The sequence below is a fragment of the Cellulomonas sp. H30R-01 genome, assembly GCF_010119915.1.
In the GTDB taxonomy this organism is placed as follows: domain Bacteria; phylum Actinomycetota; class Actinomycetes; order Actinomycetales; family Cellulomonadaceae; genus Cellulomonas; species Cellulomonas algicola.
On the sequence record NZ_CP048210.1, the window covers coordinates 2,816,933 to 2,872,800 of the forward strand.

A 55,868-nucleotide genomic window follows, 5' to 3' on the forward strand; every position below is an offset into this window, starting at 1 on the left:
CACGACCCCCAGTACAGGTAGACGGAGCCGTCGGTGTCGGTGAAGACGTGCGGGTCGATGACCTCCTGCCCGTTCGTCGACGACCCGAACACGTCGGTCCAGGTCAGCAGGGGTGCGCCGACCGCGTCGGTCCACGGCCCGACGGGCGAGTCGGAGACCGCGACACCGATGGCCATGCGGTTCGGCACGGCCGTGTTCTCCCACTGCACGGGTGCGTACCAGTAGAAGCGGCCGTCGGCGCCGGTCGTGACCTGCCCGGCGAAGGCCGCGTCACCCGTCGCCCACGAGAACACCTCGTCGGGGTCCAGGTTGTCGGCGTAGAGATCCCAGTCGCCCGACGACGGGTCGTCGGTCGCGAACACCTGGTAGTCGTGCATCGCGAAGCCGCCCTGCTGCTCGGCGGCCTCGTCGTGCCCCGCGTAGACGTAGAGCGTGCCGTCGACCGACAGCGGGGCCGCGTCGGCGGAGTAGTAGGTCCCGTCTCCGAGGATCGGGTTGCCCTCGGTGTGGAAGGACCGCGTGGGCGGCGGCGGGTCCGCCGCGACGGCGGCCGACGGCCAGGCCGCCACCGCCGTCGCGACGAGGGCCACGGCCAGCGCGGCGGCGACGGACCTGCGCGTCGTCTGGTGCGTGGTCATGGTCAACGTCCCACCTTGATGCCGTCGGAGGTGCGCGTGGTCGGGGTGTAGCCGTCCTTGGTGCCGGTCACCTCGACGGTGAGGACGGCGCCGCGGTCAGCGGTGCGCACGAGGTACACGGGTGCGGTCGCGCCCTTCACGGGCTCGCCGTCGACGAACCACTGGTACGACAGGTGCACCGGGAACGGCCCCCACGCCCCGTGCAGCGCGGTCACGACGGACAGCGGCCGGGCCGTCCCCGCGATCCGCACGTCGCGGGCCGTGAGCGTGCCGGACTGCACCGTGGTCGGCGGCGACGACGCCCAGGTCGACGGTTCGTGGCCGGCGGCGCTGCCGCGGACCTCGACCGTCAGGACCCGCCCGGCGGCCGACGCGGGCACCTTCCAGCTGCTCGACGTCGCGCCCTTGACGGCGGTGCCGTCGAGCAGCCAGCGGTGCTCGAGCCTCACGCCGTCCGCCCAGGCCGAGGTCTGCGCCCGCACGGTGCCGCCGACGACGGCGGTCCCGGCGATGGCGACTGTCCCGGCCTGGACGGTGGGCTTCACGACCGCCGCGGTGGGTTCCGAGGTGACGGACGTGCTCTCCCAGCCCTCCCGGTACCCGGTGACCTCGACCGTGACGGTCTTGCCCAGGTCCTTCTGGGTCGGCGTGTACTCCGCACCCGTGGCCCCGCGGACGGCCTTGCCGCCGACCGACCACTGGTACGCGAGCTCGACGCCCTCGGGCCCCCAGCCGGCGGTCTGCGCGAGCAGGACCTGCCCGACCGTGGGCACCCCGAGGACCTCGACGGACCCGGCGGTGACGACGGCCTCGCCCGGTCCGGCGACCACGGTCAGCGGCGCCTCGACCACGGAGTCACCCGCGGCGGCCCGGACGGTGTACGACCCGCCCGCGAGATCCCGCGGGAGCGGGGTCGTGCGCAGCGTCCCGGCACCCTGCGCGTCGGTGACCAGCGTCCCGAGCGCGACCGCGCCCGGCTCGACCGTGACCGCGTACGCGGTGCCCGGCGTGCCGCCCGTGAGGGTCACGTCGAACGCGTCCCCGGCGGTGACGGGGTCCGTCGGGACGGTGAGGACCGTCGCCGCGACGGGCGCGCTCAGGACCTCCCACTCGACGATGCCCACGTACCCGGTCGGCGGCTTCGTCAGCGTGGCGCGCAGCGCGGTCGTGGTGACCGGGGCGTGCGTGACGGTGTCGAGCTGGCCGACGGTCGTCGTGTACGGCGACGCGTCCGGTACCGGCGCCCACGTCACGCCGTCGTCCAGCAGGTACTCGAGCGTCCACGACGCGGGGGCGCGCATGCCGCCGCCGTCGTCGAAGAACAGCAGCCGGCTGGTGTCGGTCGTGACCGGAGCCGGCCAGTCGAGCCGCGCCCACTGCGTGTCGCCCGCGATGTTCCAGGTGCCCCACGCGGAGGCCTGCGACGTGACGGGGTGGGTCGCGACGCCGTCGGTGATGCCGGCCGCGCGGTTCCACGTGGTCGTGGCGGAGACGCTCACGGCTGCGTTGGGCGCGATGTTGACGGGTGCGTTCGGGTCGGGCGCCGGGACCTCGATCGTCCCGACCGCGGACACGTTGCCCGCGCGGTCGGTGGCCCGGTGCTCGACGGTCGCCGCCGTGGCGATCGTCGCGCCCGTGCCGTACGCCGTCCACGCACCGCCGTCGACGCGGTACTCGACCGACGCCACGCCCGAGCCGGTCTCGGTCGTCGCCAGGGTGAGGCGGCGCCGGGACTCGTCGAAGGACGCGGTGACGACGGGTGCGGTGCCGTCGATGTCGACCGCCGCGGACTGGACCGGCGACCCGAGCCCGCCGGAGTCCGTGGCCCGGCCGCGGACGGTGTGCCGACCGTCGCCGCTGACCGTGACCGGTCCGGTCACGGCGGTCCACGCACCCCCGTCGACCTGCGCCTCGACCGTCGGCGACGGGTCGGAGTCGTCGGTCGCGGAGACCGTCACGTCGACCGGGCCGGTGAACCAGCCGGACGCCGGACGCTCCGGGTCGGTGGTGAGCGTGACCACGGGTGCCTGCGGGGCGCCCGACGTCACGGTGACGACGGCCGTCGGCCGCTTGTCCGTGCCGGGGACGGTGCCCTCGATGGTGAACTCCCCGGCCGCGGCATACGACGACGGGTCGACCGCGTCCCACGTGACCGGCAGCGACGCCTCGGAGCCGTCGTTGTACGTCGCGACGACGCGGGCCGGCAGCACCGGGGCGGTCCCGGCGACCGTGGTCACCGCGGCGGGCTCGAAGGTGTTGATCTGCACGGCGTCGGTCGGCCGGACGAAGACCGTCGCACGGGCCAGCTTCGCGGTGCCGGCGACGAAGCCGGGGACCGTGAACTCGCCCTGCGCGGCGTACGCGTCGGCGGGGACGTTCTGCCAGTCGACCGCCCGCTCGACGCGGGAGCCGTCGGCGAAGACGACCTCCACGGCGGGCGGCAGCACCGGCGCGACGCCGACGAGCGTCCGGACGGACACGTCCTCGACCGCGACGGGCTCCTCCGCGAGCGCCTGCCACTCGATGATGCCGGGGTAGGAGGACCCGTTGCGGACGAGCGTCGCGCGCAGCGACGTGGTCGTGACCGCCCCGTGCGTGACGGCGTTGAACGACCCGTCCTCGGTCGGGTAGCCGCTCGGGTCCGGCACCGGCTGCCACGTCCCGTCGCCCGCGAGGTACTCGAGCGACCACGACGACGGCGGCAGGACGCCGCCCGGGTCGCGGTTGGAGTGGAACAGGATCCGCGACTCGTCGACCCGCACGGGCTCGGGCCAGGTCAGCCGGGCCCAGTACGTGTTGCCCGCACCGGCGGCGGTGCCCCACGTGCCCCACGCGTCGGACTCGGCGGCGACCGGGTAGGACGCGAGGCCGTCGTTGACCGCGGCGACGCGGTTCCAGCCGGTGACGGCCGACGCGGACGCGGTGGCGTCGGGCGCGACGTTCGTCTTGGCGGTGCCGCTGACCTCGGCGTCGACCGTGACGTCGCGGCTCGTCGAGAGCTCGCCGTCGGACGCCGTGAGCCGCAGGACGTACCGGCCGGTCGTGTCGAGCTGCACGACGGTCGTGGCCTGCGCGGGCGACGCGACGACGGCCTGCGCACCCTCGGGCGCGCTCACGACCGTCCATGCCGACGTGAGCGTGCCGGACGGCTGCGCGTCGTCGGACACCGTCCCGACCAGCCGGACCTGGGCGGGCTGGTCGAACGTCGGGTCCTGGTAGACCGTGACCTTCGGCGCGGCGTTCGTCGACGGCGGGGCCTCGACGCCCGTCGCGAAGGCCTGGACCTCCTTGACGCCCGTGCGGAAGCCCGCGGCGTGCTGGACGGTCACGCGCAGCGCGTCAGCCTGCACCTCGGGGAACTGCACGCGGTTGAGGTTCGCCGTCGAGTAGACGGGCGACCTGGCCTGCCCGGGGACCGGGTGCCAGCCGTCGGCGTCGCGGTACTCGACCGTGAACACCTCGGGTGCCGCGTACCCCTGCACGGTGGCGCTGGACGACGAGCGGTAGAAGTAGACGCGGACGTCGTCGACGGCCTGCGTGCCGTCGAGCGCGACCTCGATCGAGTCCGACGCGTTCGGCGATCCCACCGTCCCCCAGAACGGCTCGTTGACGGTCGTCCCGTCGACGGCCCCCTCGGGTGCGCGGCCCGTGGCCGAGAACGACGCGGTGACCGGGCGGCCCGCGGCGAGGTTCGACGAGCCCGTCGACTCCGTCGCGATGTCGGTGCCCGCCTTGGCGAACACGTCGACCACGCGGTCGCCGTCGGCGAAGCGCACGTCGGAGGCCGTCGCGAGGTCGGCGGCGTTCGCGGTCACGACGGCCGCCTCGCCCTCGAGCACCTCGACGGACCCGGTGGCCGGGTCGTAGACGACGTGCGACAGGTCGTCGACCGTGAACGCGAGCGCGCCGTCGAGGAACACGGAGTACCCCGCGGGCACGTCGTCGCCGTAGTGGTCGCCCGTCTCGTCCCACGTGACCGTGAGGTCGCGGTCGTGGTACCGGACGTTGTTCGCGGTGAACCACGGCCAGTCGATGTCGATCGGGTCGAGCTCGATCTTGCCGTCGGCGCGGCTGCGCAGGCCCATCGCGTCCTCGATGACGGTGAAGTTCGTCGCGCCGAGGATCGTGTGGTGGATCCAGGACCGGTAGCCGATCGAGCCGCCGTCGGCCGCGGAGCCGTTCGCCCAGAACTCGTTCTGGTTCGGCAGCCGGTTGTCGCCGCCCTGGTAGTGCGCGAAGGCGTTCCAGTAGAGGAGCTGCTTGTACATCTCCGGCGTCACGTAGTCCGTCGGGTAGTCGCGCAGCACCGAGGAGAACATGCGGAACAGCACCGTCGAGTTGATGACGGAGAAGTTGTTCGACCCCTCCTCGGGCGAGTCCGCCTTGTCGACCTGGTTCGCCGTGAAGAACGGGAAGACCGGGTACTGGTCGGCGTCGGCGAACAGGCGCAGCGCCTCGGTGTACGGCTGGTCGTCGTCCGGGTCACCGGGCTTCGGCATGAGGCCGACGGTGAACGGGTAGTAGTTGTTGATCTCCTTGTACGGGTTGAGCGTCCCGTCCTGCGTCATGCGGTGCTTGAGCAGGTTCCCGTACAGGCCGACCTTGTCGGGCGTCGTCTGCGCCGGCTCCCACAGGTGCTCGAGGACCGCGGCCTTGACGCGCCCGGCGAGCGCCTCCATGTGGTCGGCCTTCTCGGTCTGCCCCGCGACGCGGAAGAACTCCGCCGCGGCCTTCGCGTTCGAGTAGAGGTACGCGCTCTCGGCGCGGTCCATGTTCGCGCCGTGCCCGGGCCAGTGGAACGACACCGCGTCGGCGTCGTTGCCCGTCATCGCGCCCCACGAGTACTCGATGAGGTCGTTCCCGTTGCCGTCGTACGCGTCCAGCAGGCCCTCGACGTCGTCCATCGAGTGCTGCCCGAGCGTCGAGCCGATCGCGCCCGGTCCGCCGTGCAGCTCGTACGCCCGCCACGCGGCCTCGGTGATGTACTGCGTGTACGAGTTGGACCAGTTGGCGGGGTCGCCGGGGTTGTCGACGAACTTCCCGCGCTTCGACGTCTCGCCGACCGCGAGCGCCGGCCCGTACGCGTACGTCGGGTTGCGGAAGTACTTGAGGTCGTCGACGAACATCCCGACCGTCAGCACGATCGCGTTGTTGTAGCCGAGCACGCCCTCCATCGACGTCGGGAACTGGTAGTCGTTCCCCGGGATGTCCGCGTCGAGGTAGTTGAACCGCATGAGCCACCAGCGGTAGAGCAACGTCTTGTCGATGTCGTCCGACGGTGTGTCGAGATAGGGGATGTTGAGAGCCCACCACCGGTTGTAGGCGGTGACGTGCGTCGTGAACGCCTCGGCCGGGCTCGCGGCGCGGTAGGCGGCGTACTCGGCGGCCGACTCGGGGCGCTCGTCGGTGAGCATCCCGAGCTGCAGCTTCGTGGTGGCCGAGCCGCCGGCCGGGACGGCGAGGTCGCGGACCAGCGCGGCGGCGCCCGGGTCGGCGGTGAACCCGTCGCCCGACAGGCGCGGCGTGATCGTCGTGAGGTTGTTGAACGCCCGCACGGTCCCGACGAGCTCGTCGCCCTCGACCGTGCCCGCCTGCGGCGAGGTGGCGGAGAGGCGGATGGTCCGTGCGGCGCCCGAGGTGTCGGTGACGTTGACGCTCGCGACCATGACGTCCTGGTCGGTGATGAACTTCGTCTGCGTGAGCCGCAGCCCGCCGCCCGTGAACACCGACTGGAAGTACGACGGGGTCTGCCGCCGCTGCGACGCCTGCTCGGTCAGCGTGACCGCCGCGCCGTCGGCCTGGACGGTGAACGTGAACGCCCCGCCGCCGCCGAGTGACTCCCAGTAGGCGACGTCGCCGTCCCACCCGAGCCGCGCCGGCTGGTGCGTCTTCATGAACACGGCCCGCCCGCGCGTGAACGCGACGAGGTTCTCGGTGCCGTCGAACGCCGGGCCCGTGCGCGCGAGGGTGCGGTCGACCCAGAAGTCGTTCCCCGGCGCGCTGCCTGCGCCCGCGGCCACGTCGGCGTCGAACACGCGCTGCAGGTAGGGCGACGGCGCGTAGTCGACGCCGGTCGGGGGGACGGGGGCGTCGGAGCCGCGGAACGTCGGGTAGCCGAGGCTGCTCTGCGGGGTCTCGTCGCCGGGGACGGCCGCGGCGGCGACGGGGATCAGCCCGACGGCGACGACGGCGAGTGCGGTCAAGGAGGGAACCACGGCACGCCTGCGTGCCACGCGGGAAGATCTCACGTCCGAAACGCCTCTCTACGTTGAGAATGCGAGGTTGCTGGCGAGCGTGACATAGCACGCCATCGGGCCGCAATGGGTTTCGGTGTTTTCGGGATTTTCGGTGGCGGCGACGCAGGTGAGGCCACCGGCGACGGTCTGGGCGGACGCTGAGACGGCTCTTGGCGCGCCGGTGAGGCATGGCTAAGTTAGGCGAGCCTCAGTCACCCAGCTCCGGAGCTCACCGTGCCCCAGATCGCCGTCACCCACGCCCCGAGCGGCCTGGTGCACGCGTCCGTCGTCCGCGCCGAGCGCGTCACGCCGCACATGGTCCGCGTGACCCTGGGCGGCGAGGACCTGCGCCGGTTCGAGTACCGCGGCTTCGACCAGTGGGTCCGGCTCGCCGTCCCCGTGCGCGACGACACCCGGTTCGACAACATGTCCGACCGGTTCGACACCCGCGCCTACCTGCGCTTCCTCACGCTGCCGAAGGCCACCCGGCCGGTGATCCGCAGCTACACGATCCGCGACCACCGCCCCGACGGACCCGACGGCACGCCCGAGGTCGACATCGACTTCGTGTGCCACGGGCCCGTCGGCGTCGGCGGCCCGTGGGCCGAGGCCGTGCAGCCCGGCGTCGACGTCGCGTTGATCGACCAGGGCTGCGGGTGGGTGCATGTGCCCGCCGACCGCGTCCTGCTCGTCGCCGACGAAAGCGGCCTGCCCGCGATCGCCGGCATCCTGCGCGACCTCCCGCGCGACACCGTCGGCGACGCGTTCGTCGAGCTCATCGACGCCGCCGACGCCCAGCCCGTCGACGCCCCCGACGGCGTGACCGTCCACTGGCTCCCCCGTACCGGCGGCGAGCCGGTCGGCGACCTCGCCCTCGCCGCGCTGCGCGCGCTCGCGTGGCCCGACGGCACCGTCGCCGCCTTCGCCGTCGGCGAGTCCCGGCTCGCGACCGGCACCCGCCGGTTCCTCGTCGACGAGCGCGGCGTCCCCAAGTCGCACGTCACGTTCTGCGGCTACTGGAAGGCCGGCACGCGCGCCCCGTCCTGAGCCCGCTCCCGGTCGGGACGCGGGTCGCCCGCCTCGCGACGCCGCCCCGGACGCGACCGGGCGCGGCACCCGCCCGGTCGTCGACGCCCGTCGGATCACCGTTCACCTGACGGGGGGACGTGAGATCGGGTTCGGCCGTCCGGCGTCCCGCCCGCTGCTAGCGTCGCGCAAATGCTGTCGAAGCGGACACTCCTGCCTGCGCTCGTCGCGGGCTTCCTCTCCCTCGCCCTCTGGCTGGGGGCTGCCGCGGTGCACGCGCTGCTCGTGCGTGCGGGGGTGCCGGCCGGGGTCGTCGGCTTCGTCGCACCGGCCACGTCCGGGCTCTCCCTGGTGCAGTACGGCGTCCTCGAGCCGTGGCACGTGGCCGCCGCCGTCGCGCTGGTCGTCGCGGTGGCCGCGCTCGCCCTCCCCGGCGCCGGCGCCACGCGCACCGGCTTCGCGCCGCGCGTGCTCGCCGTCTGGTTCGCTGCGGCCGTCGGCGGCGTCGTCGCGGTGCTCGTCTCGTCGGTCACGATCCTGTCCCCGGTGCTCCAGCACGAGGGCCTCGTCCCGACGCTGCGCGTCGCGATGCTCGACCCGGTCCGGGTCGGCGCCGCCTGGGGCGCGACCTACGGCTGGGTCGTCGGGCTCGCGACTGTCGCGCTCGCCCGGCGGCTGGAGCGGGCCGCCGGCGACGCGGCGCCGGAGACCGCCCACGCGCTGGCCTCCGGGGCGCTGCGCGCCGCGGTCGTGGTCGGCGCCGTCACCGGCCTCGGGTGGGCGGTCGCCGCCGGGCTGCACGGGTGGGTCGACCGCACCGTCGCCGAGCACGTCACGACCGCGCGCTCCGAGCTCGCCGCCACCGTCTCCACGGTCGCCGACTGGCTCGCGCCCGTGACGACCGCCGCCGACGCGTCGCCGGGGGCGCTGCTGGTGTGCGGGGCGCTCGTCGGCACGATCGCCGGCGCGCTCACCTACGTCGCGGTCCGCACCACGACGCTGCCCGACGGGCGGCTCGTCCTGCTCCTGGCCGTGTGGCTGTCCTGCGTCGTCGCGGCGCTCGTCGGCGCGATCCCGACCGTGCTCGTCGGCCTGGGCCTGGACCCCGTCGGCGACGGCCGCTGGTACGTGCAGCAGACGCTGCTCTACGGCCCGACCGACGGCGGCGCCGCGGGGCTGCTGTACGGGTGGGTCCCGGCGCTGCTCGCCCTGCTCGTCGTCGGTCGTGCGACCGCACGGCGGCCGGCGGACCCGCCGAGCCTCCCGGACCGGGCGGTCGACGTCACCGTCTGACCCCGACGCGGGACGCGGTCGGCCCGGGCGTCGTCGTCGGCCACCGCCGCCGGCCACCACGGCGTCGCCGTCGACCGCCCCGGCCTCCTCGAACCCCCGCCCACGCCGTGTGTCGGAGGTGCGTCGTAGCGTCGGTGCGGTGCACCACCTGTCCCGCGCCGACGCCCGCCGCGTCGCGGTCCGCGCGCAGCTGCTGACCGCGCCGCGGCCGACCGACGTGCTGGCCGTCGTGCGCGGGCTCACGATGCTCCAGGTCGACCACACCAAGGCCGTCGCGCCGAGTGCCGACCTCGTGCTCTGGAGCCGGATCGGGTCGCGGTACGACCCCGACGAGCTCGCGGACGCGGTCCACGACCAGACGCTCGTCGACGTGCAGGGCATGATCCGCCCGGCCGAGGACCTCGCGCTCTACACCGCGGAGATGGCCGCGTGGCCCGGCCCGGACGCGAAGGCGTGGGCGCACTCCCAGGCCCGCTGGCTGCGCGACAACGCGGCGTGCCGCCAGGACATCCTCGACGCGCTGCGCGGTGACGGGCCGCTCACCGCGCGCGAGCTGCCCGACACGACCGTCCGCCCCTGGCGGTCGAGCGGCTGGAACCGGGACCGCAACGTCCCGATGATGCTGGACCTCATGGTGCAGGCGGGCGAGGTCGCCGCCGCAGGTCGCCGCGGGCGCGACCGGCTGTGGGACCTGGCCGAGCGCATCTACCCCGACGACCCGCCCGTGCCCGTCGAGGAGGCGCGGCGGCAGCGCGACGAGCGACGGCTGCACGCGCTCGGCATCGCGCGCGCCCGCGGACCGGAGTGCCCGGTCGAGCCGGTCGACGTCGGCGAGGCGGGCGAGCCCGCGGTCGTCGAGGGCGTGCGCGGCGAGTGGCGCGTCGACCCGACGCTGCTCGACGTGCCGTTCGAGGGGCGCACCGCGCTCCTGTCGCCGTTCGACCGGCTGATCCAGGACCGCAAGCGCATGGCCGAGCTCTTCGAGTTCGACTACGCGCTCGAGATGTACAAGCCCGCCGCCGCCCGCCGCTGGGGCTACTACGCGCTCCCCGTGCTGCACGGCGACCGGCTCGTCGGCAAGGTCGACGCGACCGCCGACCACGCCGCGGGCGTCCTTCAGGTGCACGCCGTGCACGAGGACGGCCCGTGGCGGCCCGCCGTGCGGGCCGACGTCGCCGACGAGCTCGAGGACCTCGCGCGCTGGCTCGGCCTCGACCTGCACCTCGGGGCGCGCACGCACGCGTCGTGACCCGCTCGACCTCCGGTCCGCCGACCGATCCGGCTGCCAGACTGCGCGCGTGACGGTCGTGAGGTCCCTCGTCCTGTTCGCCGCCGCCGCGGTCGCCGAGATCGGCGGCGCGTGGCTCGTCTGGCAGGGCGTGCGCGAGCACCGCGGCTGGGTGTGGATCGGCGCCGGCGTCATGGCGCTCGGCGTGTACGGGTTCGTCGCGACGCTGCAGCCCGACGCGCACTTCGGGCGCATCCTCGCCGCGTACGGGGGCGTGTTCGTCGCCGGGTCGCTGCTGTGGGGGATGCTCGTCGACGGCTTCCGGCCCGACCGCTACGACGTGGCCGGCGCGCTCGTCTGCCTGCTGGGCGTCGCGATCATCATGTACGCGCCGCGCAGCGGCTGACCGGCCCGGCGGCGGCTGCCGCGGCTCGCGGCCGACCCGGCCAGCGGCTGCGTGTCAGCGGCCGACCCGGCCAGCGGCTGCAGGGGCCAGCGGCTGCCCCGGACGGGCGACGGCTGCCCCGGCTGGTGCCCCTGCGCGCCTGCGCCGCCGGTCGTCGCACGCGTGCCGAGCCGTCACCCGCCTATCGTCGTGGCGTGCCTGTGACCCCCGTCCCCGCCCGGCCGACCGACGTCGACGACCTCCACGCGCTGCGGCGTGCGCTCGAGGACTGGATGGCGGACCGCGGCGTCGACCAGTGGCCCCGCGGGTCCCTCCCCCGCGAGCGCGTCGCGCAGCAGGTCGACGCGGGCGAGTGGTGGGTCGTGCGCGACGACGAGGGTCTCGCGGCGACGATCCGGCTGCTGTGGTCCGACCCGGACTTCTGGGGCGACGACCCGACGCCCGCCGTCTACGTGCACGGCCTCATGGTCGCCCGCCGCCGCTCGGGCGACGGCCTCGGCAGCGCGCTCCTCGACTGGGCGGCCGCCCGCGGCCGTGACGCCGGCGTCGGGCTGTTCCGCCTCGACTGCCGCACGAGCAACCCCGCGCTGCGCCGGTACTACGAGAGCCAGGGGTTCACCGCGGTCGGCGAGCGCGACTTCGGCACGCACCGCAACACGCTCCTCGAGCAGCCGCTCCGGACGTCCCCGCCCGCGCGCTCCTGACGCCGGACGGCGGTTCAGGCGCGGCGCTTGCGGCGCTCCCGGCGGGCCGCGACGCGCTCGACGAGCCGGTAGCGCGACGCCTCGTGCTCGAGCGCGGCGAGCCCGGCCTCGGGCAGCCGCACGAGGGGGCGTCGCCGGAACCGCTCGCCGTGGCGCCGCTCGACGGCCTCGAGGACGCGCTGACCTGCACGGACGATCCCCGCCGACGACTCGACGTGGTCGGCCAGCAGCACCGCCCCGTCGGGCCGGACGACACGCGCGAGCTCGCGCAGCACCGCGACCTCGTCGTCGACGCAGCACAGCGCGAAGGTGCACACGACGGTGTCGAACGACGCGTCGGGCCACGGCAGCGCGGCCGCGTCGCCCTGCACGAGCTCGACGTCCGCACCCAGCGACCGCGCCCGGCGCCGCGCGAGGTCCAGCATCGCGGCGCTCTGGTCGACGCCGACGAGGCTGTCGGCGTGCCCCACGAGGTGCGGCAGGTTCGCGCCCGTGCCGACACCGACGTCGAGCGTCCGCCCGTGGGCCCGTGCGCCGACCCACGCGCGCGCGTCGGCGAGCAGCCGCCGCTCCGCCCATGCGGTGACCCGGTCGTACGACGCCGCCTGCGCGTCCCAGTACGCGACGTGCTGCCCGGACATCGCCACCTCGCTCTCCCCCGTGCCGACGTCGTCAGGCAAACCCGCGCCGGGGCGGCCGTCAAGCGGAGGGCGGGTGAGGTCGGGCCGCCTTCGTGGCGGGGCGGCCGCCCGCGCGTCGACGAGCGGGCGCGTCGGCCGTCGCCGCGCGGGCGTCGACGAGCGGGCGCGTCAGCCGTCGAGGCGCCGCTCCAGGAGGACGACGTCGCGCCAGCGACCGGCGGCGGGCCCGTGCGTCATCAGGCCGAGGCGTTCCCGCGTGCCGACGACGCGGAACCCGGCCGCGGCGTGGAGCGCGAGGCTCGCGGCGTTCTCGGGGAAGACGCCCGCCTGCACGGTCCACACCCCGTGCGCGGGCGCCTGGGCGAGCAGGCGGTCGAGCAGGGCCCGCCCGACGCCGCGCCCGCGCGCCGCCGGGTCCACGTAGACGGACACCTCGACGACGCCGGAGTACACGGCCCGGGTCGACACCCCCGACACCGCGACCCACCCGAGCACGGTGCCGCCGTCGAGGGCGACCCACCGCAGCCCGGCACGCTTGCCCGCGTCGAACTCGTCCCAGGTCGGCACGTCGGTCGCGAACGTGGCCTGGCCCGTCGCGATCCCGGCCGCGTAGATCGCCGCGACCTGCGGCCAGTGCGCGGCGGTCATCGGGACGAGCACGTGCTCGGCGGGCGGCGTGGGCGGCGTCGGGCTGTCGGTCACGCGGGGATCCTGCCACCGCACGCCGCCCACCACCCGAGCGTCACGGTCGGGGGCACGGCGCGGCGAACCGTCCGGCGACCCCGTCGTCGAGGAACCGGGTCGCGGACGCGACGCGGCCGCCGCAGGTCGTGACGACGTACACGCCCGCGGGCCGCACCACCCCGGTGGCGTCGGTGAGCTCACCGACGAACGCGGGCCGTCCGTTCGCCGCGGTCTCCGCCAGGGTGAGCGTGCGTCCGGTGCGCCACCCGGCCGCCGCGCGCAGGAACGCCGCGACGTGCTCCCGGCCCCGGTAGACGTGCGGCAGCGGCGGCATCGCGAGCCACGCGTCGTCCGTCAGCAGCGCGACGACCGCGTCGACGTCGCCCGACTCGAGCGCGCGCGCGAACCGCCGGGCGACCGCCAGGTCCACGTCACCGCCCGTCCGCGACGACGCGCGTGCCGCCGCGAGCGACGTCCGCCCGCGCTGCCGCAGCCCCTTGACGACCGTCGGCGTCATGTCGAGCATCGCGGCGCACTCGGCGACGCCGAACCCGAGCACGTCGGCCAGGACGACGGCCGCGACCTGCCGCGGCGGCAGCGCCTGCAGCGCCGCGACGAACGCGAGCTCGATCGACTCGGCGGCGTCCCACCGGGCGTCGGGGCCGTGCGTGACGGGGGCGGCCGGCAGCCACGCGTCGGGGTACGGCTGGAGCGTCGTCGGGTCGTCGAGCGCGTCGGGCGGCGGGGCGTCGAACGGCAGGGCGACCTCGGCGGGTCGTCGACGGCCGGCGCGCAGCACGTTGAGGCACCGGTGGGTCGCGATGGTGTAGAGCCAGGTGCGGACCGACGAGCGCCCCGCGAAGGTCGGCAGGCCGCGCCACGCGGCGAGCAGCACGTCCTGCAGCGCGTCGTCGGCGTCGTCGAGCGAGCCGAGCATCCGGTAGCAGTGCACGTGCAGCTCGCGCAGGTGCGGACCGGTGAGCGCGGCGAACGCGTCCTCGTCGCCCGCGCGTGCCGCGTCCAGGGTCGTGCCGACCGGCTCCATGACACCGGACCGTACGAGACCGTTCCGACCGCCGTCCTCCCGGTGTCGGTACGAGTGCCAGTCCCGACGACCAGGAGGCCCCGATGACCGGACGTGCCCTGCAGACCGCCCTCGACTACCACCGCGCGTGGAGCAGCCACGACGTCGACGCCGCCATGGCGCTCGTCGCCGACGACGTCGTCTGCGACTCCCCCGGCGGGCCCGTGACCGGGATCGACGCGTTCCGCGCGTTCATGGGCCCGTTCGCGACGTCGACCACCCGCACCGAGATCCTCGGCGCGTTCGGCGACGACGACACCGCCGTCGTCCTCTACGACACCGACTCGACGCTCGTCCGGCACGCGCCGGGCGCCGAGTGCGTGCGCGTCGCCGGTGGGCGCATCACGCACATGACGATCGTCTTCGACCGGCTGCCGTTCGCGCAGGCACGCGCCGCGGCGGGCTGACCGCCTCGACCGGGAGCACCCGGTGCGCACGGCGACGGACCGCCCTCCTCGTGGAGAGCGGTCCGTCGTCAGAGGTCGAGGAGCTCGGCGTGGGTCGGCACCCGCGGCGCGTACCGGAGCCGCATACCGGCCTCCTCGGGCGTCCGGTCACGCTTGCGGTTGTTGCACCGACCGCAGCACGCGACCGTGTTGAGCCACGTGTTCGGTTCGGCGGTCCGCGACCGCGGCATCACGTGGTCGACGGTGCTCGCCCCCCGTGCCCCGCAGTAGGCGCAGACCTGGCCGTCCCGCCGCAGCACACCGGCCCGCGACCACGGGGGTGCGCCGGTCCGGTGCCGCCAGCGCATCTGCACGTACCGGACCAGCCGCAGGACCGCGGGCAGCGGGTACTGCCCGAACCGCTTGCCCGCGACCGCCTCCTCGACGACCGCGACCCGCCGGTGCAGCATCCGCACGGCGTGCTGCAGGCTCACCCGGTGCAGGGGCTCGTAGCCCGCGTTCAGGACCAGGACGCCGGACACCGGGGTCACCTCCTCTCTCGTGGTCCCTCGGACCGTCGTCGTGCTGGGTCGTGTCGTGGTGGGTGCGGGCTCGTGGGGCTTACTCGGTGACCTCGACGACCGTCGCCCAGTCGGCGTGCCGGTCGCACCAGACGCGGTCGCCGAGCGTCGCGAGCGGGTCGCGCACCGCGTGCGGCTCGCAGTCGACGCGGACGCGGCGCAACGGGTTGCGGGCGGCCGTGCGGGCGAGGCGCCGGGCGGCGCGGCGGGCGTCGGCGTCGGAGATCGGCGCGTGGGTGGCGGTCAGGGACTGGTTGACGATGCGGACCATGGCGGTCTCCTCCCGGGGTGGTGGTCGAGGGCGGCGGGGTGAAGCAGGTGGGGCGGGCTGCGGCGCCTGCCGGACCTGGCGTGGAGAGCCGGGAGGGGCGCGGCGCGTGGTGTGCGGGGGTCGGCCGGACGAACGACGACGGGCCGCCCCCGGGGAGGGGAACGGCCCGTCGTCGACGCGGGGGGGCGTCAGGTCGACGAAGGGCGCAGGAGGCGACCGCGCTGCTCCGGGCGGTCGGTCGTGCGGTCGAGGGTGCGGTGCAGGACGAGCGCGTCGGACGCGCAGACGTCGCGTCCCGACCAGCGGTTCGTGCGGTCGTGCACGGGCTCCTCCTTCCGCGGCGCGTCGTGGCCGTCACGTGTGGTCGCCGCGCGCGCGGTCACGCGCAGCGCCCCGGTACTGTGCGCGCCCCGGGGCGCTCCTGGCCAGCACATTTCCGCGCCCGGACACCCCGGCGCGGCCTCGGTCACGTCTGCGACGACCCGATCGCGTCGAGGTCGCGGACCGCGAACCGGTGGTGCTCCCACTCCTCCTCGAGGATCACGTGGAGGCACGACAGGGTCGTCTCGGGGTACTCGGGTGCCCACGGGTGCGGGTGCTGCGCGGCGAGGTCGTCGGTGGTGACCGTCGCCAGGAAGTCGCGCACCAGCGCGACCCGGTCGGCGCGGACCGCGAGCACCTCGTCGTACGTCGGCGTCGTCGTCGTGAAGAGCGACAGGTCGAGCCCGTCGTCCTCCGCCTGCGGACCGGGCTGGCCGAGCGGGTGGAACGGCTGGTCGAGGCCGAGGACCGACCGGCCGAGCCACGCGTCGGTCGCGAGGACGAGGTGGCGCAGGGTCTGCGCGAACGACCACTCGCCCGCGACCGACACGTCGGGCGTCCCGTCGGGCATCGCGGCGACGCGCGCGAGCGTCGCGTCCCACGTGCGCTGCAGGACGTCCCACGCGTCGCGCAGCCCGTCGGGGTCGGCGGCGCGCCGGGTCGAGCGGCCGGGGAACCGGCGGTCGAGCTCGGCCTCGACGAACGGGATCACGTCGACGCCGTTGACGAGGAGCACGTCGCCGTCGGGCAGCCAGGGGGCGTCGATCTCGACGTTCTCGACCTGCACGCCGCGCAGCACCGCGCCGGACAGGTCGGCGCCCACGAACCGCGCACCGCGCAGGTCGGTGTCGCGGAACTCGGCGTCGCGCAGGTCGTCGGTCGGGCCGAACGTCGTCATGGCGTCTCCTCGTCGTCGAGCGTCGCGGGTCGTGCGTCGCGCCGCACTGCGTCGCGGTCGTGCGGGACGTGCGTCGGTGCAGCCGTGCGCGGGCGGCGTCGTCGCGGGTCGTCCGGCAGCGCCGATGCTCGCACCCGGCGCCCACACGGCACGATGGGGGTGTGAGCGTGCGCGTGCGCCGTGTCTACGAGGAGCCCTCCGACGACGACGGGCTGCGCGTCCTCGTCGACCGGCTGTGGCCGCGCGGCCTGACGAAGGAGCGGGCCGCGGTCGACGTGTGGCTGAAGGACGTCGCGCCGTCGACCGAGCTGCGGCGGTGGTTCCACCACGAGGAGCCGCTCTTCGACGAGTTCGCCCGCCGTTACCGGGGGGAGCTCGCGACCAACCCGGCGCTCGACCGGCTGCGGGAGGTCGTCGCGACGCACGACGTCGTCACCCTCGTGTACGGCGCGAAGGACCCCGACCACAACCAGGCGACGGTGCTGCGCGAGCTGCTCTGACGACGCCTCAGACCGCGCTGCGCGACGGCTCCGCGACCGGCGTCGGGACGTGCCGCCAGTGCGTCGCGAGCGGCATCCGGCGGTCGCGGCCGAACGCGACACGGCTGATCTTGATCCGCAGCGGCACCTGGCGGCGCTTGAACTCGCTGCGGTCGACGAGCCCGAGGACGTGCCGCACGGTCGCGGTCGCCGCGGCGCGGTCGTGCCCGCGGGCGACGAGGTCGCCGACGAGGTCGTCGGGGCCCCTCCGGTCCTCGAGGAACGCGAGCAGCAGCGGGTCGAGCACGTCGTACGGCGGCAGCGAGTCCGAGTCCTGCTGGTCGGGTGCGAGCTCTGCCGACGGGGGCTTGGTGAGCGTCGACGCGGGGATCGGCGGCACCTCGCCGGCCGTGACCGCGCGCGCGTTGCGCCAGGCGCACAGGCCGTAGACGCCGGGCACGAGCCGGCCGTCGGCGGCGACGACGTCCGTCTTGAGCAGGTCGCCGAGCGGGTTCGGCGCGGTGCCGCACGTGTCGCCGTAGAGCGTCGTGTAGCCGACCGCGCTCTCCGAGCGGTTGCCCGTCGAGCAGACGAGCGCACCGGTCGCGTTGGCGATGGTCATAAGGGTCGTGCCGCGCAGCCGAGCCTGGAGGTTCTCCCACGCGACCGGGTCGACCCCGGTGCCGGGGCCGCCGACCACGTCCGCCAGCGCCGTCCTGCGCTCGGCGTACGCGTCGGCGATCGGGACGACGTCGAACCGGATGCCCAGGTTCGTGGCGAGCGCGGCGGCGTCGTCGACCGAGCCTTCCGACGAGTACGGGCCGGGCATGCCGACACCGCGCACGGCGTCCGGGCCGAGCGCGTCGACCGCGATCGTGGCCGCGAGCGCGGAGTCGACCCCGCCGGACAGCCCGAGGACGACCCGGGGCAGGCCGACGCGCGTGCAGTAGTCGCGGAAGCCGGTGACGACCGCGGTCCAGACCTCGTCGTGGGGGTCGAGCGGCGGTGCGACGGTCGGTGCGGCGAGCGACCGGCGCGACGGGACGGCCCCGCGGTCGACCTGCACGACGTCGCGCGTCACGGGCCGTGCGGGTGCGACGGGCAGGTCGAGGACCAGCCGGTCGGCCGTGAACGCGGCGGCGCGGGCGAGCAGCTGCCCGTCGGCGTCGACGACGAGCGACCCGCCGTCGAACACGACCTCGTCCTGCCCGCCGGACGCGTTGACGTAGGCGACGGGGACGGCGCCCGCGACGGCCGCGGCCCGCAGCACGGCGAGCCGCCGTGCGGGTTTGCCGACCTCGTACGGGCTCGCGTTGGTCACGAGCACCGCCTGCGCACCCGCGGCGGCGACCTCGGCGACGAGAGTCGGGTCCCACACGTCCTCGCACACCAGCAGCGCGACGGTGACCGGGCCGTGCGGTGTCGGGACCGCGAACAGCGCCTGGTCGCGGCGTCCGGCGCCGAAGTGCCGCGCGTCGTCGAACACCGAGTACGTCGGCAGCAGGATCTTGGCGTGCGCGCCCTGGACGCGGCCGTCGGCGAGCACCGCGGCGGCGTTGCGCAGGGGCCGGACGACCGCGTCGAGCGTCGACCCGAGGGTGCGCGCCCCGCCGGCGACGGGGAGCCGGTCGGTCGGCAGCGGCGCCCCGACGACCGTGGCGACGTGGCCGGACGTGGCGGCGAGGTCGTCGACGGACCGCGCGGCGGCGTCGACGAACCCGGGCTCGGCGAGCAGGTCCTCGACGGGGTAGCCCGTCACGGACATCTCGGGGGTGAGCAGCACGTCCGCGTCGACCGACTCGGCCCACGCGGCGGCGGCGCGGATCGCGGCGCGGTTGCCGGCGAGGTCGCCGACGCGGACGGGCAGCTGGGCGAGCGCGACCCGCAGGGTCGCCGGGCTGGTCATCGTGGTCCTCCGGTGGTCGGGGTGGTCTTCGCGCGGGCGCCGTCGGGTCGCAGCATCGGCGGCTGCAGCGCGGCGGTGCCGGTGGGGCGGTAGACGGCGGCGCGACGGCCGCCGGTCGGGCGCGGGTCGGTGCCCGCGTCCTTCGTCGCGAGCGAGCCCGTCTCGGCCTTGCGGCGGAAGTTGCCGGGGTCCAGCCGGACGCCCCACACGGTCTCGTAGACGTGCCGGAGCTCGGACAGCGTGAACGGCGTCTCGACGAACGCGGTCGCGAGCGTCGTGTACTCGAGCTTCGCGGCGACGCGGTCGACCGCGTCGGTGAGGATCTGCGCGTGGTCGAAGGCCAGGTCGGGCGCATCGGCCGGGTCGCCGGTCAGCGTCAGGCCGGGCAGGAACAGGTCGTCGACGTCCCACCAGTGCGCGGCGGCGGCGTCGGACCCGGCCTGCGGATCGGGCAGGTTCGGCGCGAACGCGACGTGCGCGACGGACACGACCCGCATGCGGGGGTCGCGGTCGGGCGCGGAGTAGGTCGCGAGCTGCTCGAGGTGCCCGTCGAACCGCTCGAGCCCGGTCTCCTCCGCGAGCTCGCGCCACGCCGCCGTCGTCGCGTCCTCGTCGATGCCGACGAACCCGCCGGGCAGCGCCCACGCGCCCGCGTACGGGTCGTCGGCCCGCTGCACCAGCAGGACCTTGAGGTGCCCGTCGCGGATCGTGAAGATCGCCAGGTCGACGGTCACCGCGAACGGCGGGTAGTCGCTCGCGTCGTACCCGTCGGGTGCCTTCGCCTCCGCCCCGCTCACCGCGACTCCTCGAGCCGCACGCCGCGCCCGGTGAGCTCGGTGAGGGCCTTGATCGCGGTCGGCGCCGACACCGCGGCCGTCAGGTCGGTCAGCACCGTGACGACGGTCGCGGCGCGACGGCGGGCGTCGATCGCGGTCGACGCGACGCAGAAGTCCGTCGCGATCCCGACGACGTCGACGTGCGCGACGTTGCGGGCGAGGAGCAGGTCGGCCAGCCGCCCGAGCCCGTCGGGGGCGTCGACGACGCGGCCCTGGAAGCCCGAGTAGTCCTGCCGCGACTCGCCCTTGACGACGTGCACGGTCCGCTCCGGGAGCACGAGGTTCGGGTGGTACTCGGCGCCCCGCGTGCCCGCGACGCAGTGCACCGGCCACGTCGTGACGTAGTCCGGCGCCTCGCCGTCGGCGGCGAAGTGGCCGTCGTTGGTGTCGGGCAGCGGTGCGTGCCAGTCGCGCGTCGCGACGACCGTGTCGTACTCGGCGCCGTGCCGCTTCACGTAGTCGGTGATCCGGGCGGCGACCTCCGCCCCACCGGCGACGGCGAGCGCGCCGCCCTCGCAGAAGTCGTTCTGGACGTCGACGACGATGAGGGCGCTCTTCATGCTGCGGTCCTTCCCAGGAGCGGCGTCGCGGTGCGGCGCCAGGTGGCCCGCGCGCGCCCGCGGCGCGCGTCGGTCGTGGAGGTGCGGGGGTGGGCGGCGGGGAGCAAGGTCACGCGGCGCTCCCGGCGAGGTCGGCGGCAGGCTGGGCGGCGAGGCGCGGTGTCCCGTCCGTGAGGTCGAGGTCGGCCGGCAGGAGCTCGGCCTTGGCGCCGCGGTGGTGCGTGCGGACCTCCTCGAGCGTCGGGGCGTGCACGACGTGCCCGTCGCGGATCACGGCGACCTGCAGCGCGCGACCCGGCGCGTCCGTCGGGGGGCCGACGACGACCGTCTCGCGGACCGCGCGGCCCTGCGCGTCGAGCTCGCGGTAGGCCGTCTTGCGTCCGCCGGTGCTCGCCTTGCCGGCCGCCGTCTTCGCGACGGGACGCAGCGGGGCGTCGGCGCCCGGCCGGTCGGCGATCGCGACGAGCTTGTAGACCATGCCCGCGGTCGGGTGGCCCGACCCGCCGACGAGTCGCGTCCCGGCGCCGTAGACGTCGACGGGGACGTCGGCGAGGGCGTCGATCGTGTGCTCGTCGAGGTCCGAGGTCACCGCGATCCGGGTGCTCGTCGCGCCGAGCGCGTCGAGCCGGGCGCGGGCGGCGCGGGCCTCCGCGGCCAGGTCGCCCGAGTCGATCCGGACGGCACCGAGGGCGGGGCCGGCGACGGCGACCGCGTTCTCGATGCCGGTGGGCGTGTCGTAGGTGTCGACGAGCAGCGTGGTGCCGGCGCCGAGCGCGGCGACCTGCGACGCGAACGCGGCCCGCTCGTCGGTGTGCGCGAGGGTGAAGGCGTGCGCCGCGGTCCCCCGCGTCGGGACGCCGTACCGGAAGCCGGCCTCGAGGTTGCTGGTCGCGTCGAACCCGGCGACGTACGCGGCTCGGGCCGCGGCGACCGCCGACGCCTCTCCGGTGCGACGGCTGCCCATCTCGAGCAGCGTCCGGCCGCGCGCCGCGGTGACCATGCGGGCTGCCGCCGACGCGACCGCCGAGTCGTGGTTGAGGACCGACAGGACGAGCGTCTCCAGGACGACGCACTCGGCGAACGTGCCGGACACGGTGAGGACCGGGCTGCCGGGGAAGCAGATCTCGCCCTCGCGGTAGGCGTCGACCTGACCCGTGAAGCGGTAGTCGCGCAGGTAGGCGGCGGTGCGCGCGTCGGCGATCCCCTGCTCCTCGAGCCACGCGACCTGGGCGTCGGTGAAGCGGAACGCCCGGATCGCCTCGACGAGCCGGCCCAGCCCGGCGACGACGCCGTAGCGGCGACCGGCGGGGAGTCGGCGTGCGAAGGCCTCGAAGACGGCCTGGTGGTGGGCGGTGCCGTCGGCCAGCGCGGCCCGGAGCATCGTGAGCTCGTAGTGGTCGGTCAGCAGAGCGGTGCTCGGGAGGGTGTCAGTGCCGCCGTCGCTTCGAGTCATGTTGACACTATGCGTCGTCCCGAGGTCTGCGCGCAACCAGATCGAGTCAGATTGACTCGATCGGACGACGGCGCCAGCCGCGCGCCACGTCCGGACGCCCCCGTCAGCCCTCCGCGTGGACCGTCAGATGGGCGCCGAGGTGCTGCGTCACGGCATCGACCGCGCCGGGCACGATCGTGAAGTAGGCCCACACCCCGCGCTTCTCCCGGGTGACGAGCCCGGCCTCCGTCAGCTGCTTGAGGTGGTGCGACACCGTCGGCTGGCTCAGCCCGACGGGCTCGATGAGGTCACACACGCACGCCTCCCCGCCCTCGTGGGCCGCGATGAGCGAGAGGAGCCGGAGGCGGGTGGGATCCGCCATCGCCTTGAGCGTGCGGGCGAGCTGCGTCGCGTCGTCCGCACTGATGGTCGGTGCCGCGGCGGGCGTGCAGCACGCGGCGGGCTCGGAGACGACGGGCAGCAGATCCATGGCAGCCATGCGACGAGTCTATGACTGGAAATCGATGGTTGTCGATATTGACAGTGATCGATGCGTGGGTGCAGGATCGGAGCACATCGACGTTCATCGATATGAGGAGGTGCGGGATGTCCGACATCCGCGAGCAGGTCCGGGAGAAGTACGCCGAGGCGGCGCGTCAGGTCGGCGGCGACGCCGGCTGTTGCGGCGGCGGAGGCGGCTGCGGACCGAGCGACGAGTCGCAGGTGTTCGGTGCCGCGCTCTACGACCCGTCCGAGCTGACCGACATCCCCGTCGAGGCGCAGCTCGTCTCGCTCGGGTGCGGCAACCCGACGGCGGTCGCCGAGCTCCGCGAGGGCGAGCGCGTGCTCGACCTCGGCAGCGGCGGGGGCATCGACGTCCTGCTGTCCGCGAAGCGCGTCGGGCCGACCGGCTTCGCACACGGCGTCGACATGACCGAGGAGATGCTCGCCCTCGCCCGCGCCAACGCCGAGCGGGCCGGCGCGACCAACGTCGCCTTCCACCAGGGCACGATCGAGGACCTGCCGCTCGACGACGCGTCCGTCGACGTCGTCATCTCGAACTGCGTCGTCAACCTCTCCCCCGACAAGCCGGCCGTGCTCGGCGAGGTCTTCCGCGTGCTCGTCCCCGGCGGCCGCGTCGGGATCTCCGACGTCGTCGCCGAGGACGACCTCACGCCCGAGCAGCGCGCCGAGCGCGGCTCCTACGTCGGCTGCATCGCCGGCGCGCTGTCCCGGCAGGAGTACCTCGACGGGCTGGCCGCCGCCGGGTTCGTCGACACCGCCGTCACGTTCACCCACCAGGTCGCGGACGGCATGCACGGCGCGATCGTCCATGCACGCAAGCCGGAGGCCTGACATGCACCCCGAGCTGTACCTCATGCTCCACCAGCAGCGGCAGCGCGAGCTCGACCGTGCGCTCGCCGCCGCGCTGGTCGTCCGCGAGCGCACGGCGTCCGCGACCCGCACGCCGAAGCCGCGGCGCGGTGCGCTCGTGCGGCTGGTCGCCGACGCCCGCCGGTCGCTCACCCTCGCCCTGCAGCAGCGCGTCGCCGTGACCGCGGACCGCTCCCCCGCGGCCTGCTGCGCCGCCTGAGCACCCGGGCTGCGCTACGGGGTGACGACCGGGACGCCGAGCGAGTCGAGCAGCCCGACGACGCGTCGACGGATCTCGTCGCGGATCGGCCGCACGGCTTCGATGCCCTGACCGGCCGGGTCGTCGAGCGCCCAGTCCTCGTAGCGCACGCCCGGGTAGAAGGGGCACGCGTCGCCGCAGCCCATGGTCACGACGACGTCGGACGCCTGCACCGCGTCGCTCGTGAGGACCTTGGGCTGCTCGGCGGCGATGTCGACACCGACCTCGGCCATCGCCGCGACGGCGACGGGGTTCACCTGCGCGGCGGGCGCCGACCCGGCCGACCGGACCTCGACCGCACCGCCGGACAGCGCGGAGAGGAACCCGGCGGCCATCTGCGAGCGGCCGGCGTTGTGGACGCAGACGAACAGGACGCTGGGCGTGTCGGTGGTGGTCACGGCTCACTCCTCCGGGGCGCGGCGAGCCGGACGGCTCCACGTCGCCACATCTTGCTCGCGCCGCGCTCGGTCAGTCAACATTGACTCAATGGACACTGAGTGGATGGCTGCGGTCGAGCGGCGCGCTGCGCTCCACGCGGCGCTCTCCGACCCCGGACGGCTCGCCGTCGTCGACCTGCTGTCGCAGGGCGACGCCTCACCGTCCGAGCTCGCGGACGCGCTGGCCCTGCCCTCCAACCTGCTCGCCCACCACGTGAACGTCCTCGTCCAGCACGGACTGGTCGAACGCACCCGGTCCGAGGGCGACCGCCGCCGCACCTACCTGCGCCTCCTCCCGTCGGAGCTCGGGCCGGTCACCACCGCGCTCCTGCGACCACCCCGCGTGCTGTTCGTGTGCACGGCCAACTCCGCCCGCTCGCACCTCGCCGTCGCGGTCTGGCGACGCGTCAGCGAGATCCCGGCCACGTCCGGAGGCACGCACCCGGCGGGCGCGATCGCCCCGGGGGCCCTCGCGGCGGCCGCGCGGCACGGGCTCGACCTGCGCGGTCAGGAACCGCGCCCCGTGGACGCCGTCCGCCGCGACGACGACCTCGTCATCACCGTGTGCGACCGGGCGCACGAGGAGGTCGGGCTCCGCGCCGACGTGCACTGGTCCCTCCCGGATCCCGTGCGCGACGGCTCCTCGGACGCGTTCGACCGCACGGTGCATGAGCTCGACCGCCGCATCGGCGCGCTCGCACCGCGGCTCGTCGTCGCCTGAGGCGCGGTCAGCACCGGTCGGGCGACGGGCTCACCCGTCGACCGTCATGTCGCCCGTCGCCGGGTCCTCGCCCGTCGGCGCGTAACGGAGCTGGACGACGCCGTGGCTGCCGACCGCGGGCGGCTCGATCAGCCGCAGCCCCGAGGCCCGGACGCCGTCGGGGAACACCTTCTTGCCCTGACCGAGCACGATCGGGTGGACCCACAGCGTCAGCACGTCGAACAGCCGCTCGGCGAGCAGCGTCTGGACGAGGTCGACGCTGCCGATGACGTGCGTGCTCTCGTGCCGGTCGCGCAGCGCGCGGACCTCGGCGGCGAGGTCGGGGCCGAGCAGCGTCGAGTCGTCCCAGGTGAGCTCTGGCGTCCCGCGGCTCGCGACGTACTTCGGCACCGCGTTGAGCCGGCGACCGATCGTGTCCGCGTGCTGCGGCCAGTACGCGGCGAAGATGTCGTACGTCCGACGGCCGAGCAGCAGCGCGTCCATGCTCTCGATCCCGGCGGTCACCTCGCGGCCGACCATGTCGTCGGGCAGCGGCGCCTGCCAGCCACCGAACGGGAAGCCGCCCGACGTGTCCTCCTCGGGCCCGCCCGGCGCCTGCGCGACGCCGTCGAGCGTGACGAACAGGTCGATGTGCAGGCGGCCCACGGTTCCTCCTCGAACGGTCCTGGTCCCGCCGACCATTCGAGCGCAGCGGCGGGCGACCGTCCACCCCCGGTGCACGGCCGGTCGCGGGTTGCCGCGGCCGGGTGTCGGGTCTAGCGTCGAGAGACATCTCTTTTAGAACTCTCCGTGCGCTCTCCCCCGGCGTCCCGCAGCGGGCGCCCGCGTCCTCGACGCCCACCACCACCGGTCCCAGGAGGACCGCATGTCCCGACACCGACTCGTCCGGACCGCGACCGTCGCCGCGATCACCGCCCTCACCACCGCGCTCGCCGGCGCCACCTCGGCCGGCGCCGCCACGGACACGACGCCGCCCGGCACCCCGCTCTACGGGTACGCCGGCGGGTTCCAGTGCCTCATGCTCATCGTCGGCGTCCCGAAGGTCACCGACGACGTCACGCCGCAGGACCAGATCCGGTACCGCGTCCTCGCGAACGGCGTCGACATCGGCGCCCTCGAGGACAAGGGCTCGAGCGGGATGTGGGCGATCCTGCACCTGCGGCAGCCCGGCCCCAACGCGGTGCGCGTCCAGGCCGTCGACCTCGCGGGCAACCGCTCGACCAGCCGCGCCGCGACCGTCACGGGGTACTACACGCCCGGCTGCACCCCGGGCCACCTCTGACCGCTCACGGCTCCCCGACGACGACGCAGCAGCGCCCCGCGCCCGGATCCAGCCGCGCCTCGAGCGCTCCGGGGCAGACCGCGTCGAGCACCCCGTCGACGAGGTCGCGGTTCATCACGCACACGACGTCGGAGAGGTCGGCGGCGAGCCGCTCGAACGGGCAGCTCGTCAGCAGGACCTCGCCGTCGGCGGCGCGCGGCTCGTACCCGTGCCGGGTCAGGACCCGGACGACCGCCTCGTGGTCCGGCACGGCCGGGTCGACGTCGGCACCCTCCACGAGACGGCGGCCCACCTCACGGGCCGTCGTCGCGAGCGCGTCCCCCACGGCCGTCCCGTCACGGCGCGCGGCCGCGATCGCCTCGGCCAGGACGCGACCGGCGAGGTCGTAGCGGCGCGCGGGCAGGCTCACCGCCACGTCACGCCCCGCCCGGCGGTACAGCTTCGTGGGGCGCCCCGCCCCCGGCCCGCCACGCCCGGGCGGGCGGCGGTACTCGACCTCCAGGAGTCCCGCGTCGAGCAGCTTGTCGAGGTGGAACTTCGCGACGTGGGTCGGGACGCCCACCCCGGCGGCGGCGGCCTCCCGGCCGACCGGTGCGCCCTGCGCGACGACGTAGCGGTAGAGGGCGCGACGGACCGGCTCACCGAGCGCGGCGACCGCGGTCACGTCCGCGGCGAACGCGTCGTCCGACACCCGCCACCTCCCTCGCACCGGCGGCCTGCATGCGCCCGGCCGACTCTATCGTCGACGGAGGTGTCCGTTGGAGCGCCCCCTGCTGCCGTGCGACGCGTCAGGTCGTGGTCGGCCCCTGCACCGCCTTCCGGCGCTCGTGCACCAGGCTCGCGACCTGGCCGGCGGCCCCCAGCGCCATGCCGAGCACCGTCCACCCGTTGCCCACGAGGGCGGCGACGACCCCGATCGCGACGAAGACGGCGACGAGGACCCATCGGGTGGAGGTCCGGACCGGCAGCAGCGGCATGACCGCGAGAGTACGGCGTCGCACCTGCTCACGTCCGGCAGACGACGGGTGAGTGCGTGGGCCCGCGGGCGCGAACACGGCGGACCCCCACGGACCGCCGCGCTCCGGACGCGCTCCGGACGCGCGACGGCGTGACGTGCGGGACGGCACCTCAACGTGGCGACGAGGCGGCCGATGCGCACCTGCGAACCCACCCCCTGCGCAGGAGCCCCACCATGCCCCCGTCAGTGCTCCGCCGAGCGACCCGCGGTGCGGGACGCGCCCTCTCGGCCGCCGTGCACGTCGTCGCCGCCGTCGCCGTCGCCCTCTCCGTCACCGTGCCGCTGCCCGCGTCGGCGCAGGACCCGTCGGACCGCGTGCTCGCCGGCGGGTCGCTGGTCGCGGGCGCCGCCCTGCGCGCCGTGGGCAGCGCGCACGTGCTGGCCGTCGGGACGGACGGCGACGTGACGCTGAGCCTCGGCGGCCGCGTGCTCTGGCACACGGGGACGACCGGGAACCCCGGGGCGCGCCTCGTGCAGCAGGCGGGCGGTGCGCTCGAGGTCCGGTCGCGCGCCGACGCGGTGCTGTGGACGACGGCGACGGCGTCGCCCGGTGCGCGGTCCGTGCTCAAGCCCGACGGGGTGCTCTACACGATCAGCACCGCCGGGACCGTCGCGTGGAAGAGTGCGGCCGTGCCCGGCCCGACCCTGCGGACGACCATCGCCGACCGTGTCCCGTCGGGCGGCCTGCTGCTGCCGCGCGAGTCCGTCACGAGCCCCGACGGCACCGTCCGGCTCGCCATGGGCACGGACGGCGCGCTCGTGCTCACGGCCGCCGAGCGGACGGTGTGGACGTCCCCCGCGACGCGCGCCGGTGCGTCGGCCGTGGTGGCGCCCGAGGGCGACCTGCGCGTCGTCGGCACGGACGGCGCGGTGCTGTGGTCGACCGGCACGACGTCGCCGGGCGCGCGGCTCGTCGTCAAGGACCACGGCCGCGCGTACCTGATCTCCACGACGCACACGTCGGTCTGGTCGACGCCCGGCACGCCCGCCGAGCGCGTGCCGACCGTCGTCTCGCTGCCGCCGCCCGAGCCGCTGCCCGTCGTGTCGGGCGGGCTCGGCGGGACGCGTCCCGGCACGACGACGAGCACCGGCACCGCGCTCGACGAGCGACCGCAGACCACCGTGCTCGCGGCCCGGCCGCAGTACGTCGACCCGACCTCGCCGGCGGCTCGCGCGGCCCAGGACGCGCGAGGGGCCGGGCGGGACGCCGACGCCGCGCTGCTCGCGAAGGCCGCCGCCCAGGGGTCGGCACGGTGGCTCGGCCCGCAGGACTCCACCGCGACCGTCGCGTCGTCGGTCCGGACGTACGCCGCCACGGCGGCCGCGGCGGGCCAGACACCCGTCCTCGTCACGTACGCCATCCCGGACCGCGACTGCGGCGGGCTCTCCGCGGGCGGGTTCGCGACGGCCGGCGAGTACCGGGCGTGGATCGACCAGGTGGCCGCCGGGCTGGCGCGCGCGAAGGCGGTCGTCGTCGTCGAGCCAGACGCGCTGCTGCACCTCGAGCGGTGCGGCGACCGCGACGCGCGTCTCGCGATGCTGCGGTACGCCGTCGGGGCCCTGACGCGTGCGGGCGCCGAGGTCTACCTCGACGCCGCCAGCAGCAACAGCTTCGGGTGGGGGACGGTCGCGCTGCGCGACATGGCGCTGCGGCTGCGGGCCGCGGGCGTCGACCAGGCCGCCGGGTTCGCGGTCAACACCTCGAACTTCCAGCGCTCCGAGCACGAGGTCGCCTACGGGCGCTACCTGTCGGCGCTGCTGGGTGGCGCGTCGTTCGTCGTCGACACGTCGCGCAACGGCACCGGTGCGCTGGCCGGGCCCGACGGGACCGTCTGGTGCAACCCGGCGGGCCGGGCACTGGGCTCGCCGCCGCGGGCGACGCTCGACGGCCCGCACGTCGCCGACCTGTGGGTCAAGACCGTGGGGCTCAGCGACGGGACCTGCGCGGGGGGTCCCGCCGCCGGGCGGCTGTGGGAGGAGTACCTCCTCGGGCTGGCGTCGCGCGCCGCGTGGTGAGCGAGCGTCGGCCCGAGGAGGCACGTCCCGTCGGGCAGGGGCTCAGCCCGTCATCCGCACGTAGTCGTCGACCAGGCTGACGAACTCCGAGCGCAGGCCGTACGGGTCCTCGCCGAGCGCCTCGCGCGCCCGCTCCCGGGCCCGGGTCGGGCTCGCGTCCGCCGCGTGCTCCGACCGGGAGACCGCCAGACCGAACTCGGCGACGGCCGACGCGAACCGGAAGTCCGCCGTCGGGCGCGTCGTGTACGTGTCCGACCCCGCCGGGAAGACCACCTCGGTGCTCGTGTCCCCGCCCGGCTGCTTGTAGCGGACGTGCACCGTGAGGAAGTCGTCGGAGCCGCCCGGCTCGACGTCCTGGTAGTCGAGGTCGTCCTCCGCCGACGCGCCGTCGGCCGGCACGAGCTCGTAGAACGCCGTCACCGCGTGCCCCGCGCCGACGTCGCCCGCGTCCTTCGTGTCGTCGTCGAACTCCTCGTCCTCGAGCCGGCGGTTGTCGTAGCCCAGCAGCCGGTACCGCGACACCGTCGTGGGGTTGAGCTCGACCTGCACCTTGAGGTCCTGCGCGACGACGAACATCGTCGAGTCGAACTCGTCGACCAGGACCTTGCGCGCCTCCTCGAGCGTGTCGATGTAGGCGTAGTTGCCGTTCCCGTGGTCGGCGATCGCCTCCATCGTGACGTCCTTGAGGTTGCCCATCCCGAAGCCCAGCACCGAGACGTAGACGCCGGTCTTCGCGTGCTCCTCGATGAGGTCCGTCACCTGCTCGGGCGTCGACGGGCCGACGTTGAAGTCGCCGTCGGTCGCGAGGATCACGCGGTTGTTGCCGCCCTCGACGAAGTTCTCCGTCGCCAGCTCGTACGCCGTCTCGAGCCCCGCCGCGCCACCCGTCGAGCCGCCGGCCCGCAGCTCGCGCAGGATCCCCACCAGCTCACGACGGTGGTCACCGGGCACGGAGTCGGCGAGCACCCGGTTGTCGCCCGCGTACGTCACGATCGACACCGTGTCGTCCTCGTCGAGCTGCTCGACCAGGAGCGCGAACGACTCCGCGAGCAGCGGCAGCTTGTTGGGCTCGTCCATCGACCCGGAGACGTCGAGCAGGAACACGATGTTGTTGCCGCGGCTCGTCGGCTTCTCCGCCGTCGCCTGCACCCCGATCATCGCGAGCCGGTGCTCCGGCGCCCACGGCGCGTCGGCGACCTGCGTCGTGACGGTGAACGGGTCCGCCGCGTCCGGGTCCGGCGCCGGGTAGTCGTAGTCGAAGTAGTTGACGAGCTCCTCGATCCGCACCCCCTCCGGCGCGACACCCTGCCGCAGCTGGCGGCGCAGGTTGCTGTACGACGCGGTGTCGACGTCGGACGAGAAGGTCGACAGCGGGCTCGTCCGCACGTCCTGGAACGGCTGCTCCGGGGAGTCGTCGTACTCCTCCTGGTCGTCCAGGGGGACGTCGCGCCACTCCTCGGAGGAGAACGAGTCGTCGTAGGCGCCGTCCGCCTGCGACATGTCCGCACCCGAGTCGCTCGCGCTGCACGCCGCGAGCGCGCCGACCAGGGTGGCCGCCGCCACGACCGCCGTCGTGCGGGTCGACGCGCGCCCCCGCCGCCTGCCCGCCTGCCGCCCTGCCGTCACGAGTGCCCCCGCCGAGATTCGTCCGCGCATCAGTCGCCTCCATTTGTCCGAGGACTGAAGCCTTGCGGTCCGGAACGGGTCACCGCCAGCACGGGCCCGTCACGTGCACGTCCCGTTCAGGTCACGACCAGCGGCTTTTCAGAGTCGGTCGTGACCGGGCCGAGACACACCTGTGACCAGCCAACTCGCCGCACGACCGCTCGGCGCACCGCACGGGTGCGCTCGTCGACATCCCGCGGGAAATGCTCGGGGAATCATTCACGAAAAGGCACGCTGCGTCGGCATCAATGGACCTGACAATACGTCAGGACGATCCCGACAAAGCCCGTCCGGCGCTCGCGGTGCGGCCGTGCCGCGGCTACGGCGCGGTGACCGTGCCGTCGAGCACCGACCCCTGCAGGTCCGGGTAGTCGGTCGCCACGGCGCAGTACGCCGACGTCGCGCCCGTCGCCCAGTCGTCCGGGTGCGGGAAGCTCACGTCGGTCCACACCGTCCACTCGTCCAGCAGCTCCGGCGCGGCACGGTCGATCTGCGCGGCGCACTCCGCGAACCCCTCGTCGTACCCGGCGTCGCTCGGGTCCGCGTACGTGTCGACCGGAGCCGACAGCGGCAGCACCGCCACGATCTCCAGCGCGTGCGGCTGGCCGCAGTCCACCGGACCCGCCGTCCCGAGGTCGAGCGCGTTCGGGTACTCCTCCAGGCAGTCGCCGACCACCAGGTCCGAGCGCAGGGTGTAGTCGGGCAGCTCCGCCGACGCGTCGCTCGCGAAGTCCGGGTTCGACGCCGCCCAGACCGCGAGCCACACCCAGCCCACGAAGACCAGCGTGCTCACCGCCCCGACGACCACACCCGCGATCGCCATCCCGCGACCCCGGGTGCCGCGCCGGCGGATCCGCCGCAACGCCCCGATGCCCAGACCCAGACCGACCGGTCCCGGGACGCCGCCGAGCAGCAGCAGGCCACCGACGCTCGTGGCGAGCGACGCGATCGCCAGGGCCTCCGTCGGCGGCTGGGCCGCGGGCCCGTACCCGAACGGCGCCCCGTACGCGGGCGCACCGCCGTACGGACCGGGTGCGCCGTAGGCCGGCGGCCCCCCGTACGGCGACCCGTAGCCGGGGGCGGCGCCGTAGGTCGGCGTCGCGGGGGCGGGCGCCCCGTACGGCGCCGGCTGACCGAAGGCGGACGGCTGAGCAGCGGGAGCGGCATGGCCGTACGTCGGCGGCTGCGGGGCCGCGCCGGGCTGGGCGTACGGGCCGGGCTTGGCGTACGGGTCGGGCTGCGCGTACGGATCAGCCGGGCCGTGCGAGCCGAGCTGGGCATACGGGCCGGGCTGCGCGTATGGGCCGGGCTGCGGGTATGGGCCGGGCTGGGCGTACGCGCCGGGCTGGGCGTACGCGCCCGGCTGGGCGTACGAGCCAGGCTGGGCGTACGGGCCGGGCGGCACGGGGGTGCCCGCCTGGGCGGAGGGGCCGGGTTGGGCGGCGGGGCCGGGCGGCGCGAACGGCGACGCCTGCTGCGCGGCGGGCGGGGCGAACGGGGAGGCCTCCGCGGGAGCCGCCGACTCGCCGGCCTTCGTCAGGTCGGGTCCGGGGCGTCGGCCGCTCGGCGGTGCGAACGGCGTCCCGCCCGTCTCGTGTCCCGTGTGCTCGCTCACCGGCGCACCGTAACGGAGCGGAAGGCCGCTCCGGACCGCTCCTGCCGCGGTTCACCCGCGCGCCGGGCCGCCGCACCGGCGGTGACGACCGCGAGTGACGCGCGCCATGGGCGGCACGCGAAAGGCCGCGGGCGACGCGCGACGGGCGGCACGCGAAAGGCCGCGGGCGACGCGCGACGGGCGGCACGCGAAAGGCCGCGGGCGACGCGCGACGGGCGGCACCCCGGTGACGCGAGGCGGCGCCGCGCCCCCCGTCCGCGGCGCCGCCCGTCCGACGACGTGCCGGCGGTCAGCTCGTCTGGTCGAGGCTCTCGACCAGCGCGGTCGAGCCCGGGAAGAAGCGCGGCTCACGCACGCGCACGGGCACGTAGTCCTGGTACTCCTCCGGCTGCGCCGCGAGGAACGCGCCGCTCTTGGTGTACGCGAGCAGCAGCGCGACGGCGCTGGTGTCGGCGTCCCCGTCCTCGTCGACCGCGTACTCGAGCGCCTGCACCGCGGCCAGGTCGCCGCTCTCGAAGGCGGTGACGAGCTCGTCGATGCTCGAGCGGAAGTAGCGGTACCCCTCGACCACCTTCTCGCCCGACGGCTTGTGGATCACGGTCTTGCCGAAGAGCTTCTTCTTCGTCTCGAACAGGTCGGGCTGCGCCACGAGCCAGTCGGTGAGATCGGGGATGTCGGTCATCTGCTTGGCCGGCCTTCCGTTGAGGTCATCGCACGCTGAGAGCGCTCTCACCCAGTCGTGAGGTCGCAAGTCTGCACGCCACGAGGTGGCGCTATCGGGTGTTCGTCCGTATTTCACCCGCGGTGACGCCCACCGGCAGCCCACGCCCCCTCGCCCTTCGCGTCACACCCGCCCCCGGGCCCGGTCGTCGACCGCACGCGCCCGGCCGGTGGACTCCGGTCGCCGCTCGGCGACGTCGCCCGCAGCATGAGCGGGACGGGGCACGACCCCGTCTCCGCACCATCGGTCGGCCGCTGCGGCGGCGACCCGCACACAGGGGGCACTTCCGTGCGACGTCATCTCGTCCTGAGCTCGATCCTCGCCGCCTCGCTCGGCACCGCCGTCGCCGTGCCACCGGCCGCCGCCGACGACCCACCCGTGACGGGGTGGCAGGGCTCGGTGTGCGGTTCGCGCACCGAGGTCCCGCTGACCGTCGCCCGTGACGTGGACGACGCGGGCGTCGTCGTCGGGTACGACCGACGGACCCGGGCGGCGTCCTGGGACTCCCGGACCGGGACCTACCGCTGGTACGGCGGCATCGACGGCGGCCTGTCCTCGGAGATCAGCGCGATCAGCGGGGGCGGACGCGTCGCAGGCGTCGCCGAGGTCGACGGCCCGACGACGAACCCGGCGAAGGCCGTGCGCGTCGAGGGCCCGCTCCCGCTGCGGCCGGTGGACCGCTCGTTGCGGACCGCCGACCAGGTGCACGACGTCAACGACGCCAACGTCGTGGTCGGCACGAGCGAGGTGCTCGGCGCGCAGGGTGCCACCGAGCCGTTCGTCTGGACCGACCGCAAGTACGTGCTCCCGACACCCGACGCCTCGTACCGGTTCGTGCAGACCCGGTCGGTCAACGAGGCCGGATGGGTGCTCGGCGGGGGTTACCACCTCGACGCGCAGGGCGCGTACCACCACCGGGTGCTCGTCTGGAGGCCGGACCGGAGCGTCCTCGAGCTGCCGCCGCTGCCCGACGACGCCATCTTCGTCGCCGAGCACATCGACGAGCAGGGTCGCGTGACCGGCCACCGCCTGACCCCCGCGTGGGACGACGACGCGCTCGTCACGTGGTCGCCGACCGCGGGGTACACGTTCGTGCCGTCCCCCGGCGGCGACCTCCAGGTCATCTCCGCCGACGACCGCGGCGGCGCGGTCGGCACGATCATCGACCCGACGTCGGGCTCCGCACTGCCGTTCCTCTACCGCCCGGACACCGGCTTCCGCCGCCTGGCGACCGCCGACGGGACGCTGCTACGCGGCGTGCCCTACCGGATGAGCGAGGCCGGGCAGGTGCTCCTGATGACCGAGCAGCGCCCCTACCTGTGGACCCCGACGTGCCCGGGCGCCTGACGCCGCGGGGCGGTCGCCTGCTCGAGCGCGCGTCGGGCCGGTGTCGCGGGCCGGGCCGACGCCGCCGACCCGCCGCCGTCGCGCTCGTCGCGCTCGCCGTCGTGACCGGCCTGGCCGTCGGCGGCGCACCGGTGACACCCGCCCGTGCGGACGCGGCACCGGCGACGGGCTGGACCGGAACCGCCTGCGGGGCGCTGACCCGCGTGCCCGTCCCGTTCGCGCTCGACCTCGGCGACGACGGGCTCGTCGTCGGCTACGACACCCGGCTCCGCACGATGTCGTGGCAGGCGACCACGGGCACCACCCGCTGGTACGGCGGCATCGAGGGCGGGCTGCGGTCCGAGCTGACCGCCGTCTCGCCCGCAGGCCGCGTCGCGGGCACCGCCGCGATCCAGGGCCGGCAGTACGAGATCGCGAAGGCCGTGCGGGTCGACGGCCCCCTGCCCCTGGTACCTGTCGACCGGTCACCCGACCGCTACGACACCGTCCGCGCCGTGAACGACGCGAACACCGTCGTGGGCGCGAGCGACCCCGTCGCCTCCCCCGGCCGCACCGAGGCCTTCGTCTGGACCGACCACCGGCGTGTGCTCCCCCCTCCGCCAGGCGCGTGGAGCTCGACCGAGGCCGTCGCGATCAACGCGTCCGGCTGGGTCCTCGGGTCCGGCACCGGGACCGACGCGACCGGCGCGTTCCGACGGCAGGTGCTGCTCTGGTCGCCGACCGGCGCGGTCACCGCGCTGCCGCCGCTCGGCGACGGCAGCCAGGTGGTCCCCGTCGCGCTCGCCGACGACGGTCGGGTCGTCGGCTACCGCGTCCGCACGACCGGACGGGGCGACGCCGTCGTCACGTGGACCGCCGCCGGCGGGTACGACGTGGTGCCCGCGCCCACGCCGAACGGGTCACCGGTCGACCTGCAGGTCACCGACGCCGACGCGGATGGGACGATCGTCGGGGCGATCCGCGACGAGCGCGCCACCCCGCCGCTGCGCCCCTTCCTCTACGAGGCCGGCACTGGCTTCCACCTCATGGTCGACCCGGCCGGCGCGCCGCTCCCGACGGTTCCGCAGGCGATCAACAGCGGCCACGAGGCGCTCGTGCGCGTGGGAGCCCACCCCCACCTCTGGACGCCGTGCCGCTGACCACCCCGCCGGCGGCGAGGACACCGCGCCCGAGACGCTCAGTCCCACCAGAAATACCAGGACCTGGACCCGACCTGGTCCCCCGCGAGGTCGGTCAGCGAGCCGACGCCCTGGTAGACGACGTCGTAGCAGTACTCGTAGTGCTCACGCGCCACCGCGAGCGCCTCCGTCGTGCTCGCGGGCGGACGCTCCACCCACAGCTCCAGCACCTGCTCGCCGTCGAGCGTCACGAGCTCGGCACCGAAGCGCTCGTACCAGTCGCGCAGGACGACCGCGTGGTCCACGGGCTCCATGTCGTAGTTCACGCCGCCGTCCCACCCGAGGAGGACGGGCACCTGCCACCCGTGCGCCGCCGGGACCAGCGCCACGAGGCCGTCGGCCTTCGCCACGGTGAACGTCGCCGGATGGCTGGCCAGCGCGGCCGGCTCGACCATCGCCAGCGCGTCGTCGTCGTCCTCGTCGTCGAACGCGTCGTCACCGCCGAGGTGCGCGTACCGCTCCGTCCGTCGCGCCCGCAGCGCGCGTAGGTCGTCGAGCGTCATGCGCTCCGCGCGTGCGAGCTCAGCCGCAGGGTCGTGGTCGTCGCGCGCCGCGCCCGGCAGCACGGCACAGAGGTCCCCGACGTCGGGACCGAGCAGCACCGGCCACAGACCCGTGCGGGGATGCTCCGCACGCAGCTGCCGCCACCAGGCGGGAAGGTCGGCGGCCGCGGCGCGGAACGCCAGGACGTCGCCGGTGCTCGTCGTGCCGATCACCTCGGTGGGAGGCGACTCTCCGAGGACCGCGACGCGCTCGGGCCGGCCGAAGCGGGTCGGATCAGGGGTGCCGCGACGCTTTCTCCACCAGGCCACGACGTCATCGCACCACGCGGCACCGACAACCCTCGGCGGGTGAATCGTCGCAGCGCCCCTTCTGGAGCACCGCCCGCCGGCCCTAACGTGACAAACCGGACACCGCGACCCGCGCGGTGCCCGTCGTCCATCAGGGGGACTCCATGGCTCGTGCACGCCTCACACTCACCGCCGCCGCGCTCGCGGGCGCCGCGCTGCTCGTCTCGGCCGGTCCCGCCGGGGCGTGCCCACGCGACCCGCGCGACGACCCGGCGACATGGGAGTACGAAGGCGTCTACGACTGCACGAAGGCGACCGTCGGCCACGGCGTGCGCACCTGGACCAAGCCGTCCCCGGTGGCGTTCGTCGTCATCAAGACCGGCAAGACGTACTTCGTCAGCGAGCTCGGCGACGCCAACGAGGGCGACCGCACCTACACGTTCGACAAGCCCATCCGCTTCGTCATCACCTGCAACTTCACCGACGCGTAGGGCGAGGTCAGGCCCTCTTCTCCCCACGGCGGGAGAACTCGGCCCCGACCGCCGACTCGAGGTCATCGCGGACGTGCCGCGCCGCCCAGCGTGAGGACGACGTCCACGACGTCGCGACGGTGCGGCCGGGCGGGAGGGGCACGGTGATGTCCTGCGGCGTGCTCACGGGCCGGGACGAGTCGGTCCACACCGCTCCAGTGCGGAGCCTCGCGGGCCGATGACACGTGACGTGGACTGGGACGAGATCGGCAGACTGACCCGCAGCGGTGACTGGGATGCGGTGCGCGCAGCCGCCGACGAGTGCTGGGTGGCTCGTGACATGGACGAGACGGCGCTTCAGCACGCCCTGGCTGGGACCCTGCTCGAGGCAGTCGCGCGAGCAGCAGCCGAGGGGGACGTCGTCGCCCTGTACTTCGAGGTGGATGACGGCCGGACGGGGGTGTTCCTCGCCCACAGCTTCCTGCCCGACGACGACTGGCCGGCAGACTTCACGCACTGGGTCGACGGACCCGCAGTGCCGGAAGACGACGACGACCGCGATGCGATCGGCTGCGTGACCTTTGCTGCGCTCGGCCGAGCCATCGCGAGTCTCCCGTCGCCGATCGAGCTCCCGATCGGCATGGGCCTGCACGACGGCGAGGTCCTCTACGCACCGTTGCCACAGGGCGTCATGGCGCCCGAGGACGTCCCGATGACCCGGGTGCCCGACGAGCCCTCGGGCTGGTACCGACTGCAGCCGGCCCGGACGGACCTGATGAAGCACGCCCGGGTCGCGAGCACCGATGAACGCGCGCGTGCGTTCCAGAAGCGCCTCGGTTTGTGGGCGAGCTATCACCGACCCGAGCCCTTGCCCCTCCCGCAAGGCGACCCGTTCGTCTTCCGCCTGGTGCGCGGGTCTCTCGACGACGTCGTGATCACCGACTCGCTCGGCTGCCTCTACTCGGACCGCCTCGTCGCCGCCCTGCGAGGGCTCGCGGGACCGAACGACCGGATCTTCTCTCAGGCGGTGCTGGTCGAGAGCGCCGACGGATCCGAGCAGCACATCTACCACGCGTGCCGGGCGAAGCATCTCGTCCGCTCCGTAGCTACCGGGGGGCGAACCGTGCTGCGGAGCAGCGACCTCGCGGGGGCACGGGTCGTGGACGAGCTCACGCAGTACTACCGCCCCCAGGGTCTCGCGATGGTCTCCGACGACGTGCTGGGCGCTCTGTCGCGGGCCGGCGTCCTCGTCGGGCTCGCGGCCGTTCCGGTCACCACCGTCGACGAAGACGAGCATCTCTCGTAGATCGTCGAACGACGAGGCACGCGGGCGTGCGCAGCAGGACGACGGGCAGCCATGCCGTGCGCACGACGGCCACCCGTCCACGCACCGATGAAGCGCCCACATGACGGCTGCGTGGACGACGGTGCCGTAGCCTCGACCTGGCGCGACAGGGGTGTCGGAACCGGACGAACGACACCGACGTCGTCCCGAGGGTTCTCCGGGTACACCCCCATCCACCGGGCCTCTAGCTCAACTGGCAGAGCAGCGGACTTTTAATCCGCGGGTTGTGGGTTCGATCCCCACGGGGCCCACCACCGACGTGCGCGGCACCGCCGCGTGTCGTCACGGGGTCGACCCGCTCGGGACCACGGCGGCCTCGAGCCGATCGACGACTGCGGTGATCGTGCTGCGGGTGGGTGCGCTGGCCTCCCGGGCCCGTGCTGCGCGCAGATCGGGCAGCGCGGCCGTCGCCCCCTGCTCGTCGAGCCACTTGGCCGCGCTGGCGCGGATCGCCCCCCGACCGTGGCTCAGCGCTCCGGTCGCCACGGCGAGCGGGTCGCCGTGCGTCTCGACGACGCGTCGGGCGGCGGCCCGCGGGCGGGCGGGACCGGAGATCGACAGGTCGACGACGCGCGGCAGGTACCGGGACGGCATGACGGGCATCTGCGCGAGGACGCCCAGCGCCTTCACGAGCCACTCGTCCTCCACCGGTGCCTCGGGCACGGCGAGGCCGAGGCAGTCGTCCAGGCGTTCGGGGTGCTCGACGAAGAACGGCCACGCGACGGTCGGGAGCAGGTAGTCGCCGAGCAGGTAGTCCCGGGCGACGAGGGACGCCGGCCGCCTGACACCCAACCTGGACACCGCGTCGGCGAACAGTCGGAGGTCGATCCCTCGGTAGTCGAAGTTCCACAGGAGGAGGTTCGGCTCGTCGTCCTCCTGGTCCAGCCGGAGTCGCTGGAGCGGGCTCAGCATCGGCCCGACCTCGTCGGCGAAACGGATGTGGGTGAGCTCCCGGATCAGCGCAGGAACACGGCCCTCGCGGCCCTCGATCGCGCGGGTCGCCCCGGCGCAGTCCTCCAGCGTCACCGTCTCGTACTGGGCGACGACCCGCATCGTCTGGAGGAACCACCCGTCTGCGTGCGGGTCCTGCCCGTGACTCTCGAACTGACGACGAGCGGCGTAGAGATGCCTCCGCTGCATCGCGATCCATCGCGTGACGATGTCGTACAGCCGCTCCGCGAAGCCCTGCGGGGCGGGGGCGTCGGTCCAGGGGTGGAGCGGAGGGACCGCGACCCGGGGGTCCGGCGTGTGCCGGCGGACGTCGATCTCTCCCACGGCTGCACGCCAGCCGTGCGCGGCGTACGGATCGGCGCCACGCAGCGCCTCCACCAGCATCGAGCGCGCGACCACGTCCCCCCGCCCGACGAGGAACGTGACGGCGTCGTCCCCGACGCCGTCACGACCGCTCATCGCCCGTTCGAGGTCGGGGCGCGCGTCCTCGAGGTCGAGCGGCACGCGGCTGTACCCCTCCGCCCGGACCTCCGGCGACGGGTCGAGGATCATCGACCGCCAGGTCAGGTGGCGCACGTTGTTCACCCGGTCTGCATCGGCGTCGGACCCGTCGGTGTTGAGCCCGCACCCTGCGCGGAGAAGGCGGCATCCCCGCCCGCTCGGCCGACGACGCGTGCGTCGACCGCTCACCACCTGGCGCGCGGCCGGGTGGTGAGCGGCGCGCGAGCGTCAGGCGACGCGCTCGACGGGGGCCTGGAGCTCGGTGACCCAGTCCGGCCCCGGCTCGTGACCCTCGGCCTCGAGGTACACCTCGCGCGTCGGTCCGACGACGCGGTAGCCGTCGGCAGTGAGCTGCTCGAACAGCGCCATCCACGACTCACCGATGCCGCTCATGTCGCCGTGGTGGAGCGTGGTCGCGGCGAGCGGCACGGAGGGCAGGGCGACGACGTCGTAGCCGTCGCCGGGCTGCGGGTCGGGGCCGGTCGGGTAGGAGACGGTGACGCCGAGGGTGTCGTCGTCGTGCGGCTCGTACCAGAAGGTCGACGGCTCGAGGATCGGTCGGCCGGCGGCCTCGAGGGCGGTGTCGAGCCGCTCGATGAGCGGTCCGACGACGGGGCTGACGTGCTCGGGACCCATCCCCGGCGCGACACCCGCGAGCGCGTAGACGGTGAGGGACGGCAGGGCGCGGTAGTCGACTGCGAGGGTCATCGCGGCATCTCCTTCGAGCTGGGAGAGCTTGCGCCGGATCCGGTCGGCGCGGGCGGCCTCGGCCGCGAGCTCCGACTCGATCTCCCGCAGCCGCTCGCGCAGCACCTCGGCGAAGGCCGCGTGCTCGTCGTCGGCGGTGAGGACCGTCGCGATGCGGTCCAGGCCGACGCCGAGGTCGCGGAGCTCGACGAGGCGCAGCAGGTGCGGGACCTGCGCGGGTGCGTAGCGGCGGTACCCGGTGCGGTCGTCGACGTGGACGGGCCGCAGCAGGCCGATCGCGTCGTAGTGACGCAGCATGCGCACGCTGACCCGACCGATGCCGGCGAACTCTCCGATGGTGTACATGGCGTCGACCACGCTGGAGCCTGACACGGCGTGAGGGTCAAGCACCATGCTCGACGGGGACGCGGCAGCCCGCCGCGGACGTCCCCGGGAACGGCCCCGACAACGGCCGTGGGCCGCGCGACCGGGGAGGTCACGCGGCCCACGACGTCAGGCGGAGGTCCGTCAGAACGGCATCTCCGTGGTGATCTGCTCCGGTGCCGGGGCGGTGACGGGCGTGCCCGCGCCGAAGTTCGTGAACGTCATGGTCGTCGTCATGCCGATCAGCTCGTACGACACCTTGCGCACCAGGTCGTCCGCGCCGACCCAGTAGGTGTACGTGAGGGTCGGGGGCAGCGCGGCGACGGACTCGGCCTCCGCGAGCTTGGCGGCGGCCTCGCCGGTCATCTTCGTGGTGTCGACGACGACGGTGTACGGCTGGACGGTGACGCCGTCGATGGTCTCCTCGGGGCCGGCGGGCTCGACGCTCGTGATCGCCGTCTCCATGCCGGACAGGCCGGTGTCGAACTGCTCGGTCATGCCGCCGAAGTCGGCCGCCAGCGGGTTCGACGCGTCGTTCGGGTCGATCTGGAAGAACTGCTCGCCGAGCATCGCGATCTTGAGGTACGCCATGCCGCCGACGAAGCGGATCTCCATGTCACCGACCTCGGGCATGGTCATGCGCATCGCCATGTTCTGGGCGCCGTCGACGACCTGCAGGCTCGCGGTCCCCTGGAACGTGGCGGCGCCGGTCATGTCGAGCGTCATGTCGTACGACGTCTGCGCCTTGAGCGCACCGTCGAGGCGGGAGACGAGGTTGGTCGCCGAGAGCACCTCGACGGTCGGCGTCGGCGTCGCGGACGCGGTCTTCGTGGGGACGGGTGCGGGCGACTCGTCGGCGGTGGCGCTGCCACCGCCGCACGCGGCGAGCGTGGCGGCGAGGACGACCGAGACGGGCAGGGCGAGGATGCTGCGGGACTGCACGGGGACTCCAGACGACATGCCGCACGGGTGGGCGGTCGCCCGAGGCGCGCCGGGCGGGCGGCAGACGCGCGGCGCCGACATCCTGGCAGGCCGCGGCTCACGCTGGCGTCCGCTTTCCCGGCGACCTGCGGCGGCGCACGGAGCACCGCCCGATCGGACGAGCGCGCCGCGCCGCCGGAGCCCGCGACGACGTCACGCCTCAGCCCATCAGCGCGCGGACCGTGCGGCCCACCACGGACCCCTCCTGGGGGACGCCGGGGTCGCGAGCGAGCAGGACGGCGACGGCGCGGTCCGCGCCGCGGTCGGCGAGGAGCTTCGCCTGGAAGCCGACACCCCACCCCTGCGACATGACGCGCGGGCCGCCGACGAGCACCCCGAGCCCGACGCCGTGGTCGTACCGGTCTTCGAGCATCGCGGCGGCGGACGCCGGGTCGAGCAGCACGGACCCCGCACCCCGCCAGGCGCGCAGCAGGTCGGCCAGCAGGACGCCGACGTCGGCGGGCGACGCCCACAGCCCGGAGGCCGACGGGCCGGCGTAGTGGACGCGCACCCCGTCGACGCGCGTGCCGTCGCGGTGGTGACCCGCGCAGGCGGTGCCGACGACGCGGGCGAGCGTCGAGGAGCGCGCACCGGGCGCCGACCGCTCGCCCGCCCAGGCGGTCGTCGCCGTCAGGCCGAGCGGTGCGACGACCTCACGGTGCACGACGTCGGCGAAGGGCTGGGCGCTGACGGTCTCGACGACGCGCTCGACCAGGCAGAAGCCGGCGTCGGAGTACGAGAAGGCGCGGCCAGGCGGCTCGGTCACGCGGACGGGACCGTCGTGGTGCGGCGTCCGGCCCGCGACGACGTCGGCGGTCGCCGGGGCCTCACCCGGGCCGGGGGTGAACGCGTCGGGTGGGTCGACGACGCCGCCGTGGTGGGACAGGAGCTGCCGGACCGACGGTCCGGGGCCGGCCGGGACGACCTCCACGTCGAGCACGTCCCGCACGTCGGCGTCAAGGTCGAGGACCCCATCGCGCGCAAGGCGCAGGGCGACGACGGCGGTGACCGTCTTGGCCGTCGAGCAGAGGTGGAACGCCGTCGAGGGGTCGGCCGCCCGACCGGTCGACGTGTCCGCGAGGCCCTCGACGTTCACCGAGTCCGGCGTCCTGCCGTGCACGACCACCGTCGCGAGGGCAGGTCGGGCGAGCCTGCGCGCCGGGTGGCCGGGAGGGACGCCGTTGCTGGTCAGGCGGGGTGTCATCTGCGCAGCGAACCACCACGCACCGGTGCCCGCACGGGTCTTCGGTCCGGTCGGAGACCCGGGCGGTCGCTCAGTCCTGCTTCGCCGCGCCCCAGCCGTGCCAGTGGTCGATCTCGACGAGCACGCTCACGCGCGCGCGGTCGCGCACGGGGTACGGGTTGCCGCCGTAGTGGACCGACAGGCGGTCGATGTCGGTGAGGTCGGTGTCGTCGCGGATCTCCACGACGCGGCCCTGGACGCTCACGTGGGTGTACCAGTTGGCCTCGTCGATCGCGGTGAGCGAGACCTGCGGGTTGGCGCGGAGGTGCTTGAGGCGCGCGCGGGACGCGTCGAGGTTGAGCAGGATGCGCCCGTCGTCCTCGACGAGGTACCAGGTCGCGACGGTCACCGGGTGGCCGTCGGGGTGGATGGTGCCCATCACCGCGGGGTTGGGCTTCGCGAGGAGCGCGGCGACGTCGGCGGGCAGCGGGGGCTTGGGCACGAGGAGTCCTCTCGTCGGGGGGGTCGGCCATCTCGGGATGTCGACCGCGTCGTGGTGTCGGCCACAGTGTCGTCGCGTCGTCGCAGGAGAGCACGCTCGGCGGCCGGACGTCCCGTCCCGCGGACGTAGGCTGGTGAGCATCCCCGGTCGCACCGCGTGCTCGTCGCGGGCCGGGTCCCCGGAGAGGTCCCCTGCGTGACTCGCGTCCCCGCGCCCGCCCCGGCGCGCTCCGACGCACCCTCCTCCTCCCCCAGCCGACGCGCGTACGCCGTGTACGCGGCGGCCGTCGTCGCGTACTTCGTCGCGATCGTGCACCGCACCGCGATGGGCGTGGCCGGTGTCGAGGCGGTCGACCGGTTCGCGCTGTCCGCCACGGCGCTGTCGTCGTTCGTCGTCGCACAGCTGCTGCTCTACACGCTCATGCAGATCCCGGCGGGCCGGCTGCTCGACCGGTTCGGACCGCGCGCGGTCATCACGGCCGGCTCGCTGGTCATGGCGGCGGGGCAGCTGCTGCTCGCCGTCGCGGACACCGTGCCCGTCGCGCTGCTGGCGCGCGTGCTGCTGGGTGCGGGCGACGCGGGCATCTTCATCAGCGCGGTCCGACTGATCGCCGAGTGGTTCCCGCCCCGCAAGGCACCGGTGATGGTGCAGGTCACGGGCCTCGTCGGGCAGTCGGGCAACCTGGCGTCGGCGATCCCCGTCGCCTGGCTGCTGCACCACCACGGCTGGACGACGACGTTCGGGACGCTGGCCGCGGTCGGCGTCGTCGCCGCGGGCGTCGCGTTCGGCGGCATCCGCAGCGCGCAGCCGCGCGACCCGCTCAGCCACGAACGCCTGGCACCCGCCCTGCGCGCGGCCCTCCAGCCGCCCGGCACCCGGCTCGGCTTCTGGAGCCACTTCGCGACCCCGTTCAGCGCGAACGTCGTGGCGCTGCTGTGGGGCGTGCCGTTCTTCGTCACGGCCCAGGGACGCACGGCCGCGGAGGCGAGCCTGCTGCTCACCGCGCTCACGCTGACGGCCATGGTCACGGGCCCGGTCGTCGGGCGGTTCACCGCCCGCCACCCGCTGCGGCGGTCGTGGTCGGTGCTCGCGAGCTGTGCCGTCACGCTGGTCGCGTGGGTGTGGCTGCTGGTCCCGTCGACGCCCCGCCCCCTGTGGCAGCTGGTCGTGTTCGTCGTCCTCGTCGGCGCGGGCGGGCCCGTGTCGCTGGTCGGCATGGACTTCGCACGGACGTTCTCCCCGCCGACGTCGCTCGGCACCGCGAGCGGGTTCGTCAACACGGGCGGGTTCACGTCGACCATCGCGGGCCTGCTGGGCGTCGGCGTGGTGCTCCAGCTGGTCGAGCCACACGCCGCGGGCACCTACTCGCTCGACGCGTACCGCATCGCGTTCACCGTGCTGCTGGTGCCGTGGGTCGTGGGCGTGGTCGGCGTGCTGTCGAGCCGGCGCCGCACGCGCGCGCTCATGGCCGAGGCGGGCGTCGTCGTCCCGCCGCTGCGCGAGGCGCTACGCCGGGTCCGCGGCCGCTGACGGCGCCGGTTCCGGCGTCACTCCCGGCGTCGGCTCCCGCTGCGGCCCCCGCACCACCGTCCGGTCCCCCGACAACCACCGCAGCCAGCGCGTCGACGGGTCCGGCTCGAGGACGAGCGCCCGGACCAGCAGCGTGAGCGGGATGCACAGCACCGCCCCGACAGGCCCGATGACGAACGACCAGAACGCGACCGACACGAAGCTCAGGGTGAGCGACAGGTCCACGGCGTCGCTCACGAACTTCGGCTGCACGAGGACCTGCAGCACCACGTTGACCACGCAGTAGACCGCGACCACGCCGAGCATGAGCGGCCACCCGCCGACGACGAGCGCGAGCACCGCGGGCGGGATCAGCCCGAGCACGAACCCCACGTTCGGCACGAAGTTCGTGACGAACGCGAGGATCGCCCACACGACCGGCGCGGGGATGCCGAGCATCGCGAGCGCGATCCCGTCGAGCACCGCCACGATCGCGCCGAACGTCGCGTTGACGACGTAGTAGCGCCGCACGCCCGACGTGAACCGCGCGATGCGCCCGAGCGCCGGCCCGCGCTCGTCGCCGAACAGCCGCCCCGCGCTGCCGTACCGGGCACCGTCGGCCGCCATGAACAGCACGTACGCGAAGACCACGAAGAGCGCGCCGAGCACCGACACCGCGGAGGACCCCAGCGACGTGACCATGCCGACCAGCCGGGCCGGGTCGAGCGCCGTCGACGCCGCGTCCGCGGCGGTCCCCTCGAGCCCGAGGCCGGCGAGCCGCTCGGACGCATCGTCGACCACCGAGCCGAGCTCGTCGGTGTAGTCCCCGACCATGACGGCGAACCGCGCGACCGCGAACGCGACGAGCCCCGCGATCGTGAGGATCACGAGCCACCCGACGACCACGACGACCGTCGTCGCCGCCCACGAGGGCCAGCCGCGCCGCTCGAGCGGGAACCGCAGCGGATGCACGATGACGACGATCACCGCGCCGAGCGCGAGCGGTCCCAGCAGGTCGCGGGCGGCCCAGATCCCGGCCAGCAGGACGACGACCGCGGCGAGCACGACGAGCGTGCGCTGCGCGTGCCCGGCGGCCCCTGCGTGCGCGTCGTGCGTGCGCACCGGCACGCGCGTCCCCGTCCCGTCGTCCACCCGGACCTCCGTCGCCACGACGACCACCACCGGCACGCTCACCCTGGCGTGCCGCGGGGGCGCCGTCCAGCCACACGCCGCACGGCGGACAGGGCGTCGCGCCGACTCGGACGCGCGGCGCTGGGCGTGTCGTACCCCGTCGCTCACGTGGACGAACCACCCACGACGGAAGGAACGGTCATGGCGGCACCGGTCACGCTCCGCGGCATCTCCACGCTCTCCCTGTGGGCCGACGACGTCACGGCGGCCGGCGCCTGGTACGCCGACCTGCTGGGCGTCGAGCCGTACTACGCGCGCCCCGAGCCGCCCGCAGCGCCGAGCTACCTCGAGTTCCGGCTGGGCGACCACGGGACCGAGCTCGGCATCATCGACCGCCGCTTCGCCCTCCCGGGCCTGCGCACCGGCGAGCCGGGCGGGATCGTCGCGTACTGGGCGGTCGACGACGTGCAGAAGGCGCTCGACACCTTCCTGGCGGCCGGGGCGACGCCGTTGCAGCCGATCACGGAGTTCGGGCCCGGATTCGTGACCGCGGCGGTCGTCGACCCCTTCGGCAACGTGGTCGGGCTCATGTACAACCAGCACTACCTGGACCAGGCCGCAGGCGACGCCTGACCCCGTCCCCGCCGCACGACCTCGGCACCCCGTCCTCGCACGGCGAACACCCGCCGAGCGGTCGCGCGGACGGCTGCGTGGCAGGATCGAGCGCATGACGACGGACCAGACGGTGGCGGACCAGCCCCGCCCGACCGCTCCGGACGCGCCCGCAGCCGAGTCCGCGACGCCCGCCCCGGAGCCCACGCCCGCCCCCGTGCCGGCGGTCGCGACGACGCCCGACGTGACGAAGAACGCCGGCGACACCGAGCTGTGGGTCGAGCGCACCGGCAAGCGGCAGTACACGGGGCGCTCGTCCCGCGGCGCCGAGGTGCTCATCGGCTCGGTCGGCGACGAGGGCCGGTTCACGCCCGGCGAGCTGCTCAAGATCGCGCTCGCCGCGTGCAGCGGCCTGTCGTCCGACGCGGCGCTCGCGCACCGGCTCGGCGACGACGTCGACGTGACCATCAAGGTCAGCGGCATGGCCCACGACACCGAGGACCGCTACCCGGCGCTCGCCGAGGAGCTCGTCGTCGACCTGTCGAGCCTCGACCCGGCCGCGCGCGAGCGCCTGCTCACGGTCGTGCACCGCGCGGTCGACCAGCACTGCACCGTCGGCCGCACCCTGGAGCACGGGGCCGCCGTGACCCTGACGGTGACCGGGGAGCGCTGACCGGATGCCACGCCTCGTCGAGGCCGCCCTCGCCAAGGCGGTGACGATCCCGTCGTCCACGATCCACGCGCACGTCGACCAGCTGCGACGCCGCAACCCGGAGGCGACGCCCGAGGAGCTCGTCCGGCTCCTCGAGAAGGAGTACCTGGTCGTCGTGGCCGCCGCGGGCGGCGCCGTCGGTGCAGCGGCCGCGGCCCCCGCGGTCGGTACGGGCATCGCGCTGACGCTGACGGCCAGCGACGTCGCGACGTTCTTCGGTGCGTCCGCGGCGTTCGCGCTGGCCGTGGCGAGCGTGCACGGCATCGACGTCGAGGACGTCGAGCGGCGACGTGCCCTGCTCCTGACGACGGTCCTCGGCGAGTCCGGCGCGAAGGCGGTCGGCGACGCGGCGGAGTTCTCGTCGGCGAACGCGGCTCGCGTGCTGCTCACGCGCATGCCCATGGCGACCGTGCGCAAGGTCAACTCGACGCTGACCCGCAAGATGGTCCGCACGCAGCTCACACGCCACACGGGCCTCGCGCTCGGGCGGCTCGTGCCCTACGGGATCGGCGCGGTCGTCGGTGTGACCGGCGCGCGCGCGCTCGGCCGGACCGTCATCCAGGGCGCTCGTGCCGCGTTCGGTCCGCCGCCCGCGCAGTTCCCGGAGACGATCGTCGTCGCCGCGGGCGAGGTGCCGAAGCTGATCGTCGCCGACCGCAAGGACGGTGCACCGCAGGTGCCCTCGCTCACCGCGGTCCCCGAGCAGCGGGGGCGGCGCCTGCGCGCGCTGACCGGCCGCCGCACCCCGAAGGTCCCCGAGCAGAGCCCGGCACCCGACGAGTCCTGAGCGCGACGCACCCTCCCGAGGACGCAGACGCCCCGCCCCGGCACAGGTCCGTGCCGGGGCGGGGCTGTCCGTCGCGTCTCCGCGACGAGGGTCACCAGCGGCCGTGCACGTGCTCCCGGACGCGCTCGTCGTAGATCGCGCGCAGCCGCTCCGACGTCTCGTCGCCCAGCGGGGCGAGGTCGGCGGCGGCCGCGTTGGCCCGCGCCTGGTCGGGCGTGCGCGCCCCCGGAATGACGACGGAGACACCCGGCTGCTCGACGATCCACCGCAGCGCGAGCTGCGCGGTCGTGGCCCCGTCGGGCGTGAGCGCGGCGACCTCGCGGGCCGCGGCGACGCCGACGTCGTAGGGCACGCCCGAGAACGTCTCGCCGACGTCGAACGCCTCGCCGTTCCGGTTGAAGCTCCGGTGGTCGTCGGCCGCGAACGTCGTGTGCTCGTCGTACTTGCCGGACAGCAGGCCGGACGCGAGGGGCACACGCGCGATGATCCCGACACCGGCCTCGGCCGCGGCGGGGAGCACCTCGTCGAGCGGCTTGCGCCGGAAGATGTTGAGGATGATCTGGATCGACGCGACGTTCGGCCGCGCGATCGCGGTGAGGGCCTCGTCGACGGTCTCGACGGACACGCCGTACGCGGCGACGCGGCCCTCGTCGACGAGCGTGTCGAGCGCGTCGTAGGTCGACTCGCGCGACAGCACCGCGGTGGGCGGGCAGTGCAGCTGGACGAGGTCGAGCGTGTCGACGCCGAGGTTGCTGCGCGAGCGGTCGGTCCAGCCGCGGAACGCGTCGAGCGTGTACGCGTCGGCGACGTGCGGGTCGGCGCGGCGGCCCATCTTGGTCGCGACCGTCAGCCCGGACGCGGCGCCCCCGCGGGCGGCGAGGAAGCGGCCGACCAGCCGCTCGGAGCGCCCGTCGCCGTAGACGTCCGCCGTGTCGAGGAAGGTCACCCCCGCGTCGACGGCCGCGTCGAGGATCTGCAGCGCGGTGTCGTCGCCGACGTCGCCCCAGTCCCCTCCCAGCTGCCAGCAGCCGAGGCCGACGACCCCGACGTGCCGTCCCGTGCGTCCCAGAACCCGCTTCTCCATGCGTCCGACGCTACCTCGGCCTCGACGCTTCCTCGCGCGTGGTCCGCCCCACCGGCGGGGTGCGACGAGCCGACGCACGGCGGTGGCCGCAGGATGGTACCGACGGGTCCGCCGACTCGCGGCGGCCCGCGGAGGGAGTCCCGATGACCACGACGACGCGGGTCCTGCCGCTGCCGGCGCCGCGCGCCTGGGACCTGGTCGCGGACGCGCGGAACCACGCCCGGTGGGTGCCGCTGACGCGTGTGAACGTCGCGGGCGGCCACGTGGTCGCCGTGACCGGGCCGCGTGCGCGCCGCGGCGGCGGCGGGCTCGTCGACCGCATGCGGATCGACCGCTTCGACCCGCCGCACGACGACCGGCCGGGGGTCGCGGAGTTCACGAAGGTCGGCCGCGTGCTGCGCGGGACCGCGCGGATCGAGGTCCAGGCGGCGGGCCCGGACGCCGCCCGGGTGTCGTGGACCGAGTCGGTGCACCTCGCAGGCCCGCTGCCCGCCGGGCTGACGCGTGCGGCCTCGGCGCCGTTCCTCACGCTCATGGTGCGGCGCGCGCTGCGGCTGGCCGCGCACGAGGCCGCGCAGGAGGACGCGCACCACCTGTAGGGCCCGACCCGGCCGTGTGCGGCCTGATGCAACGGATCGCCGTCGCACGCGCGCATCACGCAACGGATCCACCTCCGACGCGCAATCGGCGGTGACGAGGTGCGCGCGACGCTCCCCCTAGGCTCGACGTGACTGCCGTCCGTTCCCGCCGTCCCCACGAGGAGCACGATGACGACGACCGCCCCCGGCGCCACGCGCCGCCACTACCTGATGTGCGAGCCGCGCTTCTACACCGTCTCGTACGAGATCAACCCCTGGATGGACAAGACGCGGTACACCGACGTCGACCTGGCCGTCCGGCAGTGGCGCACGCTGCGCGACACCTACCTCGACCTGGGCCACCGGGTCGACGTGATCGAGCCGATCGACGGCCTGCCCGACATGGTCTACGCCGCGAACGGCGCGACCGTCGTCGACGGCGTCGTGTACTCCGCCCGGTTCCGCTACCCGGAGCGCGGCCCCGAGGGCCCGGCCTACCAGAAGTGGTTCGCGGACCGCGGCTTCGTCACGCACACCGCCGCGCAGGTCAACGAGGGCGAGGGCGACCTGCTCGTCGTCGGGAACATGGTCCTCGCGGGCACCGGCTTCCGCACGGACCGCGCCGCGCACGCCGAGGCGCAGGAGCTGTTCGGCCGCCCGGTCGTGTCGCTCGAGCTCGTCGACCCGCACTACTACCACCTCGACACCGCGCTCGCGGTCCTGTCCAGCGACCCCGCCGACCCGCAGATCGCGTACTACCCGCCGGCGTTCTCCGCGGGCTCGCGGGCGGTGCTCCAGCAGCTCTTCCCGGACGCCGTGGTCGCGACCGAGCAGGACGCCGTCGCGCTGGGACTCAACGCCGTCTCCGACGGCCAGAACGTCGTCGTCGCGCCCGCCGCGACCGACCTCGCCGCCGCGCTGCGCGAGCGCGGGTACACCCCGATCCCGGTCGAGACCACGGAGCTGCTCAAGGGCGGCGGCGGCGCGAAGTGCTGCACGCTCGAGATCCGTCCGGCCGGGGCCCCGACGGGAGACTGACGATGACCGCGCTGCAGGACGCCCGGACGTCGACGCTCGCGCGGAACTACGACCCGCTGCCCGTGACCCTCGTCTCCGGCGAGGGCTCGTGGGTGACGGACACCGACGGACGCCGCTACCTGGACCTGCTGTCGGCGTACTCCGCGCTCAACTTCGGGCACCGGCACCCCGCGCTCGTCGCCGCGGCGCACGCGCAGCTCGACCGCCTCACGCTCACGTCGCGGGCCTTCGACCACGACCTGCTCCACCCGTTCGCGGACCGGCTCGCGTCGCTCGTCGGGCCGCTCGTCGCCGGCACGCCGATGGTCCTGCCGATGAACACCGGCGCCGAGGCCGTCGAGACGGCGATCAAGGCGGCGCGGAAGTGGGGCTACGACGTCAAGGGCGTGCCCGACGGGCGCGCGCGCATCGTCGTGGTCGACGGCAACTTCCACGGCCGTACGACGACGATCGTGTCGTTCTCGGCGGACCCCGACGCGCACGACGGGTTCGGGCCCTACACCCCGGGCTTCGTCCGCGTCCCGTACGGCGACGCGGCGGCCCTGCAGGCGGCGCTCGACGAGGACACGGTCGCCGTCCTGCTCGAGCCCGTGCAGGGCGAGCAGGGCGTCGTGATCCCGCCCGCGGACTACCTGCCGGCGGTGCGGGCCGCGTGCACGGCGGCCGACGTGCTGCTCGTGGTCGACGAGATCCAGAGCGGCCTCGGACGCACCGGCAGCACGCTCGCGAGCGAGCTGTGGGGCGTGCGACCGGACCTCGTCACGCTCGGCAAGGCGCTGGGCGGCGGGATCGTGCCCGTGTCGGCGGTCGTCGGCCGCGACGACGTGCTCGGCGTGCTCACGGCCGGGACGCACGGCTCGACGTTCGGCGGCAACCCGCTCGCGTGCGCGGTCGGCCTCGCCGTCGTCGAGCTGCTCGCGACGGGAGAGCCGCAGGCTCGCGCGCGTGAGCTCGGTGCGCGCATGGGCGAGCGGCTCGACGCGCTCGTCGACGAGGGCCGTCTCGCGGAGGTGCGCCGTGTCGGGCTGTGGGCCGGCCTGGACGTCGCGCCCGGACGCCCTGGCGGCCCCGGGACGGGCCGCGATCTGTGCGGACGCCTGCTCGAGCGCGGCGTGCTCGCGAAGGACACGCACGGGCGGACCATCCGCATCGCGCCCCCGCTCACGATGTCGACCGCCGACCTCGACACCGCCCTGGACCACCTCGCCGACGCGCTGCCCTGACCAGCCGTCGGGCCGACGCCGGGTCACGCACCGACGGGGGTGCGCGGCCCGGTGTCGTGCCACCGTCCGGACGCCCTCCCGCCCGGACGCGACGGGGCCCGGTCCGGCGGCGTCTCGACCAGCGGGAGCCCTGACCGGCGTCAGCTGAAGCGGACCGCCCCGAAGAGCCAGCCCGCGCTCGACGCGGCACCGACGGACATGCTCGAGACGTCGGTCCGCAGCATCTGCGCGTTGTGCCCGGGCGACCGCGACCACGCGGACACGAGCGACGACGCGCTGCCGTTGCTCACGCACCCGACGATGTTGTCGCCGCCCGAGTGCCAGATTCCGCCCGTCGCGGCCATGTTCAGGGCGTGCGACGTCAGGCTGCCGGAGCGGGAGATCGACAGCGCCCCGAGCCCGGCGGACGCGCGGTAGGCGTTGATCGCCTCGCCGACCGCGCCGGCGCTCGCCTCGCCCGCCGACCCGCCCGAGCCTGCGCACACCTTGCCGCCCGCGGGCACGCCGCCGGTCGGCGCCGGCGCGGCCGTCCCGCCCGACGACTGCGTCGTGGTGGTCGTCGTGCGCGTCGAACGCGGCTTGACGGTCGTCTTGGTCGAGCCCCGGGCTGCGGCCTGCTGCGCTGCGGCCTGGCGCGCCGCCTCGGCCGCTGCGGCCTGCTCGGCGGCGATCCGGGCCTGCTCCGCCGCGACCCAGGCGGCCTGCGCGTCGGCGACGGCCTTCTCGGGTCCGGCGACACCACCGGTCGCGGCACGCAGGGCCGTGATGCTGACGTTCGGTCCGGCGATCGCGGCGCTCACCGCACCGGTCGCCGTCTGCAGCGCCCCGCGCGGGCCGTCCCCGGCCTGCGGGGACGCGGCGAGCGTGCCGTTCGCGTGGTCCACGACCTGCTGCGCCGACGCCGCGACGGCCGTGCGCGCCGACGTGTACACGGCGGTGGTCGCCTGCGCGTCGAGCGCGCCGCGCACGCCCGCGTCGGTCGCGGTCGCGGGCAGCACGGCGGAGATCCGCAGGCGCGCCTCGGCGACGCGCTCCTCACGCAGGGTGGCCGCCCGCTGGGCGGCGACACCCGTGGTCGCCCCGGCGAGCACGAGCGCGAGACCGCCCGCGACGACGAACCAGGTGCGACGGCTGCGCCCACCGTGCGGGCCACCGCCCGCGCGGCTGCGCTGCGTCGGGATCGTCCCGGCCGGCGCGAGCGTGCGGGCGCCCTCCACCGGCGTGACGGTCTGCGTCCCGCTGTCCTTCGAGTCCACGTCCATTCGTCTCCCCCCGAATGACGACCCCGTCCGCACGTGACCGGCGGCGGGGCTCGACTTCCCTTCGGCACTCGCGTGGTCGTTCTTGAGCGATCCGTTCCCTTTCGTTCGATCTCCGCCAGGGTGTCGGGTGCGCCCGGTTGTCGCCACCCGAACGCGGACACGTGCCCAGGACGACCGTCACCCGCGCGCGCGTCCGGGAAGATGGACCTCGTGCGAGACGACTCCGGCACCGACGCCCTCGACGCCGCGATCCTGCGGGTGCTCGCGCAGGACGCCCGCGCGACGTTCGCGCAGGTGGGGCAGCAGGTGTCGTTGTCCGCACCCGCGGTGAAGCGCCGCGTCGACCGGCTGCGGGCCGCCGGCGTGATCCGCGGCTTCACCGTGCGGCTCGACCCCGCGGCCATGGGCTGGCACACCGAGGCGTTCGTCGAGCTGTTCTGCCAGGGGTCGACCAGCCCTGCGACGATGCGCGACGCCGTCGAGCAGTACCCCGAGGTCGTCGCGGCCAGCACGGTCACGGGCGACGTGGACCTCGTCGTGCAGGTCCGCGCGCGCGACATGCGTCATCTCGAGCGCGTCGTCGAGCGCCTGGCGGCCGAGCCGTTCGTGTCCCGCACCCGGTCGACCGTCGTGCTGTCGGCGCTCGTGCGTCGCCCCGACGTCCCGGCCGACCCCGCCGCGGACGACTGACCGCGACGCCCGTCCCCACCGGTCCGTCGGGGTGCGGGCCACCGTGGCAGCGGCGCGCCCGACAGCCGTGCGACGACGTCGCCCCGTCCGCGCGCCCTCAGGAGGTCGGCTCGTCCTTCTGGCAGCGGTTGGTCACGACCATCACCGGGCAGTCCGAGTGGTGCAGCACGGCCTGGCTCGTCGAGCCCAGCAGCAGTCCCGCGAACCCGCCGCGGCCGCGCGAGCCGACGACGATGAGGTCGGTCGCGACCGAGAACTCCGTGAGCAGCTCCGCGCCGCCGCCGTCGAGCGCGTGCCGCTTGACGACGACGTCGGGGTGCTCGAGGAGCGCGCGGTCGACGACCACGTTGAGCCCCTCGGCGACGTCGCGCAGCACCTGGTCGTGGTCGACCGTGTCGGGCAGCCACGCGAGCACCCCGCTCAGCGAGCTCGCGGGGACGCCCGCGACCGCGTGCACCTCCGCACCCCACACCGCGGCCTCCGTGATCGCGTAGCTCAGCGCTCGCTCCGCCTGCGGCGAGCCGTCCACACCGACGACGATGCGCCGCACGGGCTTGACCGCGGGCAGCGCGGCGTCGTCGGCGAGCGCCCGGCCGCCTTCGCGCAGCGGCACGACGACCGTCGGGCAGTACGCGTGCGCAGGCAGCGCGGACGACACCGTGCCGAGCAGCCGGTCCGCGAACCCGCCCCGACCGCGCGTCCCGACGACCGAGAGGCGCACGCGGTGCGACATGTCGACGAGGACGCCTGCGGCGTCACCGGTCTGCACGGTGGCGGTGACCGGCACGCCGGACGCCGACACGCGCGCGGACGCCTCGGCGAGCACGGCCTTCGCGCCCTGCTGGATCGCGGTGTCGTCGAGCGCGGCGTAGCCGCCGTCGAGCGACGCGGCCGTGAACGACGGCAACGAGTAGGCGCACACCAGGTGCAGCCCCCAGCCGCGGACCGCGGCCTCTGCGGCCGCCCAGTCCAACGCGTGCAGGCTGGCGGCCGAGCCGTCCAGCCCCACGAGCACCACGTCGTCCCGCACCATCGGGGCCTCCCGTCCTCGTCGCGCGACCGCTGTGTCACGCGCCGTCCGGCGTCGGATCCTCACCCAGGTCCAGTGTGGCCCCCGGGATCACCGCTGCGCCCCCAGGAGACCGCAGCGATACCGTAGTTTGGCACATCCTTGACCCGGCGATCCGCACGGACCGCGGCGGGCCGCACGCGCCGGACGACGGCCGCACGACCGCGACGACCGGTGCGGCCCGGTCACGCCAGGTCGGGTCGACTCCGGTCCGGTCAGGTCCGGACGTACGCCGCCCACAGCGGCTCGGCGCGCACCGCGGACGACCCGAACGTCACGGACCAGCGTGGCGCGCGGGGCGTGAACGTCAGCTCCCACCCGATCTCGTGCAGCAGCCGGTCGGCCTTGCGGTGGTTGCAGCGGACGCACGCCGCGACGACGTTCGACCACTCGTGCCGGCCGCCGCGCGACCGCGGGTGCACGTGGTCGACCGTGTCGGCCCCTCCCCCGCAGTACGCGCAGCGGTGGCTGTCGCGCTGCAGGACGGTCCGCCGCGTGGGCGGCACCGGCTTGCGGACCGGCACGTGGACGTAGCGCGTGAGGCACAGCACGACGGGCAGCGGGACCGCGGCGTGCTCGGAGTGCAGCATCCGCCCGTCGGTCTCGAGCACCGTGGCCTTGCCGCTCATCACGAGCAGCACGGCCCGTCGCAGGCTCACGATGCACAGGGGTTCCATGCTCGCGTTGAGCAGCAGCGAGCGGGCGCCGGACGACAGCGCCGACGGGATCGCCCGGGAGCCGGGTGGCGCGGTGACGGCACGGGCGCTCGCGCCGACCGTCCCGCCCCCCTCGGGGGCGAGGGCAGTTGTCTCGGTCAGCACGGCGTCCTCCCGACCTCACGGGTCGGACCGGCTGGCTGCCGGCCCGGCGAAGCAACAGCGTGGTGCGCGACCAGCGTACGCGGCGACCTCGCGTCGGCCATCGGAGTTCCGTGCGCGCCGCGGGTGAACGCCGGACGCGCGCGTCCACCCCACACCCGCGCCGGCATCCCGGGACGACAGCGAGGCCCCGACGACGCGGACGTCGTCGGGGCCTCGGTGAAGCGGTGCCTGGGGTCAGCCGACCCGCAGGAAGACCGGCGAGCTCTGCCAGATCGCGCGGAACTGGACCGTCTTGCCGGGACGCGGCGAGTCGA

The 55,868-nt window shown here is 74.8% G+C and carries 57 protein-coding genes and 1 tRNA gene (2 of these 58 running past the window's edge); 25 read left to right on the plus strand and 33 right to left on the minus strand.

Translation table 11 applies throughout. The features are described 5' to 3' along the window. Both GXP71_RS12570 and GXP71_RS12575 read right to left on the minus strand, forming a co-directional pair. Positions 1 to 638 carry the 5' end (the start) of a family 43 glycosylhydrolase gene (locus tag GXP71_RS12570; RefSeq protein WP_162352917.1) on the minus strand. The gene continues 3,013 nt to the left of window position 1, outside the view, so the window shows 638 of its 3,651 coding nt (coding positions 1–638); the start codon lies at positions 636 to 638; its stop codon lies beyond the left edge, outside the window. Between the two features lie 2 nt (positions 639 to 640). After that, complete coding sequence (locus tag GXP71_RS12575; RefSeq protein WP_238402399.1) at positions 641 to 6,841, minus strand: Ig-like domain-containing protein; 6,201 nt, start codon at positions 6,839 to 6,841, stop codon at positions 641 to 643. A 267-nt stretch (positions 6,842 to 7,108) separates the two neighbouring features. On the opposite strand from GXP71_RS12575, the gene GXP71_RS12580 reads away from it, so the two are divergent. The 5 genes from GXP71_RS12580 (at position 7,109) to GXP71_RS12600 (ending at position 11,531) form a co-directional block, all read left to right on the plus strand. After that, positions 7,109 to 7,921: a siderophore-interacting protein gene (locus tag GXP71_RS12580; protein ID WP_162352919.1), complete on the plus strand. Its 813-nt coding sequence runs from the start codon at positions 7,109 to 7,111 to the stop codon at positions 7,919 to 7,921. Positions 7,922 to 8,092: 171 nt separating this feature from the next. Next, positions 8,093 to 9,193 (plus strand): hypothetical protein, encoded by a 1,101-nt coding sequence (locus tag GXP71_RS12585; protein ID WP_162352920.1) that lies wholly within the window; start codon positions 8,093 to 8,095, stop codon positions 9,191 to 9,193. Positions 9,194 to 9,332: 139 nt separating this feature from the next. Continuing rightward, positions 9,333 to 10,442, plus strand: a complete 1,110-nt coding sequence (locus GXP71_RS12590; protein ID WP_162352921.1) for a DNA glycosylase AlkZ-like family protein — start codon at positions 9,333 to 9,335, stop codon at positions 10,440 to 10,442. A 49-nt stretch (positions 10,443 to 10,491) separates the two neighbouring features. Continuing rightward, positions 10,492 to 10,827: a YnfA family protein gene (locus GXP71_RS12595; RefSeq protein ID WP_162352922.1), complete on the plus strand. Its 336-nt coding sequence runs from the start codon at positions 10,492 to 10,494 to the stop codon at positions 10,825 to 10,827. 194 nt (positions 10,828 to 11,021) lie between these two features. Further along, the gene (locus tag GXP71_RS12600; protein WP_238402400.1) at positions 11,022 to 11,531 is read left to right on the plus strand and encodes an N-acetyltransferase; all 510 of its coding nucleotides are present in this window, start codon (positions 11,022 to 11,024) and stop codon (positions 11,529 to 11,531) included. A gap of 14 nt (positions 11,532 to 11,545) precedes the next feature. Here GXP71_RS12600 and GXP71_RS12605 read toward each other — a convergent pair whose 3' ends face one another. The 3 genes from GXP71_RS12605 to GXP71_RS12615 all read right to left on the minus strand — a co-directional run bounded on the left by GXP71_RS12605 (position 11,546) and on the right by GXP71_RS12615 (position 13,901). Beyond that, positions 11,546 to 12,172 (minus strand): class I SAM-dependent methyltransferase, encoded by a 627-nt coding sequence (locus GXP71_RS12605; protein WP_162352923.1) that lies wholly within the window; start codon positions 12,170 to 12,172, stop codon positions 11,546 to 11,548. A gap of 168 nt (positions 12,173 to 12,340) precedes the next feature. Then, entirely contained in the window at positions 12,341 to 12,820 is a 480-nt protein-coding gene (locus GXP71_RS12610; protein WP_162354340.1) for a GNAT family N-acetyltransferase, read from the minus strand. Positions 12,821 to 12,914: 94 nt separating this feature from the next. Beyond that, positions 12,915 to 13,901 carry an RNA polymerase subunit sigma-70 gene (locus GXP71_RS12615; RefSeq protein ID WP_162352924.1) on the minus strand — a complete coding sequence of 329 codons (987 nt, stop codon included), beginning with the start codon at positions 13,899 to 13,901 and terminating at the stop codon, positions 12,915 to 12,917. An 83-nt stretch (positions 13,902 to 13,984) separates the two neighbouring features. Here GXP71_RS12615 and GXP71_RS12620 point away from each other — a divergent pair, with 83 nt between their 5' ends. Beyond that, positions 13,985 to 14,347, plus strand: coding sequence for a nuclear transport factor 2 family protein (locus tag GXP71_RS12620; protein WP_162352925.1), 363 nt, complete (start codon positions 13,985 to 13,987; stop codon positions 14,345 to 14,347). Between the two features lie 68 nt (positions 14,348 to 14,415). On the opposite strand, the gene GXP71_RS12625 is transcribed toward GXP71_RS12620, so the two are convergent. From GXP71_RS12625 to GXP71_RS12635, 4 genes are all read right to left on the minus strand, one after another. Beyond that, positions 14,416 to 14,868: an HNH endonuclease gene (locus GXP71_RS12625; protein WP_162352926.1), complete on the minus strand. Its 453-nt coding sequence runs from the start codon at positions 14,866 to 14,868 to the stop codon at positions 14,416 to 14,418. A gap of 79 nt (positions 14,869 to 14,947) precedes the next feature. Continuing rightward, complete coding sequence (locus tag GXP71_RS12630) at positions 14,948 to 15,178, minus strand: hypothetical protein (protein WP_162352927.1); 231 nt, start codon at positions 15,176 to 15,178, stop codon at positions 14,948 to 14,950. Positions 15,179 to 15,366: 188 nt separating this feature from the next. Beyond that, positions 15,367 to 15,501: a hypothetical protein gene (locus tag GXP71_RS20515; protein ID WP_255490119.1), complete on the minus strand. Its 135-nt coding sequence runs from the start codon at positions 15,499 to 15,501 to the stop codon at positions 15,367 to 15,369. A 143-nt stretch (positions 15,502 to 15,644) separates the two neighbouring features. Beyond that, positions 15,645 to 16,397 (minus strand): DinB family protein, encoded by a 753-nt coding sequence (locus tag GXP71_RS12635; RefSeq protein ID WP_162352928.1) that lies wholly within the window; start codon positions 16,395 to 16,397, stop codon positions 15,645 to 15,647. A 161-nt stretch (positions 16,398 to 16,558) separates the two neighbouring features. On the opposite strand from GXP71_RS12635, the gene GXP71_RS12640 reads away from it, so the two are divergent. Further along, entirely contained in the window at positions 16,559 to 16,897 is a 339-nt protein-coding gene (locus tag GXP71_RS12640) for a DUF488 domain-containing protein (protein ID WP_162352929.1), read from the plus strand. A 7-nt stretch (positions 16,898 to 16,904) separates the two neighbouring features. On the opposite strand, the gene GXP71_RS12645 is transcribed toward GXP71_RS12640, so the two are convergent. From GXP71_RS12645 to GXP71_RS12665, 5 genes are all read right to left on the minus strand, one after another. After that, positions 16,905 to 18,782, minus strand: coding sequence for an NAD+ synthase (locus GXP71_RS12645; RefSeq protein ID WP_162352930.1), 1,878 nt, complete (start codon positions 18,780 to 18,782; stop codon positions 16,905 to 16,907). Continuing rightward, complete coding sequence (locus tag GXP71_RS12650; RefSeq protein WP_162352931.1) at positions 18,779 to 19,579, minus strand: NUDIX hydrolase; 801 nt, start codon at positions 19,577 to 19,579, stop codon at positions 18,779 to 18,781. Before GXP71_RS12650 ends, GXP71_RS12645 begins: the two co-directional genes overlap by 4 nt. Beyond that, positions 19,576 to 20,178, minus strand: a complete 603-nt coding sequence (locus tag GXP71_RS12655; protein WP_162352932.1) for an isochorismatase family protein — start codon at positions 20,176 to 20,178, stop codon at positions 19,576 to 19,578. The genes GXP71_RS12650 and GXP71_RS12655 overlap by 4 nt, the downstream gene beginning before the upstream one ends. A gap of 109 nt (positions 20,179 to 20,287) precedes the next feature. After that, positions 20,288 to 21,631: a nicotinate phosphoribosyltransferase gene (locus tag GXP71_RS12660; RefSeq protein WP_162352933.1), complete on the minus strand. Its 1,344-nt coding sequence runs from the start codon at positions 21,629 to 21,631 to the stop codon at positions 20,288 to 20,290. 103 nt (positions 21,632 to 21,734) lie between these two features. After that, on the minus strand, positions 21,735 to 22,109 hold the full coding sequence (locus tag GXP71_RS12665; RefSeq protein WP_162352934.1) for a helix-turn-helix transcriptional regulator: 375 nt from the start codon (positions 22,107 to 22,109) through the stop codon (positions 21,735 to 21,737). Between the two features lie 107 nt (positions 22,110 to 22,216). Between GXP71_RS12665 and arsM the strand changes: the two genes are divergently transcribed. Together arsM and GXP71_RS12675 are read left to right on the plus strand one after the other, a co-directional pair. Further along, positions 22,217 to 22,966 (plus strand): arsenite methyltransferase, encoded by a 750-nt coding sequence (gene arsM, locus GXP71_RS12670; RefSeq protein WP_162352935.1) that lies wholly within the window; start codon positions 22,217 to 22,219, stop codon positions 22,964 to 22,966. A 1-nt stretch (position 22,967) separates the two neighbouring features. After that, positions 22,968 to 23,204: a hypothetical protein gene (locus GXP71_RS12675; protein WP_162352936.1), complete on the plus strand. Its 237-nt coding sequence runs from the start codon at positions 22,968 to 22,970 to the stop codon at positions 23,202 to 23,204. Between the two features lie 14 nt (positions 23,205 to 23,218). Here the strand turns inward: GXP71_RS12675 and GXP71_RS12680 are convergent, their stop codons facing one another. Then, entirely contained in the window at positions 23,219 to 23,578 is a 360-nt protein-coding gene (locus GXP71_RS12680; RefSeq protein ID WP_238402753.1) for an arsenate reductase ArsC, read from the minus strand. 166 nt (positions 23,579 to 23,744) lie between these two features. On the opposite strand from GXP71_RS12680, the gene GXP71_RS12685 reads away from it, so the two are divergent. Continuing rightward, positions 23,745 to 24,401 (plus strand): helix-turn-helix domain-containing protein, encoded by a 657-nt coding sequence (locus tag GXP71_RS12685; RefSeq protein WP_370520940.1) that lies wholly within the window; start codon positions 23,745 to 23,747, stop codon positions 24,399 to 24,401. A 30-nt stretch (positions 24,402 to 24,431) separates the two neighbouring features. Here the strand turns inward: GXP71_RS12685 and GXP71_RS12690 are convergent, their stop codons facing one another. Then, positions 24,432 to 25,046: a dihydrofolate reductase family protein gene (locus GXP71_RS12690; protein ID WP_162352939.1), complete on the minus strand. Its 615-nt coding sequence runs from the start codon at positions 25,044 to 25,046 to the stop codon at positions 24,432 to 24,434. Positions 25,047 to 25,266: 220 nt separating this feature from the next. Between GXP71_RS12690 and GXP71_RS12695 the strand changes: the two genes are divergently transcribed. Continuing rightward, a complete protein-coding gene (locus GXP71_RS12695) occupies positions 25,267 to 25,683 on the plus strand; it encodes a hypothetical protein (protein WP_124344234.1) in 417 nt (138 codons plus the stop codon). 4 nt (positions 25,684 to 25,687) lie between these two features. Here GXP71_RS12695 and GXP71_RS12700 read toward each other — a convergent pair whose 3' ends face one another. Further along, positions 25,688 to 26,374, minus strand: a complete 687-nt coding sequence (locus GXP71_RS12700) for a metalloregulator ArsR/SmtB family transcription factor (protein WP_162352940.1) — start codon at positions 26,372 to 26,374, stop codon at positions 25,688 to 25,690. A 97-nt stretch (positions 26,375 to 26,471) separates the two neighbouring features. Then, on the minus strand, positions 26,472 to 26,660 hold the full coding sequence (locus GXP71_RS12705) for a hypothetical protein (protein ID WP_162352941.1): 189 nt from the start codon (positions 26,658 to 26,660) through the stop codon (positions 26,472 to 26,474). Positions 26,661 to 26,875: 215 nt separating this feature from the next. On the opposite strand from GXP71_RS12705, the gene GXP71_RS12710 reads away from it, so the two are divergent. Beyond that, positions 26,876 to 28,717, plus strand: coding sequence for a glycoside hydrolase family 6 protein (locus GXP71_RS12710; protein ID WP_162352942.1), 1,842 nt, complete (start codon positions 26,876 to 26,878; stop codon positions 28,715 to 28,717). Between the two features lie 42 nt (positions 28,718 to 28,759). On the opposite strand, the gene GXP71_RS12715 is transcribed toward GXP71_RS12710, so the two are convergent. The 3 genes from GXP71_RS12715 to GXP71_RS12725 form a co-directional block, all read right to left on the minus strand. After that, positions 28,760 to 30,280 carry a von Willebrand factor type A domain-containing protein gene (locus tag GXP71_RS12715; protein WP_238402401.1) on the minus strand — a complete coding sequence of 507 codons (1,521 nt, stop codon included), beginning with the start codon at positions 30,278 to 30,280 and terminating at the stop codon, positions 28,760 to 28,762. A 421-nt stretch (positions 30,281 to 30,701) separates the two neighbouring features. After that, complete coding sequence (locus GXP71_RS12720; protein ID WP_162352944.1) at positions 30,702 to 31,997, minus strand: DUF4190 domain-containing protein; 1,296 nt, start codon at positions 31,995 to 31,997, stop codon at positions 30,702 to 30,704. Between the two features lie 289 nt (positions 31,998 to 32,286). Beyond that, positions 32,287 to 32,679, minus strand: a complete 393-nt coding sequence (locus GXP71_RS12725; protein WP_124344228.1) for a hypothetical protein — start codon at positions 32,677 to 32,679, stop codon at positions 32,287 to 32,289. 327 nt (positions 32,680 to 33,006) lie between these two features. On the opposite strand from GXP71_RS12725, the gene GXP71_RS12730 reads away from it, so the two are divergent. Further along, positions 33,007 to 34,065: a hypothetical protein gene (locus GXP71_RS12730; RefSeq protein WP_162352945.1), complete on the plus strand. Its 1,059-nt coding sequence runs from the start codon at positions 33,007 to 33,009 to the stop codon at positions 34,063 to 34,065. Continuing rightward, a complete protein-coding gene (locus GXP71_RS12735; protein WP_162352946.1) occupies positions 34,050 to 35,204 on the plus strand; it encodes a hypothetical protein in 1,155 nt (384 codons plus the stop codon). Before GXP71_RS12730 ends, GXP71_RS12735 begins: the two co-directional genes overlap by 16 nt. Before the next feature lie 38 nt (positions 35,205 to 35,242). Here the strand turns inward: GXP71_RS12735 and GXP71_RS12740 are convergent, their stop codons facing one another. Beyond that, positions 35,243 to 36,055 carry a DUF4253 domain-containing protein gene (locus GXP71_RS12740; RefSeq protein WP_162352947.1) on the minus strand — a complete coding sequence of 271 codons (813 nt, stop codon included), beginning with the start codon at positions 36,053 to 36,055 and terminating at the stop codon, positions 35,243 to 35,245. Between the two features lie 143 nt (positions 36,056 to 36,198). Here GXP71_RS12740 and GXP71_RS12745 point away from each other — a divergent pair, with 143 nt between their 5' ends. From GXP71_RS12745 to GXP71_RS12755, 3 genes are all read left to right on the plus strand, one after another. Next, positions 36,199 to 36,525, plus strand: coding sequence for a hypothetical protein (locus GXP71_RS12745; RefSeq protein WP_162352948.1), 327 nt, complete (start codon positions 36,199 to 36,201; stop codon positions 36,523 to 36,525). Between the two features lie 229 nt (positions 36,526 to 36,754). Beyond that, entirely contained in the window at positions 36,755 to 37,810 is a 1,056-nt protein-coding gene (locus GXP71_RS12750) for a hypothetical protein (protein WP_162352949.1), read from the plus strand. A gap of 217 nt (positions 37,811 to 38,027) precedes the next feature. Beyond that, positions 38,028 to 38,103 (plus strand) — tRNA-Lys (locus tag GXP71_RS12755). A gap of 28 nt (positions 38,104 to 38,131) precedes the next feature. Here GXP71_RS12755 and GXP71_RS12760 read toward each other — a convergent pair. The 5 genes from GXP71_RS12760 to GXP71_RS12780 all read right to left on the minus strand — a co-directional run bounded on the left by GXP71_RS12760 (position 38,132) and on the right by GXP71_RS12780 (position 43,038). Further along, on the minus strand, positions 38,132 to 39,385 hold the full coding sequence (locus GXP71_RS12760; RefSeq protein ID WP_162352950.1) for a hypothetical protein: 1,254 nt from the start codon (positions 39,383 to 39,385) through the stop codon (positions 38,132 to 38,134). 144 nt (positions 39,386 to 39,529) lie between these two features. Beyond that, positions 39,530 to 40,381, minus strand: coding sequence for a MerR family transcriptional regulator (locus GXP71_RS12765; RefSeq protein ID WP_238402402.1), 852 nt, complete (start codon positions 40,379 to 40,381; stop codon positions 39,530 to 39,532). A 135-nt stretch (positions 40,382 to 40,516) separates the two neighbouring features. Then, complete coding sequence (locus tag GXP71_RS12770) at positions 40,517 to 41,314, minus strand: hypothetical protein (protein ID WP_162352951.1); 798 nt, start codon at positions 41,312 to 41,314, stop codon at positions 40,517 to 40,519. A gap of 199 nt (positions 41,315 to 41,513) precedes the next feature. Continuing rightward, positions 41,514 to 42,557, minus strand: a complete 1,044-nt coding sequence (locus GXP71_RS12775; protein ID WP_162352952.1) for a serine hydrolase — start codon at positions 42,555 to 42,557, stop codon at positions 41,514 to 41,516. 70 nt (positions 42,558 to 42,627) lie between these two features. Next, entirely contained in the window at positions 42,628 to 43,038 is a 411-nt protein-coding gene (locus GXP71_RS12780; RefSeq protein WP_162352953.1) for a PPOX class F420-dependent oxidoreductase, read from the minus strand. Between the two features lie 195 nt (positions 43,039 to 43,233). On the opposite strand from GXP71_RS12780, the gene GXP71_RS12785 reads away from it, so the two are divergent. Continuing rightward, positions 43,234 to 44,568 (plus strand): nitrate/nitrite transporter, encoded by a 1,335-nt coding sequence (locus tag GXP71_RS12785; RefSeq protein ID WP_162352954.1) that lies wholly within the window; start codon positions 43,234 to 43,236, stop codon positions 44,566 to 44,568. Here GXP71_RS12785 and GXP71_RS12790 read toward each other — a convergent pair. Further along, entirely contained in the window at positions 44,545 to 45,699 is a 1,155-nt protein-coding gene (locus GXP71_RS12790; protein WP_238402403.1) for an AI-2E family transporter, read from the minus strand. The genes GXP71_RS12785 and GXP71_RS12790 overlap by 24 nt on opposite strands. Positions 45,700 to 45,879: 180 nt before the next feature. Here GXP71_RS12790 and GXP71_RS12795 point away from each other — a divergent pair, with 180 nt between their 5' ends. The 3 genes from GXP71_RS12795 (at position 45,880) to GXP71_RS12805 (ending at position 47,789) form a co-directional block, all read left to right on the plus strand. Next, positions 45,880 to 46,311, plus strand: a complete 432-nt coding sequence (locus GXP71_RS12795; RefSeq protein WP_162352955.1) for a VOC family protein — start codon at positions 45,880 to 45,882, stop codon at positions 46,309 to 46,311. A 94-nt stretch (positions 46,312 to 46,405) separates the two neighbouring features. Then, on the plus strand, positions 46,406 to 46,963 hold the full coding sequence (locus GXP71_RS12800) for an OsmC family protein (protein ID WP_238402404.1): 558 nt from the start codon (positions 46,406 to 46,408) through the stop codon (positions 46,961 to 46,963). A gap of 4 nt (positions 46,964 to 46,967) precedes the next feature. Next, positions 46,968 to 47,789, plus strand: a complete 822-nt coding sequence (locus GXP71_RS12805; RefSeq protein WP_162352956.1) for a hypothetical protein — start codon at positions 46,968 to 46,970, stop codon at positions 47,787 to 47,789. A 91-nt stretch (positions 47,790 to 47,880) separates the two neighbouring features. On the opposite strand, the gene GXP71_RS12810 is transcribed toward GXP71_RS12805, so the two are convergent. After that, positions 47,881 to 48,873, minus strand: coding sequence for an aldo/keto reductase (locus tag GXP71_RS12810; protein ID WP_162352957.1), 993 nt, complete (start codon positions 48,871 to 48,873; stop codon positions 47,881 to 47,883). A gap of 143 nt (positions 48,874 to 49,016) precedes the next feature. Here GXP71_RS12810 and GXP71_RS12815 point away from each other — a divergent pair, with 143 nt between their 5' ends. From GXP71_RS12815 to rocD, 3 genes are all read left to right on the plus strand, one after another. Further along, the gene (locus tag GXP71_RS12815) at positions 49,017 to 49,472 is read left to right on the plus strand and encodes an SRPBCC family protein (RefSeq protein ID WP_162352958.1); all 456 of its coding nucleotides are present in this window, start codon (positions 49,017 to 49,019) and stop codon (positions 49,470 to 49,472) included. A gap of 168 nt (positions 49,473 to 49,640) precedes the next feature. Next, the gene (gene ddaH, locus GXP71_RS12820) at positions 49,641 to 50,489 is read left to right on the plus strand and encodes a dimethylargininase (protein ID WP_162352959.1); all 849 of its coding nucleotides are present in this window, start codon (positions 49,641 to 49,643) and stop codon (positions 50,487 to 50,489) included. A gap of 2 nt (positions 50,490 to 50,491) precedes the next feature. Then, positions 50,492 to 51,712, plus strand: a complete 1,221-nt coding sequence (gene rocD / locus GXP71_RS12825; RefSeq protein WP_162352960.1) for an ornithine--oxo-acid transaminase — start codon at positions 50,492 to 50,494, stop codon at positions 51,710 to 51,712. Positions 51,713 to 51,852: 140 nt separating this feature from the next. On the opposite strand, the gene GXP71_RS12830 is transcribed toward rocD, so the two are convergent. Next, positions 51,853 to 52,974: a CAP domain-containing protein gene (locus GXP71_RS12830; protein ID WP_162352961.1), complete on the minus strand. Its 1,122-nt coding sequence runs from the start codon at positions 52,972 to 52,974 to the stop codon at positions 51,853 to 51,855. Between the two features lie 201 nt (positions 52,975 to 53,175). On the opposite strand from GXP71_RS12830, the gene GXP71_RS12835 reads away from it, so the two are divergent. Beyond that, positions 53,176 to 53,664 carry an Lrp/AsnC family transcriptional regulator gene (locus GXP71_RS12835; RefSeq protein WP_162352962.1) on the plus strand — a complete coding sequence of 163 codons (489 nt, stop codon included), beginning with the start codon at positions 53,176 to 53,178 and terminating at the stop codon, positions 53,662 to 53,664. Between the two features lie 97 nt (positions 53,665 to 53,761). Here GXP71_RS12835 and GXP71_RS12840 read toward each other — a convergent pair whose 3' ends face one another. The 3 genes from GXP71_RS12840 to GXP71_RS12850 form a co-directional block, all read right to left on the minus strand. Continuing rightward, a complete protein-coding gene (locus tag GXP71_RS12840) occupies positions 53,762 to 54,697 on the minus strand; it encodes a universal stress protein (protein ID WP_162352963.1) in 936 nt (311 codons plus the stop codon). Positions 54,698 to 54,948: 251 nt separating this feature from the next. After that, positions 54,949 to 55,554, minus strand: a complete 606-nt coding sequence (locus GXP71_RS12845) for an HNH endonuclease (RefSeq protein ID WP_238402405.1) — start codon at positions 55,552 to 55,554, stop codon at positions 54,949 to 54,951. Positions 55,555 to 55,788: 234 nt separating this feature from the next. Continuing rightward, positions 55,789 to 55,868: the 3' portion of a C40 family peptidase gene (locus tag GXP71_RS12850; RefSeq protein ID WP_162352964.1), read on the minus strand. The gene runs 700 nt beyond the window's last position; 80 of the gene's 780 nt are visible here — the last part of the coding sequence; the start codon falls outside the window, past its right edge; its stop codon occupies positions 55,789 to 55,791.

Coding starts and splice junctions, on each gene's coding strand:
- GXP71_RS12585 (WP_162352920.1), top strand. CDS start 8,093: ATGCTGTCGAAGCGGACACTCCTGCCTGCGCTCGTCGCGGGCTTCCTC.
- GXP71_RS12605 (WP_162352923.1), bottom strand. CDS start 12,172: ATGTCCGGGCAGCACGTCGCGTACTGGGACGCGCAGGCGGCGTCGTAC.
- GXP71_RS12610 (WP_162354340.1), bottom strand. CDS start 12,820: ATGACCGCCGCGCACTGGCCGCAGGTCGCGGCGATCTACGCGGCCGGG.
- GXP71_RS12615 (WP_162352924.1), bottom strand. CDS start 13,901: ATGGAGCCGGTCGGCACGACCCTGGACGCGGCACGCGCGGGCGACGAG.
- GXP71_RS12620 (WP_162352925.1), top strand. CDS start 13,985: ATGACCGGACGTGCCCTGCAGACCGCCCTCGACTACCACCGCGCGTGG.
- GXP71_RS12630 (WP_162352927.1), bottom strand. CDS start 15,178: ATGGTCCGCATCGTCAACCAGTCCCTGACCGCCACCCACGCGCCGATC.
- GXP71_RS12635 (WP_162352928.1), bottom strand. CDS start 16,397: ATGACGACGTTCGGCCCGACCGACGACCTGCGCGACGCCGAGTTCCGC.
- GXP71_RS12645 (WP_162352930.1), bottom strand. CDS start 18,782: ATGACCAGCCCGGCGACCCTGCGGGTCGCGCTCGCCCAGCTGCCCGTC.
- GXP71_RS12655 (WP_162352932.1), bottom strand. CDS start 20,178: ATGAAGAGCGCCCTCATCGTCGTCGACGTCCAGAACGACTTCTGCGAG.
- GXP71_RS12660 (WP_162352933.1), bottom strand. CDS start 21,631: ATGACTCGAAGCGACGGCGGCACTGACACCCTCCCGAGCACCGCTCTG.
- GXP71_RS12665 (WP_162352934.1), bottom strand. CDS start 22,109: ATGGCTGCCATGGATCTGCTGCCCGTCGTCTCCGAGCCCGCCGCGTGC.
- arsM (WP_162352935.1), top strand. CDS start 22,217: ATGTCCGACATCCGCGAGCAGGTCCGGGAGAAGTACGCCGAGGCGGCG.
- GXP71_RS12675 (WP_162352936.1), top strand. CDS start 22,968: ATGCACCCCGAGCTGTACCTCATGCTCCACCAGCAGCGGCAGCGCGAG.
- GXP71_RS12680 (WP_238402753.1), bottom strand. CDS start 23,578: ATGGCCGCCGGGTTCCTCTCCGCGCTGTCCGGCGGTGCGGTCGAGGTC.
- GXP71_RS12685 (WP_370520940.1), top strand. CDS start 23,745: ATGGCTGCGGTCGAGCGGCGCGCTGCGCTCCACGCGGCGCTCTCCGAC.
- GXP71_RS12695 (WP_124344234.1), top strand. CDS start 25,267: ATGTCCCGACACCGACTCGTCCGGACCGCGACCGTCGCCGCGATCACC.
- GXP71_RS12705 (WP_162352941.1), bottom strand. CDS start 26,660: ATGCCGCTGCTGCCGGTCCGGACCTCCACCCGATGGGTCCTCGTCGCC.
- GXP71_RS12710 (WP_162352942.1), top strand. CDS start 26,876: ATGCCCCCGTCAGTGCTCCGCCGAGCGACCCGCGGTGCGGGACGCGCC.
- GXP71_RS12725 (WP_124344228.1), bottom strand. CDS start 32,679: ATGACCGACATCCCCGATCTCACCGACTGGCTCGTGGCGCAGCCCGAC.
- GXP71_RS12745 (WP_162352948.1), top strand. CDS start 36,199: ATGGCTCGTGCACGCCTCACACTCACCGCCGCCGCGCTCGCGGGCGCC.
- GXP71_RS12775 (WP_162352952.1), bottom strand. CDS start 42,557: ATGACACCCCGCCTGACCAGCAACGGCGTCCCTCCCGGCCACCCGGCG.
- GXP71_RS12795 (WP_162352955.1), top strand. CDS start 45,880: ATGGCGGCACCGGTCACGCTCCGCGGCATCTCCACGCTCTCCCTGTGG.
- GXP71_RS12800 (WP_238402404.1), top strand. CDS start 46,406: ATGACGACGGACCAGACGGTGGCGGACCAGCCCCGCCCGACCGCTCCG.
- GXP71_RS12805 (WP_162352956.1), top strand. CDS start 46,968: ATGCCACGCCTCGTCGAGGCCGCCCTCGCCAAGGCGGTGACGATCCCG.
- GXP71_RS12810 (WP_162352957.1), bottom strand. CDS start 48,873: ATGGAGAAGCGGGTTCTGGGACGCACGGGACGGCACGTCGGGGTCGTC.
- GXP71_RS12815 (WP_162352958.1), top strand. CDS start 49,017: ATGACCACGACGACGCGGGTCCTGCCGCTGCCGGCGCCGCGCGCCTGG.
- ddaH (WP_162352959.1), top strand. CDS start 49,641: ATGACGACGACCGCCCCCGGCGCCACGCGCCGCCACTACCTGATGTGC.
- rocD (WP_162352960.1), top strand. CDS start 50,492: ATGACCGCGCTGCAGGACGCCCGGACGTCGACGCTCGCGCGGAACTAC.
- GXP71_RS12830 (WP_162352961.1), bottom strand. CDS start 52,974: ATGGACGTGGACTCGAAGGACAGCGGGACGCAGACCGTCACGCCGGTG.
- GXP71_RS12835 (WP_162352962.1), top strand. CDS start 53,176: ATGGACCTCGTGCGAGACGACTCCGGCACCGACGCCCTCGACGCCGCG.
- GXP71_RS12840 (WP_162352963.1), bottom strand. CDS start 54,697: ATGGTGCGGGACGACGTGGTGCTCGTGGGGCTGGACGGCTCGGCCGCC.